The sequence below is a fragment of the Streptomyces sp. NPDC057253 genome (assembly GCF_042669125.1).
Taxonomy (GTDB): Bacteria; Actinomycetota; Actinomycetes; order Streptomycetales; family Streptomycetaceae; genus Streptomyces.
Window position 1 is genome coordinate 1 of sequence record NZ_JBHUXV010000068.1, and the last position, 53,323, is coordinate 53,323.

Annotated in this window: 53 protein-coding genes; 20 read left to right on the forward strand and 33 right to left on the reverse strand. The window is 71.2% G+C overall.

Translation table 11 applies throughout. The annotated features are described in order from the left end of the window. Window positions 1–11: 11 nt before the first annotated feature. The gene (locus tag ACFULQ_RS30465) at window positions 12–1,634 is read right to left on the reverse strand and encodes an ABC-F family ATP-binding cassette domain-containing protein (protein WP_383550054.1); all 1,623 of its coding nucleotides are present in this window, start codon (window positions 1,632–1,634) and stop codon (window positions 12–14) included. Between the two features lie 154 nt (window positions 1,635–1,788). On the opposite strand from ACFULQ_RS30465, the gene ACFULQ_RS30470 reads away from it, so the two are divergent. Both ACFULQ_RS30470 and ACFULQ_RS30475 read left to right on the forward strand, forming a co-directional pair. Beyond that, entirely contained in the window at window positions 1,789–2,622 is an 834-nt protein-coding gene (locus ACFULQ_RS30470; RefSeq protein ID WP_383550057.1) for a class I SAM-dependent methyltransferase, read from the forward strand. A 42-nt stretch (window positions 2,623–2,664) separates the two neighbouring features. After that, a complete protein-coding gene (locus tag ACFULQ_RS30475) occupies window positions 2,665–2,835 on the forward strand; it encodes a hydrophobic protein (RefSeq protein WP_383550060.1) in 171 nt (56 codons plus the stop codon). Window positions 2,836–2,878: 43 nt separating this feature from the next. Here the strand turns inward: ACFULQ_RS30475 and ACFULQ_RS30480 are convergent, their stop codons facing one another. The 13 genes from ACFULQ_RS30480 to ACFULQ_RS30540 are packed head-to-tail and all read right to left on the reverse strand — an operon-like array spanning window position 2,879 to window position 12,721. After that, entirely contained in the window at window positions 2,879–3,163 is a 285-nt protein-coding gene (locus ACFULQ_RS30480) for a gas vesicle protein K (RefSeq protein WP_020133311.1), read from the reverse strand. A 1-nt stretch (window position 3,164) separates the two neighbouring features. Next, window positions 3,165–3,347 (reverse strand): gas vesicle protein, encoded by a 183-nt coding sequence (locus tag ACFULQ_RS30485; RefSeq protein ID WP_020133312.1) that lies wholly within the window; start codon window positions 3,345–3,347, stop codon window positions 3,165–3,167. Next, window positions 3,344–4,123, reverse strand: coding sequence for a GvpL/GvpF family gas vesicle protein (locus tag ACFULQ_RS30490; protein WP_383550064.1), 780 nt, complete (start codon window positions 4,121–4,123; stop codon window positions 3,344–3,346). Before ACFULQ_RS30490 ends, ACFULQ_RS30485 begins: the two co-directional genes overlap by 4 nt. After that, the gene (locus ACFULQ_RS30495; RefSeq protein ID WP_383550066.1) at window positions 4,120–4,455 is read right to left on the reverse strand and encodes a gas vesicle protein; all 336 of its coding nucleotides are present in this window, start codon (window positions 4,453–4,455) and stop codon (window positions 4,120–4,122) included. Before ACFULQ_RS30495 ends, ACFULQ_RS30490 begins: the two co-directional genes overlap by 4 nt. Next, a complete protein-coding gene (locus ACFULQ_RS30500) occupies window positions 4,452–5,603 on the reverse strand; it encodes an SRPBCC family protein (RefSeq protein ID WP_383550069.1) in 1,152 nt (383 codons plus the stop codon). The genes ACFULQ_RS30495 and ACFULQ_RS30500 overlap by 4 nt, the downstream gene beginning before the upstream one ends. Next, window positions 5,603–6,325: a DNA primase gene (locus ACFULQ_RS30505; protein WP_383550072.1), complete on the reverse strand. Its 723-nt coding sequence runs from the start codon at window positions 6,323–6,325 to the stop codon at window positions 5,603–5,605. The genes ACFULQ_RS30500 and ACFULQ_RS30505 overlap by 1 nt, the downstream gene beginning before the upstream one ends. Continuing rightward, window positions 6,322–6,585 carry a gas vesicle protein GvpG gene (locus ACFULQ_RS30510; protein ID WP_383550075.1) on the reverse strand — a complete coding sequence of 88 codons (264 nt, stop codon included), beginning with the start codon at window positions 6,583–6,585 and terminating at the stop codon, window positions 6,322–6,324. Before ACFULQ_RS30510 ends, ACFULQ_RS30505 begins: the two co-directional genes overlap by 4 nt. Before the next feature lie 6 nt (window positions 6,586–6,591). After that, window positions 6,592–7,362, reverse strand: a complete 771-nt coding sequence (locus ACFULQ_RS30515; protein ID WP_383550078.1) for a GvpL/GvpF family gas vesicle protein — start codon at window positions 7,360–7,362, stop codon at window positions 6,592–6,594. Beyond that, window positions 7,359–7,784: a gas vesicle structural protein GvpA gene (locus ACFULQ_RS30520; protein ID WP_330263473.1), complete on the reverse strand. Its 426-nt coding sequence runs from the start codon at window positions 7,782–7,784 to the stop codon at window positions 7,359–7,361. The genes ACFULQ_RS30515 and ACFULQ_RS30520 overlap by 4 nt, the downstream gene beginning before the upstream one ends. 55 nt (window positions 7,785–7,839) lie before the next feature. Next, the gene (locus ACFULQ_RS30525) at window positions 7,840–8,229 is read right to left on the reverse strand and encodes a gas vesicle protein (RefSeq protein ID WP_383550081.1); all 390 of its coding nucleotides are present in this window, start codon (window positions 8,227–8,229) and stop codon (window positions 7,840–7,842) included. A gap of 45 nt (window positions 8,230–8,274) precedes the next feature. Continuing rightward, the gene (ligD, locus tag ACFULQ_RS30530) at window positions 8,275–9,204 is read right to left on the reverse strand and encodes a non-homologous end-joining DNA ligase (RefSeq protein WP_383550084.1); all 930 of its coding nucleotides are present in this window, start codon (window positions 9,202–9,204) and stop codon (window positions 8,275–8,277) included. Further along, complete coding sequence (locus ACFULQ_RS30535) at window positions 9,201–11,048, reverse strand: transketolase (RefSeq protein WP_383550087.1); 1,848 nt, start codon at window positions 11,046–11,048, stop codon at window positions 9,201–9,203. Before ACFULQ_RS30535 ends, ligD begins: the two co-directional genes overlap by 4 nt. Further along, the gene (locus ACFULQ_RS30540) at window positions 11,045–12,721 is read right to left on the reverse strand and encodes an FAD-dependent oxidoreductase (RefSeq protein WP_383550089.1); all 1,677 of its coding nucleotides are present in this window, start codon (window positions 12,719–12,721) and stop codon (window positions 11,045–11,047) included. Before ACFULQ_RS30540 ends, ACFULQ_RS30535 begins: the two co-directional genes overlap by 4 nt. Before the next feature lie 139 nt (window positions 12,722–12,860). On the opposite strand from ACFULQ_RS30540, the gene ACFULQ_RS30545 reads away from it, so the two are divergent. Continuing rightward, a complete protein-coding gene (locus ACFULQ_RS30545; RefSeq protein ID WP_383550092.1) occupies window positions 12,861–13,820 on the forward strand; it encodes an LLM class F420-dependent oxidoreductase in 960 nt (319 codons plus the stop codon). 25 nt (window positions 13,821–13,845) lie between these two features. Here ACFULQ_RS30545 and ACFULQ_RS30550 read toward each other — a convergent pair whose 3' ends face one another. Beyond that, on the reverse strand, window positions 13,846–14,862 hold the full coding sequence (locus ACFULQ_RS30550) for an SDR family oxidoreductase (protein WP_383550095.1): 1,017 nt from the start codon (window positions 14,860–14,862) through the stop codon (window positions 13,846–13,848). Between the two features lie 33 nt (window positions 14,863–14,895). Then, window positions 14,896–15,399, reverse strand: coding sequence for a phage holin family protein (locus tag ACFULQ_RS30555; RefSeq protein ID WP_383550097.1), 504 nt, complete (start codon window positions 15,397–15,399; stop codon window positions 14,896–14,898). A gap of 132 nt (window positions 15,400–15,531) precedes the next feature. On the opposite strand from ACFULQ_RS30555, the gene ACFULQ_RS30560 reads away from it, so the two are divergent. Beyond that, window positions 15,532–15,882: a VOC family protein gene (locus ACFULQ_RS30560; RefSeq protein ID WP_020133328.1), complete on the forward strand. Its 351-nt coding sequence runs from the start codon at window positions 15,532–15,534 to the stop codon at window positions 15,880–15,882. Here ACFULQ_RS30560 and ACFULQ_RS30565 read toward each other — a convergent pair. Beyond that, window positions 15,875–16,774 (reverse strand): arginase family protein, encoded by a 900-nt coding sequence (locus ACFULQ_RS30565; RefSeq protein ID WP_383550100.1) that lies wholly within the window; start codon window positions 16,772–16,774, stop codon window positions 15,875–15,877. The genes ACFULQ_RS30560 and ACFULQ_RS30565 overlap by 8 nt on opposite strands. 59 nt (window positions 16,775–16,833) lie before the next feature. Here ACFULQ_RS30565 and ACFULQ_RS30570 point away from each other — a divergent pair, with 59 nt between their 5' ends. Next, window positions 16,834–17,181, forward strand: a complete 348-nt coding sequence (locus tag ACFULQ_RS30570) for a DUF6204 family protein (RefSeq protein WP_383550103.1) — start codon at window positions 16,834–16,836, stop codon at window positions 17,179–17,181. Here the strand turns inward: ACFULQ_RS30570 and ACFULQ_RS30575 are convergent. Genes ACFULQ_RS30575 through ACFULQ_RS30595 form a run of 5 tightly spaced genes read right to left on the reverse strand, consistent with a single transcriptional unit; the run spans window position 17,153 to window position 22,755 of the window. Further along, window positions 17,153–17,716: a GNAT family N-acetyltransferase gene (locus ACFULQ_RS30575; RefSeq protein WP_383550105.1), complete on the reverse strand. Its 564-nt coding sequence runs from the start codon at window positions 17,714–17,716 to the stop codon at window positions 17,153–17,155. The genes ACFULQ_RS30570 and ACFULQ_RS30575 overlap by 29 nt on opposite strands. 22 nt (window positions 17,717–17,738) lie before the next feature. Beyond that, on the reverse strand, window positions 17,739–18,662 hold the full coding sequence (locus ACFULQ_RS30580; protein ID WP_383550108.1) for an LD-carboxypeptidase: 924 nt from the start codon (window positions 18,660–18,662) through the stop codon (window positions 17,739–17,741). Then, entirely contained in the window at window positions 18,659–20,608 is a 1,950-nt protein-coding gene (locus tag ACFULQ_RS30585) for an LpqB family beta-propeller domain-containing protein (protein ID WP_383550111.1), read from the reverse strand. The genes ACFULQ_RS30580 and ACFULQ_RS30585 overlap by 4 nt, the downstream gene beginning before the upstream one ends. A 16-nt stretch (window positions 20,609–20,624) precedes the next feature. Beyond that, window positions 20,625–21,929, reverse strand: a complete 1,305-nt coding sequence (locus tag ACFULQ_RS30590; protein WP_383550114.1) for a M20/M25/M40 family metallo-hydrolase — start codon at window positions 21,927–21,929, stop codon at window positions 20,625–20,627. Beyond that, entirely contained in the window at window positions 21,922–22,755 is an 834-nt protein-coding gene (locus ACFULQ_RS30595) for a M55 family metallopeptidase (RefSeq protein ID WP_383550116.1), read from the reverse strand. The genes ACFULQ_RS30590 and ACFULQ_RS30595 overlap by 8 nt, the downstream gene beginning before the upstream one ends. A gap of 146 nt (window positions 22,756–22,901) precedes the next feature. On the opposite strand from ACFULQ_RS30595, the gene ACFULQ_RS30600 reads away from it, so the two are divergent. Then, entirely contained in the window at window positions 22,902–24,029 is a 1,128-nt protein-coding gene (locus ACFULQ_RS30600; RefSeq protein ID WP_383550119.1) for an acyltransferase family protein, read from the forward strand. Between the two features lie 7 nt (window positions 24,030–24,036). Here the strand turns inward: ACFULQ_RS30600 and ACFULQ_RS30605 are convergent, their stop codons facing one another. The 4 genes from ACFULQ_RS30605 to ACFULQ_RS30620 form a co-directional block, all read right to left on the reverse strand. Further along, on the reverse strand, window positions 24,037–24,762 hold the full coding sequence (locus ACFULQ_RS30605) for a class I SAM-dependent methyltransferase (RefSeq protein WP_383550122.1): 726 nt from the start codon (window positions 24,760–24,762) through the stop codon (window positions 24,037–24,039). Between the two features lie 136 nt (window positions 24,763–24,898). Then, the gene (locus ACFULQ_RS30610; protein WP_383550125.1) at window positions 24,899–27,367 is read right to left on the reverse strand and encodes a SpoIIE family protein phosphatase; all 2,469 of its coding nucleotides are present in this window, start codon (window positions 27,365–27,367) and stop codon (window positions 24,899–24,901) included. Between the two features lie 132 nt (window positions 27,368–27,499). Then, on the reverse strand, window positions 27,500–29,857 hold the full coding sequence (locus ACFULQ_RS30615; protein ID WP_383550128.1) for an MFS transporter: 2,358 nt from the start codon (window positions 29,855–29,857) through the stop codon (window positions 27,500–27,502). 148 nt (window positions 29,858–30,005) lie between these two features. Continuing rightward, window positions 30,006–30,449: an SRPBCC family protein gene (locus ACFULQ_RS30620; RefSeq protein ID WP_020133342.1), complete on the reverse strand. Its 444-nt coding sequence runs from the start codon at window positions 30,447–30,449 to the stop codon at window positions 30,006–30,008. Window positions 30,450–30,583: 134 nt separating this feature from the next. On the opposite strand from ACFULQ_RS30620, the gene ACFULQ_RS30625 reads away from it, so the two are divergent. The 4 genes from ACFULQ_RS30625 to ACFULQ_RS30640 all read left to right on the forward strand — a co-directional run bounded on the left by ACFULQ_RS30625 (window position 30,584) and on the right by ACFULQ_RS30640 (window position 34,348). Further along, window positions 30,584–31,621 (forward strand): Rv2578c family radical SAM protein, encoded by a 1,038-nt coding sequence (locus tag ACFULQ_RS30625; RefSeq protein ID WP_383550131.1) that lies wholly within the window; start codon window positions 30,584–30,586, stop codon window positions 31,619–31,621. Window positions 31,622–31,756: 135 nt separating this feature from the next. Then, window positions 31,757–33,325: an alpha/beta hydrolase gene (locus ACFULQ_RS30630; RefSeq protein ID WP_383550134.1), complete on the forward strand. Its 1,569-nt coding sequence runs from the start codon at window positions 31,757–31,759 to the stop codon at window positions 33,323–33,325. A 56-nt stretch (window positions 33,326–33,381) separates the two neighbouring features. Further along, a complete protein-coding gene (locus tag ACFULQ_RS30635; protein ID WP_383550137.1) occupies window positions 33,382–33,780 on the forward strand; it encodes a RidA family protein in 399 nt (132 codons plus the stop codon). Window positions 33,781–33,820: 40 nt separating this feature from the next. Beyond that, window positions 33,821–34,348, forward strand: a complete 528-nt coding sequence (locus tag ACFULQ_RS30640) for a GNAT family N-acetyltransferase (RefSeq protein ID WP_383550140.1) — start codon at window positions 33,821–33,823, stop codon at window positions 34,346–34,348. Window positions 34,349–34,352: 4 nt separating this feature from the next. On the opposite strand, the gene ACFULQ_RS30645 is transcribed toward ACFULQ_RS30640, so the two are convergent. Then, complete coding sequence (locus tag ACFULQ_RS30645) at window positions 34,353–34,928, reverse strand: adenylosuccinate lyase (RefSeq protein ID WP_383550143.1); 576 nt, start codon at window positions 34,926–34,928, stop codon at window positions 34,353–34,355. Between the two features lie 377 nt (window positions 34,929–35,305). Between ACFULQ_RS30645 and ACFULQ_RS30650 the strand changes: the two genes are divergently transcribed. The 9 genes from ACFULQ_RS30650 to pssA all read left to right on the forward strand — a co-directional run bounded on the left by ACFULQ_RS30650 (window position 35,306) and on the right by pssA (window position 46,230). Continuing rightward, window positions 35,306–37,111, forward strand: coding sequence for a 3-hydroxyacyl-CoA dehydrogenase family protein (locus ACFULQ_RS30650; protein WP_383550146.1), 1,806 nt, complete (start codon window positions 35,306–35,308; stop codon window positions 37,109–37,111). Between the two features lie 160 nt (window positions 37,112–37,271). Then, window positions 37,272–38,084, forward strand: a complete 813-nt coding sequence (locus ACFULQ_RS30655) for a TetR family transcriptional regulator (protein WP_383550149.1) — start codon at window positions 37,272–37,274, stop codon at window positions 38,082–38,084. A 389-nt stretch (window positions 38,085–38,473) separates the two neighbouring features. Then, on the forward strand, window positions 38,474–39,817 hold the full coding sequence (ccrA, locus tag ACFULQ_RS30660; RefSeq protein ID WP_383550152.1) for a crotonyl-CoA carboxylase/reductase: 1,344 nt from the start codon (window positions 38,474–38,476) through the stop codon (window positions 39,815–39,817). Between the two features lie 17 nt (window positions 39,818–39,834). After that, window positions 39,835–41,883: a protein meaA gene (locus tag ACFULQ_RS30665; RefSeq protein WP_383550155.1), complete on the forward strand. Its 2,049-nt coding sequence runs from the start codon at window positions 39,835–39,837 to the stop codon at window positions 41,881–41,883. Beyond that, a complete protein-coding gene (locus ACFULQ_RS30670) occupies window positions 41,880–42,839 on the forward strand; it encodes a CoA ester lyase (protein ID WP_031475710.1) in 960 nt (319 codons plus the stop codon). Before ACFULQ_RS30665 ends, ACFULQ_RS30670 begins: the two co-directional genes overlap by 4 nt. 5 nt (window positions 42,840–42,844) lie before the next feature. Further along, window positions 42,845–43,351 (forward strand): MaoC family dehydratase, encoded by a 507-nt coding sequence (locus ACFULQ_RS30675; RefSeq protein WP_356590282.1) that lies wholly within the window; start codon window positions 42,845–42,847, stop codon window positions 43,349–43,351. Between the two features lie 5 nt (window positions 43,352–43,356). Continuing rightward, window positions 43,357–44,562: an acyl-CoA dehydrogenase family protein gene (locus tag ACFULQ_RS30680; protein ID WP_383550159.1), complete on the forward strand. Its 1,206-nt coding sequence runs from the start codon at window positions 43,357–43,359 to the stop codon at window positions 44,560–44,562. A gap of 170 nt (window positions 44,563–44,732) precedes the next feature. Continuing rightward, the gene (locus tag ACFULQ_RS30685) at window positions 44,733–45,389 is read left to right on the forward strand and encodes a phosphatidylserine decarboxylase (protein ID WP_383550162.1); all 657 of its coding nucleotides are present in this window, start codon (window positions 44,733–44,735) and stop codon (window positions 45,387–45,389) included. Between the two features lie 22 nt (window positions 45,390–45,411). Then, the gene (pssA, locus tag ACFULQ_RS30690) at window positions 45,412–46,230 is read left to right on the forward strand and encodes a CDP-diacylglycerol--serine O-phosphatidyltransferase (RefSeq protein ID WP_028808900.1); all 819 of its coding nucleotides are present in this window, start codon (window positions 45,412–45,414) and stop codon (window positions 46,228–46,230) included. Between the two features lie 57 nt (window positions 46,231–46,287). Here the strand turns inward: pssA and ACFULQ_RS30695 are convergent, their stop codons facing one another. The 5 genes from ACFULQ_RS30695 to ACFULQ_RS30715 are packed head-to-tail and all read right to left on the reverse strand — an operon-like array spanning window position 46,288 to window position 51,106. Further along, complete coding sequence (locus tag ACFULQ_RS30695; protein ID WP_383550165.1) at window positions 46,288–47,559, reverse strand: ABC transporter substrate-binding protein; 1,272 nt, start codon at window positions 47,557–47,559, stop codon at window positions 46,288–46,290. After that, window positions 47,556–48,635, reverse strand: a complete 1,080-nt coding sequence (locus ACFULQ_RS30700; RefSeq protein ID WP_383550168.1) for a branched-chain amino acid ABC transporter permease — start codon at window positions 48,633–48,635, stop codon at window positions 47,556–47,558. The genes ACFULQ_RS30695 and ACFULQ_RS30700 overlap by 4 nt, the downstream gene beginning before the upstream one ends. Beyond that, on the reverse strand, window positions 48,628–49,518 hold the full coding sequence (locus ACFULQ_RS30705) for a branched-chain amino acid ABC transporter permease (RefSeq protein WP_383550170.1): 891 nt from the start codon (window positions 49,516–49,518) through the stop codon (window positions 48,628–48,630). Before ACFULQ_RS30705 ends, ACFULQ_RS30700 begins: the two co-directional genes overlap by 8 nt. Further along, window positions 49,515–50,315, reverse strand: a complete 801-nt coding sequence (locus tag ACFULQ_RS30710; RefSeq protein ID WP_383550173.1) for an ABC transporter ATP-binding protein — start codon at window positions 50,313–50,315, stop codon at window positions 49,515–49,517. Before ACFULQ_RS30710 ends, ACFULQ_RS30705 begins: the two co-directional genes overlap by 4 nt. Beyond that, entirely contained in the window at window positions 50,312–51,106 is a 795-nt protein-coding gene (locus ACFULQ_RS30715; RefSeq protein ID WP_383550176.1) for an ABC transporter ATP-binding protein, read from the reverse strand. The genes ACFULQ_RS30710 and ACFULQ_RS30715 overlap by 4 nt, the downstream gene beginning before the upstream one ends. A gap of 181 nt (window positions 51,107–51,287) precedes the next feature. On the opposite strand from ACFULQ_RS30715, the gene ACFULQ_RS30720 reads away from it, so the two are divergent. Continuing rightward, window positions 51,288–52,484 carry a PucR family transcriptional regulator gene (locus tag ACFULQ_RS30720; protein ID WP_383550178.1) on the forward strand — a complete coding sequence of 399 codons (1,197 nt, stop codon included), beginning with the start codon at window positions 51,288–51,290 and terminating at the stop codon, window positions 52,482–52,484. Between the two features lie 45 nt (window positions 52,485–52,529). Here ACFULQ_RS30720 and ACFULQ_RS30725 read toward each other — a convergent pair. Then, a partial coding sequence (locus ACFULQ_RS30725; RefSeq protein WP_383550181.1) for a glycerate kinase occupies window positions 52,530–53,323 on the reverse strand: 794 nt, incomplete at its 5' end.

Genomic DNA, 53,323 nt, shown 5'->3' on the forward strand with positions numbered 1-53,323 from the left:
GTGACCGACGGTCACCGGGCCCTTTCCACGCGCCTCTCGTCCCACACCGGCCCGTCGGTCTCGCGCACCCGCCCGTCCGAGCCGAAGACCAGGAAGCGGTCGAAGGAGCGGGCGAACCAGCGGTCGTGGGTGACCGCGAGCACCGTCCCGTCGAAGGCCTCCAGGCCGTCCTGGAGGGCCTCCGCGGACTCCAGGTCCAGGTTGTCCGTGGGCTCGTCCAGGAGCAGCGCGGTAACGCCCTGGAGTTCCAGGAGAAGGATCTGGAAGCGGGCCTGCTGGCCTCCGGAGAGCCGGTCGAAGCTCTGCTCGGCCTGGCCGGTCAGCTCGTAGCGGCGCAGCCGGGACATCGCGGCGCCGCGGTCCTGGGCGTGCTCCTTCCAGAGGATGTCGAGGAGGGTGCGGCCGAAGAGCTCGGGGTGGGCGTGGGTCTGCGCGAAGTGTCCGGGCACGACCCGCGCGCCGAGCTTCCACTCCCCCGTGTGCGCGACGGTGGAGTCCCCGGCCAGCAGCCGCAGGAAGTGCGACTTGCCCGAGCCGTTGGAGCCGAGGACGGCGACGCGCTCGCCGTAGAACACCTCCAGGTCGAAGGGGTTCATCAGCCCGGTGAGCTCAAGTCCCTTGCAGGTGACGGCCCTCACTCCGGTGCGGCCGCCCTTGAGCCGCATCGTGATGTCCTGCTCGCGCGGCGGCTCGGGCGGCGGCCCCGCCTCCTCGAACTTGCGCAGCCGGGTCTGGGCCGCCTGGTAGCGGGAGGCCAACTCATGGCTGATGGAGGCGGCCTGACGGAGGTTCAGCACCAGCTTCTTCAGCTGCGCGTGCTTCTCGTCCCAGCGCCTGCGCAACTCCTCGAAGCGGGCGAAGCGTTCCCGCCGCGCCTCGTGATAGGTGGCGAAACCACCGCCGTGCACCCAGGCGTCCGCCCCGGCCGGCGAGGGCTCCACCGAGACGATCTTCTCGGCGGCCCGCGACAGCAGCTCCCGGTCGTGGGAGACGAAGAGAACCGTCTTGCGGGTCTCCCCCAGCCGCTCCTCCAGCCAGCGCTTGCCGGGCACGTCGAGGTAGTTGTCCGGCTCGTCGAGCAGCAGCACCTCGTCCGTGCCGCGCAGCAGCGCCTCCAGCACGAGCCGCTTCTGCTCACCGCCGGACAGCGTCCGCACCTGCCGGAACTGCGCCTTGTCGTACGGCACCCCGAGCGCGGCCGTGGTGCACATGTCCCACAGCGTCTCGGACTCGTACCCGCGCACCTCTGCCCAGTCGGACAGGGCCTGCGCGTACGTCAGCTGGGCGGCCTCGTCGTCGACGGTCATGATCAGGTGCTCGGCCCGGTCCACGGCCTCGGCGGCCTCACGGATCCGCGGCGGCGCCACCGACACCAGCAGATCCCGTACGGTCGTCTCGTCCCGTACGGACCCCACGAACTGGCGCATCACCCCCAGGCCGCCACTCACGGTGACCGTGCCGCCGTGCGGCTTCAGCTCCCCGGAGATCAGCCGCAGCAGCGTGGTCTTCCCGGCCCCGTTGGGCCCGACGAGCGCCACGACGGCCCCTTCCCCCACCCGGAACGACACATCGCCGAGCAGCGCCCTCCCGTCGGGAAGGTAGTACTCGAGGTGTGCGGCTTCCAGATGTCCCATGGGCGGCATTGTCGACGGGAGGGCGGGACCTGGGCAAACGCATATGTCTCGACGGGCGCCGCCGTGCCCCCACCGCCCGGGAACTGATTGACCGTCAGTCCACATGGCAATACACGGGTCTCACCATGCGACATGCGAGGCGTACGGTTCAGTCATGTCGAAATCTCAGGGCACACCGCAGGAGACCGCCGTCTACACGCACGGGCACCACGAGTCCGTGCTGCGCTCGCACACCTGGCGCACCGCCGCCAACTCGGCGGCCTATCTGCTCGGTTCGCTGAAGCCGCACATGAAGATCCTGGACATCGGCTGCGGACCGGGCACCATCACCGCCGACCTGGCCGCGCTGGTCCCGGACGGGCACGTCACCGGCGTGGATCACGCACCGGGCATCCTGGACCAGGCACGGGCCGTCGCGGCCGAACGGGGTCTGACCAACGTCGACTTCGCGGTCGCGGACGTGCACGCCCTGGACTACCCCGACGACACCTTCTGCGTGGTCCACGCCCACCAGGTGCTCCAGCACGTCGGCGACCCGGTGCGGGCGCTGCGCGAGATGACGCGGGTCACCAGGCCCGGCGGCTACATCGCGGTCCGCGACGGGGACTACGCCGCCATGACCTGGTACCCGGCGTCCGCGGGGCTCGACGACTGGCTGGACCTGTACCGCCGGGTGGCCCGCGCCAACGGCGGGGAGCCGGACGCCGGGCGCCGGCTGAAGTCCTGGGCGCTGCGGGCGGGCCTGACGGACATCACGGCGACCTCCGGGACCTGGACCTACTCCACCGCCGAGGAGCGCGCGTGGTGGAGCGGGCTGTGGGCGGACCGCACGCTGGCCTCCGCGTACGCGGAGCGGGCCACCGGGGGCGGCCACGCCACCGAGCGGGAACTGCGGGCCGTATCGGACGCCTGGCGGGAATGGGGCAAGCAGGAGGACGGCTGGTTCTGTGTCCTGCACGGGGAAATTCTGTGCAGAAAGGACGCCTGAAGAACCGTAAAAGGGAAACCCGGAATGCAGGAGGTTCAGATCATGATTGCCATGCTGCTCATTCTGCTTCTGGTATTGATTCTCTTCGGTGCCGGATTCGCGGTGAAGATTCTCTGGTGGATCGCACTGGCCGTGCTGGTCCTGTGGCTGCTGGGCTTCCTGATGCGTGGGACGGCAGCGGGCGGCGGCAGGAGCCGCTGGTACAGGTGGTGAGACACCCCGAGATCACCCGGAATCATTTTCCGAGAGACCGGAGTCATTCCCGGGGAAGCAATGGCCCCAGCGGTCCGAGGTCGAGGTTCAGGTCCTCGGGCCGCAGTCCGTAGCGCTCGCGCAGCTCGGTCATGCGGTCGTCGAGCAGCATCAGGGTGAGCCCGATCCGCTCCTCCTGCTCCTCGCTCAGGTCGCCCTCGTCGAACCGGCGCAGCGCCTGGCGCTCCATGAGCTGCCGCAGCAGCTCCACCACGGTCAGGACGAGTTTGACCAGGTCCCGCTCCACGGTGTCGGGCTCCAGGTCCAGCCGGTTGGGTCGGGCGGTCACGTCAGTCTCCCCAGGGTGAGGGTACTTGCGCGTTGACCGAGCTGATCAGCGCGTTCAGGTCGATGCGGACGAGATCGACGTCCGCGATGCGCAGGGTGATGTCCCCCGTGATGACGACCCCGCCGGCCAGCAGCCGGTCGAGGAGGTCGACGAGGGCCACCTCGCGCCGTTCGATCACGGTCACGGGCGCTCCTCCTCACTGGGTTCGGTGAGTTCCGTGAAGGAATACGCGGCCCACGGTCCTGTGAGTTCCACGCGCATTCCCGGGGTGTCGTCCTTCATACGGTCCACCAGTTCCACGAATTCCTCGGAATCGGTGCGCGGGACGAGATAAGCGGCATTGAGCACATTGCGTCCGGGGGCGCCGGAAAGCGTGGCGTTCTGCGGGGCGTGCAGCCGGGAGTCCTCGGCGTGGGCGGACAGCATGTCGTGAACTCTGGTCGCGAATTCCTCCGCTTTCTGCCAGCTGTCCTCGTGCGCCCTGGTCTGCTGCCGCCGCTGCCGCAGATAATCACGGCCGGACACCGGCTGGGCCGGCTTTTCCTGCTCCGGCTCGCGCTTCTCGGCCTCGGCGTACACCTTGACGCCCCATTCGACCCGGCCCTCGACCCGGTCGAGGATGCGATGGAAGTCCAGTTCGCGCGCCTCCATCATCGTCCGCACGCCGCTGTCGTCCCGGAAGACGGTGCCGAGCCTGAGCGGCAGCGGGGTGGTGACGGCGGTCAGCGCGTCGATGACGAGCTGGTGGGCCCGCGCCGTGGCGGTCAGCCACTCCAGGTCCTCCAGATGGGCCCGGAGCGGGGCTTCGGCGAAGTCCCGCTCCGGCACATGGCTCACCACGGCGATCAGTCCGTGGTGGGTGAGCAGCCGCGGCGGATCGCCCCCCAGTCCCGTGAGCTGGGACTGGAGGGCGGCGCCGAAGGGACGGCACACGGCGTAGACGTAGCGAAGTCCGGTCATGAACCCTCCTTCTGCGCCCGGCTGGGCTCCAGTTCCTCCAGCCGGGCCAGCCGCTCGCGCAACTCTGCGTTCTCACGGGACAGTTCGTCGCGGCGGGCCTTGGTGGACAGGGCCGGGTCGTCCTCCCACCAGTCGATGCCCATCTCCTTGGCCTTGTCGACGGAGGCGACGATGAGCCGCAGCTTGATGGTGAGCAGCTCGATGTCGAGCAGGTTGATGCGGATGTCGCCCGCGATGACGATGCCCTTGTCCAGCACTCGCTCCAGGATGTCGGCCAGGTTCGCACCGCTCCCCTGGCCGTACGGGTCCGGGAGCCGGCTGGGCATGCTCATCGTCGGCTCCCGCCCTCGGCGTACTCTTCCTCGTCCTCCAGAGCCTCTTCGTCCTCGGGCAGCTCGTCCTCGGGCTCCTCGTCCTCGGCGAGCTCGTCCTCAGCCTCCTCGTCCTCGGGCTCCTCCTCGTCGTACTCCTCGTACTCGTCCTCGGCTTCCTCGTCCGGGACGTCCTCGTCCTCTTCCTCGTCCTCGTCGCGGAGCTCGTCGTCCGGCTCGGTGTCCTCGTCCTCGGAGGCCTCGGCGCCCTCCTCGTCGGCGCCCTCCTCTTCCTCCTCGGCCACCGCGTCCTCGTGGCTCTTGACGACCTCGCCGTCCTGGATCTCCCCGCGCCAGCCGTCCTCCGCCTCGCCCTTGAGGGTGATGAAGCGGGCGAAGTGCTTGAGGTCCAGCCGGGTCCGGCGGCCCTGGGCGCGCCAGATGTTGCCGGTCTTCTCGAACAGGCCACTGGGGTAGTACTCGATCACCAGCAGGACACGGGTGAGGTTGTCGGCGAGCTTGTGGAAGGTGACGACGCCCTTGGTCGTGCCCTTGGCGCCCTCCGACGTCCACTGGATCCGTTCGTCCGGGACCTGTTCGGTGGTGGTCGCCTTCCAGCTGCGGTTGGACCAGAAGATCTTCGCCTGCCAGTCGCTGTGGGTGTCGTCGGCGCGGTTCGCGCTCTTGACGCCCTTCGCGAAGGTGGAGAAGTCCTGGTACTGCGTCCACTGGTCGTAGGCGGTGCGCAGGTCCACGCCGACATCGATGAACTCGATGATCACCGTGGGCTTCTGGCCCGCGCCGCCCTTCTTCTTGCCCTTGCCGCCGCCGAGGTTCTTGAAGGCGCCGACCACGCTGTCCTTGGCCTTGCCCGCTCCGAGCTCCAGCGCGCTGCGCAGCGGCCCCTTGCCCTCGGCGAGCTTCTTGCCGCCGTCGAGGGCGAGCTTGGCGAAACCGGGGCTGTTTCCCTCGGCGATGTCGTTCAGCTTGCCGGTGGTCTCGCCCAGCTTGTGGCCGACGCCGACCAGCATCCGCTGGACCTGCGCGGAGAGGTATTCCTGCACCTCGGCCTTGAGCCGGTCGGCGGCCTCGCTGTGGGCCACCTCGGTCAGCGGGTTGCTCTTGGCCTTGTCGGTGGCGTCGCGTGCGGATCCGAGTGTCTCGGTCATCACTCACCGCCTCCCTTCGGCAGCCGGGCCCGGGTGCCTCGGCCGGCCCCCCTGGCTCCGGTCGCCGTCTTGGCGGCCGTCTTCTTCGCCGTGGTCTTCTTGGCCGCGGTCTTCTTGCCGGCCGAGCGACCCTGCGAGGCCTTCTTGGCCGGCGCCTTCTTCGTGGGCGCCTTCTTGGCCGTCTTCTTCGCGGGGGCCCTCTTGGCCGTCTTCCTCGCCGCGGCCGGAGCCTCGTCGGACTCGTCGTCCTCGGCGTCGTCGTCGGCGTCGTCGCGCTCGTCCTCGTCCGAGGGCTCCTGGTCGGAGTCGGCGTCCCTGCCGCCCCTGGTGCCAGTCTCCTCCTCGTCCCGTTCCTCGTCCTCTTCGGAGTCCTCGTCCTCGGAGAGGCCGGGCACCTCCTGCGTCACGCCCGAGAGCTGGTCGCGGACCTCGGCGGTGCGGCCGTGCAGCCGGTCGGCGAGCGCCTCGATCTGCCGCTCCACCATGGCCCCCGAGGCCGCCTTGCCGACGCCTCGCAGATCCTCGCGGAGCGTGTCCCCTATATCCTTGAACTGCGGATTCTTCAGCAGCTGCTGGGAGACCAGGTCACCGATCGCCTTCGGGCTGAGGTGCATCCGCTTGCCGGCCACGAGCGTGCCGACGGCGAAGGCGAGTTTCAGCTTCTTCGTACGTCCTAGGAGGTATCCGGCCCCTACCGCGAGGCCCATTCCCACTCGGTTCATCGTGTCGTCCCGTCGCCAGTCCCCGCGCCACCGCGCAGGCCGATCTCCAGTCGTTCGAGGAGTTCGTCCTCCTGTCGGTCGAATTCCTCCTCGTCGATCTCGCCCGCCTCAAGGCGCTCCTCGAGTCGGGCCAGTTCGGCCCGGACCGCCGCCGGGTCGTAGTAGAGGCGCTCCGCTTCCTGCAGCACCTGTCTGATCACCCAGGCGCTGCCGCGCACCGGGGCGAAGGGCAGCAGCAGCACCTCTCCGATAAGACCCACGGCGGCTCACTCCTCCGCGTGGTCGATGCCCACCGTGGTGCCCGCGGGCCCGCCCGGTCCGGGTTCGACGAAGCTGTACGGCGGCAGCGGGCCGTTGACCCGCAGGTCGAGGTGCGGATGGCTCTTGCGGAGCTGCTCGACCGCTTCCAGGAAGCCGGAAGCCGAGTCCCGTGGCACGAGGAAGGAGATGTTGGCCAGCCAGCCGGAGGACTCGGGGCCCACGCTGATCGCCTCGGCGACCGGCTCCAGGGTCCCCTGGACCTCCTGCGCGTCCTCGGCCTCGCGGGCCTTGACGGCGGCCACGACCATCTCGCCGAGCCTGAGGCGCTGTTCGTAACTGCCGCCGCCCGCCTGCCGGTTGGCCTCGGTGACGGAGCGGATCTCCGGGTTGTCGGACATCACGCGGTGCAGTACGGCCTCTTCGTCGTGCGTGGCCTTGACGTTGTACTCGACCTTGCCCTCGAGGGTGCGCAGCCGCTCCTTGTAGTGGTCCGCGCGCTCCGCGAGCACCGAGGTGACGGTGTTGTCGTCGGGCGCCACGCTGCCGAACCTCATGGGCAGCACGGAACCCTCCGCGCCGGCCTCGCTCAGCACGTTCTGGTGGGCGAGCAGGTCACGGCGCTTGGGCCTCAGGCCCTCGGGGGCGTCGCTGACGATGGCCGCCAGGTCGCCCTCCTTCAGCACCCGCACCTCACGTGCGGGGTCGCCGACCCCTCCCAGGCCCTCGGGAAGACCGGGGTGGGAGGCGGCGGTGATGCCGTACACGTACGTGCTCACTCCTGCTCCTCCTTACGGCGCGAGGCGGTGGACTTGCGGGTGCGCGGCCGGGACTCGCTCTGGCCGTCGCCCTCACGGGCCTGCTTGAAGGCGTCGGAGATGGTCTCCGCGGCGCCGGAGAGTGCGCCCTTGGACTTGCCGCGCGCGCCGGACTCGGTGATCTCGCCCATGATGTCGGGCAGGCCCGGGCTCTTGTTCCGGCCGGACTCCAGGTCGAGCCGGTTGCACGCCTCGGCGAAGCGCAGATAGGTGTCGACGCTGGCCACCACGACCCGTACGTCGATCTTCAGGATCTCGATGCCCACGAGGGAGACCCGCACGAATGCGTCGATGACGAGCCCCCTGTCGAGGACAAGCTCCAGGACGTCGTAGAGACCACTGGTGCCGCCTCCACCGCCCTGCTGTGCCGGAACGACGGTCATGCCGACCATGCCTCCTTGTCGGTGCTGTCGTGAACGGATGTCCGATGTGGGCGGCCTAGCGACCGCCCTGCCTGTGTGCGTCGGACCGGCCGCGTTCGTAGCGGCGGACCCGCCGGTAGCCGGTGAGCTGACCCTCTGAGTCGAGTTCGACCTGGTAGCTCGCCATCAGGCTCATCGTGTCGGGAACACGGGAGAGTTCGAGGACCTCGATCTCCACCGACCAGCCGTCCTCGGTCTGCTCGAAGGAGGAGACGTTCTCGGAAGGCATGCCGGTCAGCTCGGAGAGCTGGGCGCGCGCTTGGCGCAGCACCTCCATCGGCTTGGGCCGCCGTTCCTTGGGCTGGGGCCGTCGCTCGTCCGTCACGTTCTCTTCCGTGTCCTTTTCTTCCCCTCTGGGGGAATTCCGTGAATTCTGTGATGCAGATGTGTCTCTTGTGTTCGCCATGGCCACCTCTCACCTCGGGTGGCCGCTCATACGTTCGCCAAACCTTCAGGAGGACATCAACGCGTCGAGCCTGCGCCGGGCCGGTCCCAGAGCCCGTCCTCTGCCCGGAATCCCGGCCCATGGATTGCCGCGGGCCTGCTCCACGGCGTCCGCGATGGTCCAGCGGCGGGCGTCGAGGCCCGGATCGTCGAGCTGGGACCAGGCCATCGGGGTGGCCACGGGAGCTCCGGGTTTCGCACGGACGGTGAAGGGGGCGACGGCGGTCTGCGCGTAGCCGTTGCGCTGAATGTCCAGGTAGAGGCGGTCGCCGCGGTCCTTCTTGCGGGCGGCGGTGGTGAGGCGGTCGGGGTGCCCGGCGACCAGGGTGTCGGCGACGTCCCGGGCGAACGCGCGCACCTCGTCGAAGTCGTGCCGGCCGTCGAGGGGCACGATCACATGCAGTCCGCGGGAGCCGGTGGTCATCAGCGCGGAGGGCAGTTTCAGCTCGTCGAGCAGTTCCCCGAGCAGCTGGGCCGCCTCCCGCACGGCGCCGAAGTCGTCCCCGGCCGGGTCGAGGTCGAAGACCATCCGGTCGGGCCGCTCGACGCTGCCGGCCCGGGACAGCCAGCGGTGCAGGGTGAGGGAGGCCTGGTCGGCGAGGTACAGCAGGGTGGCGGTGTCGTCGCAGACGGTGTGGCAGACCGTGCCGCCCTCCTTCGTCACCTCGACGCGGTGGATCCACTCCGGGTAGGACTCCGGGGTGTTCTTCTGCATGAACCGGGGCCCCGCGAGGCCGTCCGGATGCCGTTCCAGCATCAGTGGACGGCCTCGCAGGTGGGGCAGCATGAACGGCGCGACGGACCGGTAGTAGTCGACGAGATCGCCCTTGGTGTACTCCTTGGCGCCGTCGCCGCCGGGGAAGAGCACCTTGTCGGGCCGGTGCACCTCGACGGTGTGCTTCCCCGTGCGTACGGTCCGTACGTCGTCCCCGCTCACGGCACGATCGCCTGCTCCACGAGGAGCCGGCCGGCGGCCGCGACGGACTCGGCGTCGATGCCCGCGGCGTGCAGCTGCTCCTCGGGCGAGGCCGAGCCCGGCATCGTGCGGACCGCGAGGCGCACCAGGCGCGGTACGGGCCGGCCGTCGGTGAAGGCGTCGAGGACGGCGTCGCCGAGGCCGCCCTCCTCGTGGTGGTCCTCCACGGTCAGCAGGCAGCCGGTGTCCTCGGCGGCCCGGCGCAGGGTGTCCCGGTCGACGGGCTTGACCGAGTAGAGGTCGATCACCCGCACCCGGATGCCCTCCTCCGCCAGCGCGTCGGCGGCCTTGAGCGCCTCGGGGACGGTGACGCCCGCCGCGACGATCGTCATCCGGTCGTCCGCGGAGGAGCGCAGCACCTTGCTGCCGCCGACGGGGAACTCCTCCTCGGGCCCGTAGATCACCGGGCTCTCGCCGCGGCCGGTGCGCAGATAGCGGATGCCGTCCAGGTCGGCCATGGCGGCGACCAGGTGCGCGGTCTGGTTGGCGTCGCACGGGTACAGCACGGTCGAGCCGTGCACCGCCCGCATCATCGCGAGGTCCTCCAGGCCCATCTGGCTGGGCCCGTCCTGTCCGATGGCGACACCCGCGTGCGAGCCGACGAGGTTGATCCCGGCGCCGCTGATGGAGGCCATGCGCACGAAGTCGTGGGCGCGGGTGAGGAAGGCCGCGAAGGTTCCGGCGTACGGCACCCAGCCGCGCGCGGCGAGCCCGACGGCGGCCGCGACCATCTGCTGCTCGGCGATGTAGCACTCGAAGTAGCGGTCGGGGTGTTCCTTGGCGAACAGCTCGGTGCGGGTGGAGTCGCCGACCTCGCCGTCGAGGGCGACGACGTCGCCGCGTCCGGTGCCGAGGGCGGTGAGCGCGTGGCCGTAGGCGTCCCGGGTCGCCACCTCCTCGCCGAGGTCCCAGCGGGGCAGTTCGACGTGCCCGGCGCGGACGGCGTGCGGGACACGGGCGGCCGGCGGCTCCTGCACCCGGATACGGAGGTCGCGGACGCCGCCGAGCTCCTCGATGGCGTCGTCGGCGTTCTTCAGCGGCTTTCCGTGCAGTCCCTCGCGGTCCTCGACGTCCTCGACGCCCTTGCCCTTGAGGGTCCGGGCGATGACCGCGGTGGGCTGGCCCTTGGTGGACTCGGCCTCGCCGTAGGCGCGGTCGACGGCGTCCACGTCGTGTCCGTCGACCTCCACGGTGTGCCAGCCGAAGGCCTGGAAGCGGCGGGCGTAGGCGTCGAGGTCGTGTCCGTGCCGGGTCGGGCCGCGCTGGCCGAGCCGGTTGACGTCGACGATGACGGTGAGGTTGTCGAGGTGCTCGTGACCGGCGTGTTCGGCGGCCTCCCACACGGAGCCCTCGGCGAGTTCGCTGTCGCCGCACAGCACCCACACGCGGTAGTCGGTGCGGTCCAGCCGCTTCCCGGCCAGCGCGATGCCGACGCCCACGGGCAGTCCCTGGCCGAGCGAGCCGGTCGCCGTCTCGACCCACGGCAGCCGACGCGGGGTCGGGTGTCCTTCGAGGCGGCTGCCGATTTTGCGGAAGGTCAGCAGCTCCTCGTCGTCGATGGCGCCGACCGCCTTGTAGGTGGCGTACATCAGCGGTGAGGCGTGGCCCTTCGACAGGATGAAGCGGTCGTTGCCGGGGTGGTCGGGGCGGTCGAAGTCGTAGCGGAAGTGGTGTGCGAAGAGGACGGCCATCAGGTCCGCGGCGGACATCGAGGAGGTGGGGTGCCCGGAGCCCGCGGCGGCGGAGGCGCGGACGCTGTCCACGCGCAACTGCTGGGCGAGTTCGACGAGTTCACCGGTGTTCATGAGTCTCCTTCCGCGGAGTCCGCGTCGGTGCGCTTGACGGGGCCGGGGCCCGGCCGGTTCTTGGCGGGTTCCCCACCGGGTTGCTTCTTCGCGGGTTCCCCGCCGGGCTGGTTCTTCGCGGGTTCCCCGCCGGGCTGGTTCTTGGCGGGCTGGTCGTCGGAGTGGGCCTCCCGGGCCTTCGCCTCCGTGATCACCGCCTCGCCCGCACTCGGTTCCACGTCCTGCACCTCCCTGACCTCCTTCGGCGGGTCCGCCTCCTTCGCCGGCCCCGGATCGTCCTGGTCGAGCGCGTCCTGCCCCGGCAGGGTGTCCCGCGCCGTCGCCGCCCCCGGACCGGAGCGCGCGGCGGCCTCCTCACGTGACCGCGGCCGACCGGGCACCCGGGCCAGCTCCGGTGACGCCGTGTCCAGCGGCACCGACCAGGACCGGACGAGGCCCAACTGGACGGCCTGGCGCGGCAGTACGGCGTCCAGGAGCCAGTCGGCGGCCACCCGGACGCGGTTGCCGGGCATCGCGGCGAGGTGGTAGCCGCGGGTGACCGCACCCGCGACGGGCCCGGACAGCGGGATGTGCAGCGGGTTCGCGGCGGCCTTGGCTCCTCCGAGGTCCACCACGAAGCCGAGGTCCCTGTGCCGGTACGGCTGCGGCTCGCCGTCCCCGAACGAGGCGGCGATGTTGCGCGCCACCGTCTTCCCGTGCCGCCAGGCATGCTGCGCGGTCATCGGCGTGAAGCTCCCGGGGTTGTCCAGATCCGGCACCGCGGCCGCGTCGCCGCAGGCGAACACCTCGGGTCGGCCCGGGAGTTGGAGGTAGGGGTCGACGACGAGCCGCCCGCGCTCGACGGGCTGCCCGGTGGACTCCACGAGCGGGTCCGGCCGTACGCCGACACACCACACCAGGGTCTTGGTGCCGACGAACTCGCCGTCGGTCAGCAGCACCCCGTCCGGCGTGGCCTCCTTCACGGACGTGCCCATGCGCACCTCCACCCCGCGCTCCCTCAGGGTGCGGTCGGCGGTGCTGGACAGGTGCTCGTCGAGTTCGGGCAGCACCCGGTCGGCGATGTCGAGGAGGATCCAGCGTGGCCGTACGCCTCCTGGCAGGGGGTGCTTGCGGACCTGCGCGTCGGTGTAGAGCTGCCCGTGCGCGGCCACCTCGGTGCCGGTGTAGCCGGCGCCGACCACCACGAAGGTGCAGCGGGCCTCGCAGCCGGCGCGGTCCTCCGCGGCGGCCGCGAGCTCCACCTGCCGGGTGACGTGGTCCCGCAGGTACAGCGCCTCGGGCAGTCCGCGGAAGCCGTGCGCGTACTCGGCGACCCCAGGGATGGGCAGGAGTTTGTTGACGCTGCCGACGGCCAGCACGAGCCGGTCGTAGGACAGGGTGTCGCGCTCGCCCTCCGGGCCGGTGTAGTGGACGGTCCGTCCGTCCATGTCGATGCGGTCGGCCTCGCCGAGGACCAGCCGCACCCGGGGCAGGGTGCCGGAGAGGGAGACGGTGACGCGTCGGGGTTCCAGGATGCCGGCGGCGACCTGGGGCAGCAGGGGCAGGTAGAGGAAGTAGTCGGTCGGGTTGAGCAGGGTGATGTCGGCCTTGCCGCGGGCTTTTCGGGACAGTTCCTTGGCCGTCCGGTACCCGGCGAAGCCGGCACCGACGATCACGATGCGGGGTCGACTCACGGTTCGCCTCCGGGGCTGTCGCGTACCTCGGGAGCCTTCCGCGTCCCCCTGGCCAGGACGCCCAAACGCCGGTTTCCGTACGGACCGCCGGGTACTCGGCCACAGCCCGCCGTACGTGGACCCGCCGGAGGTACCCCCCATGCCCGATTACGGCTATTTCCTGTCGTGCGAGGAGTTCGGACCCGCTGAGCTGGTCGAACAGGCGCGAATGGCCGAACAGGCCGGTTTCCGCGCGCTGTGGATCTCCGACCACTACCACCCGTGGAACGACGCGCAGGGCCAGAGCCCGTTCGTCTGGTCGGTGATCGGCGCGCTCTCGGAGGCGGTGTCGCTGCCCATCGAGACGGCCGTGACCTGCCCGACCGTGCGCATCCACCCGGCGGTGGTGGCGCAGGCCGCGGCGACCTCAGCGGTGATGACGAACGGCCGCTTCCGGCTCGGCGTCGGCTCCGGCGAGGCCCTGAACGAGCACATCCTCGGCCATGTCTGGCCGCCCGCGCACATCCGGCTGGAGATGCTGGAGGAGTCGATCCAGGTGATGCGGCGCCTGTTCACGGGCGAGGAGGTCAACCACCACGGCACGCACTACACGGTGGAGAACGCCCGCCTCTACACCGTCCCCGACGAGCCCGTCCCGATCGACATCTCCGGCTTCGGCCCGGCGGCCACGGCGCTGGCGTCCCGGGTCGGCGACGGCTACATCACGATGATGCCGGACGAGTCGATGGTGGAGCAGTACCGCAAGGGCGGCGGGGCCGGGAAGCCGGTGAGCGGCGGCACCAAGGTCTGCTATGGCACGGACCGCGGGGAGTGCGTCCGTACGGTCCGCAAGCTGTGGTTCAACCAGTTCCTGCCCGGCGAGATGGGCCAGATCCTGCCCTCACCCCGCCACTTCGAGCAGCTGGAGCCGCTGGTCACCGAGGACATGGTGACCGAGAAGGCGGTGTGCGGGGACGACGTGGACGAGCACGTGTCCGCGCTGAGCGCCTTCGCCGACGCGGGCTTCGACCGGATCTACGTGAACCAGATCGGCCCCGACCAGCGCGGCTTCTTCGACTTCTACCGCACGAAGGTGCTGCCGCAGCTCCAGCAGGGCTGAGCGGCCGGACCCGCCGTCGACCGGGTCAGCCCCGACGGCGTACCCGGGAGGACACCGCGACGCCCAGCGCTCCGGCCGCGGCCGCCATGAGGCCCATGCCCATGCGGCCGCGGTTGCGGGAGACCCAGTCCTGGGGGCTGCGGCGCAGGGCCTCCTCGTCGAAGCGGCCGTGTGCGCCGTAGTCCCGCCCGTGCGGTCCGTCCGCGGGCGCCCACAGGTTCCCGGGGCCGCCGTGCTCCCCTGGTTCCTGCTGCGCCTCGACGTTGGTGCGGGCGAGGTAGCGGTCCAGGAGCCCCGGCGCGACCGCGTTGGCGACGAGGGTCGCGGCCGTGGAACCGCCGACCCAGTACTCGCGGCGCCTGGCGTGCGAGGCCGCGTGCACGACGGCGCGGGCGGCGACCTCCGGCTGGTAGACCGGCGCCACCGGACGGGCCCGACCGGGCATCCGGTTCAACACCCAGTCGAACTGGGGGGTGTTGAGCCCCGGCAGCTGCACCATCGTCGTACGGACGCCGCTGCCCGAGTGGAGCAGCTCGCAGCGCAGGGACTCGTTGAACCCCTGGATCGCGTGCTTGGCCCCGCAGTACGCCGACTGGAGCGGGATGCCCCGGTAGGCCAGCGCGGAGCCGACCTGCACGATCGTGCCGCGGTCGCGGGGCTGCATGTGCCGCAGGGCGGCCCGGGTGCCGAACACGTAGCCCAGGTAGGTCACTTCGGTGACCCGCCGGAACTCGTCGGGGGTGATCTCGGTGAACGGCGCGAAGACACCGGTGAAGGCGTTGTTGACCCATACGTCGATGTGCCCGAAGGCGTCGACGACCTTCTGGGCCGCGTCCTCGACGGCCTTCGCGTCGGACACGTCGACGCTCACGACGAGCGCCTCACCCCCGGCCCGTGTCACTTCGTCGGCGGCCGCGGCGAGGCCTTCGTGTCCACGGGCCAGGAGGGCGACCCGGGCGCCGCGCTCGGCGAAGGCCCGGGCCGTGGCCCGTCCCACCCCGCCGCTGGCTCCGGTCACCACGACGACCTTGCCGTGCCTCACGCGCGATTCCTCCCATGGGTCGTACCCCGGGCGTTACGCCCGGTGATGCGGCTGCTCGGGGTCGGTACCGGCCCGCGTCGGCGCGGCGCCGGGCTCCGGCGTGCTCGTCGCTCCGGGCGCCACCGGCGGCATGGGCGGGTACGGCGTGCCGAGCCCGGTCGGCGGGGCGGCCACCGGCGCGGTGCTCCCGGCGGCCTGACCGGCCCCGACGCCCGCGCCGGCCGGGTGCCCCCCGGCCGTCGGCCGGTTGGGCCTGGCCGCGCCGCGCAGCAGATAGGCCACGGCGCCCAGGATGGCGGCGGTGATCAGTGCGGCGGCCCAGTCGGGCAGCCCGAGGGCGAGGGCGAGGCCCACGGCGAGTGCCAGGGCGGCGCCCGCGTACAGGGCGACGGCGCCGGACGCGGCGTACAGCATGGCCGTACGGCGCTGCTTGCGCGTCTGTTCGCGCAGTTCCTCGCGTACGGTCTCGCGTGCCACCTGCGCCAGCTCGTCGACCAGATGCTTGTCCAGATGCTCCAGGTGATCCAAGCGCTCCATGGCCGCCGGGTACCCGTACAGGCGTACGCATAACGCCCGGTCCGGGGCCGCCTGGGCGGCGCCGGGGGCCGGGTCGGGAGGATCGCGTGAAACGATCTCCTCGGCCCGGTCGCCCGAACTAGGCTCGGGCGCATGGAGATTCTGGGAACCACGCTGCGCGTCTGCGTCGACGACCTGGACAGCGCGGTCGTCTTCTACGAACGGCTCGCGGGCGCCACGGCCCTCCGTTTCGAGCGCGGCGGCGTCCAGGTGGCCGCGGTGGGCTGCTTCCTGCTGATGAGCGGGCCGGAGGCGGAGCTGGAGGTGCTGCGCAAGGTCGCGGCGACCATCGCGGTGAAGGACGTCGACGAGGCCCGCCGGCTCCTCGACGAACTCGGCGCGCGGATCATCGCGGGCCCGGTGCCGACCCCGGTGGGCCGCAACCTGATCGCGATGCACCCGGACGGCGTGGTGTACGAGTACGTGGACCGCAACGTCACTTGACCCGGAAGGCGTCCACGACGATGTCGGTCAGCAGTGCGCCCGCTGTGCCGTCGGGGTCCAGATCGGGGTCGTAGATGGTGATGTTGAGCCCGACGCAGGCCGGGGAGGCGAGCAACGGCCCCAGGAGAGCCGTGAGTTCATTCGGCAGCAGGCCGTCCGGGTCGGGGCTGTCGACGGCGGGCATCACGGACGGGTCGAGGGAGTCGGCGTCGAGGTGCACCCAGAAGCCGTCGATCTCCGGGATCTCGAAGGCCTGCGCGGTGGCCCGGGCGAGCGCGTCGGCCCCCCACTCGCGGAGGTCCCCGACGGTCACCACCGGGATCTTCAGCGCGGCGAGTTCGGCGCGGTCCTCCTCGAACGCGTCCCGGATCCCGAAGAACCGCACGTCCTCGTCCCGCAGATAGGGCTTCAGCCCCTCCAGGTCCGTCAGGTCGTCCTGTCCGCGCCCGGTGGCCAGGGCGACCTCCTCGCCGCCCGCCGCGCCGATCCGGTCGGAGTTGCCGGTGTGCCGGAAGTCGGGCGAGGCGTCGATCGCGACCAGGCCGTAGCGTCCGACGCGGCGCAGGGCGAGCGAGGCGCCGAGCTGGATGGAGCAGTCGCCGCCGAGGACCACGGGGAAGTCCCCGGCCCGCACATGACGCTCGACGCGGTCGGCCAGCTTCACGGTGTACGCGGCGATGGCGGCGGCGTTGAAGACCCCGTCGCCCTCCTGCCAGTCCCCGCGGTCGTAGCGCGGCGGTACGACCACCCCGCCCTCCAGCGCGTGCAGCCGCTGCACGATCCGCTGCTCCCGCAGGGCCCCGGCGAGCTTGTGACAGCCGGGGACGGTACCGGGGGCGGGCGGACGCAGACCGAGGTTGGAGGGGGCGTCCAGCACGACGATATTCCGCATGCGGATCATCCTCGCCGACGTACCCTCGACCGTCCACGGAGATACACGAGGGAGCGACAGTGAGTGAGCAGCACACCTACCGGGTGATCGTGCGCGGGACCTGGGACGGGCTCACCGAAGAAGCCCGGACCCGGCTCCTGGCCGAGGCGGCGGACCACGGCATGGCGAGCATGCGGTTCTCCGAGACGGGCTCGCTGTCGTACGAGCCGGCGCCGCTGAAGCACTTCTCGATGCGGTACGTGGTGGTCTCCGACCCGGCGGACGGCGAGGAGATGGCGGGCGCGATAGCCGAGGACCGTGCGGAGACGGCCCTGCGCGGCCTCGGCTACGGCTTCCGTGACCTGAGGTCGACGGTCACGGACCTCGACACCATGAAGATCAACCGGAAGTCCGCATCTCGGCGGTGATCGCCCAGCGCTCGTGGTCCCGCCAGTCCCCGTCGATCCAGATCATCTTCGGGGAGAACCCCTCGAGCCGGAAGCCGCAGCTGCGGGCGAGGGCGAGGGAGGCGGTGTTCCGGGGCTGTGCGTTGATCTCCAGCCGGTGCAGCCGCATGGGCCCGAAGGCGTGGTCGATCACGAGGTTCAGCCCCTCGCGCATCAGGCCCCGCCCGGCGGCGTGCGCGAAGGCGCCGTAGCCGAGGGCCCCGCTCCGGAAGCCGCCCTCCACGATGTTGTTGATGTTGATGTACCCGGCGATGGCCCCCTCGCCCCGCTCGCCGGCCTTCTCGCAGACCAGGAAGCCCGCCTTGGTCCGGTCCTCGATGAGCCGGCCCGCGTAGGCGAGGTACGCGCTCTCGCTGTCCGGCGGGAACAGCCAGGGCTGGTGCAGTTCCTTGCTCTCCCGGGCCCGGGCGGTGAACTCGGCGGCGTCCTCGTAGGTGAAGTGTCGTATGCCCACGCGGGGGCCTTCGGCGAGATAGCGCGAAACGGTGTGCGGCATCCCGTCACCTTAGGTCAGCAACTCACCGCAAGGCGGGTTCGTCGAGGGTCAGCGTTCCCGCGTCGGCGTCGAGTTCGGCGGTGACTCCGAAGGGCATGGTCAACGCCCCCTCGCAGTGGCCGAACCCGAATTCCTCGACGACCGGCACGCCGAGGCCGCCGAGCCGGTCGGCGAGGACCGTGCGCAGGACGTCGTAAGGGCCGCAGCCCGCCCAGGAGCCGAGCACGATTCCCTGGACGCCGTCCAGCCAGCCGCTGCGCAGGAGCTGCGTCAGCAGGCGGTCGACACGGTACGGCTGCTCCCCCACGTCCTCGATCAGCAGCAGTCCGTCCCGTGCGCCGGGGCGGGCGTGCCGGGTGCCGAGGTCGGTGGCCAGGAGGCTGAGGCAGCCGCCGAGCGTGACGCCGCGGGCCCGGCCGGGGACCAGGGCGGGGCCCCGGGAGGTCAGGGTGCGGACCGTCTCCGGGGCGAACAGGGTGGCCCGCAGGTGTTCCTGGGCGACGGTGTTCTTGACGAAGTCGACACCGGCCGCGGCCGGCCCGTACAGGGTGGCCAGGCCGAGGCGGGTGGCGAAGGCCTGGTGGAGCGTGGTGACGTCGCTGAAGCCCACGAACACCTTCGGCCCGGCGGCCCGCATCGCCTCCCAGTCGAGCAGGTCGACCATCCGCTGGGCGCCGTAGCCGCCCCGGGCGCACAGCACCGCGTCCACGGCGGGGTCGCACCAGGCCCGCTGGAGGTCGGCGGCGCGGTCGGCGTCGGATCCGGCGAGGTAGCCCAACTCGCCGTGACCGGCGAGGACATGCGGGGCGACCACCGGGTCGAGGTCCCAGCCGCGCAGGATGTCCAGCCCGGCCTGGAGCCGCTCCTCCGCGACGGGACCGCTCGGCGCGACCACGGCCACGCGGGCGCCGGGGCCGAGCCGGGACGGCCGTACGAGTGCGGTCACTTGGTGAGCTCCAGAGTCGGTACGCCGGGCGGGTTCAGCCCGAACACCTGGGCGTAGAGGGAGAGTTCGGACTCCAGTGCCCGGATCATCGTGTCGGCCCGCCGGAATCCGTGCCCCTCCCCCTCGAAGGCGAGGTAGGCGTGCGGCACCTGCCGCCCGGCGATCCTCTCCAGGAACCGCTCGCACTGCGCGGGCGGGCAGATCACGTCGTCCAGGCCCTGGAGCAGCAGGAAGGGCGCGGTGACCCGGTCCGCGTGCTCGACGGGCGAGCGTTCCGCGTACCGGCCGGGAACCTCGGCGAGCGGTCCGACCAGGCTCTCCAGGTACTGCGACTCGAAGTCGTGGGTCTCCCCCGTGCCCCAGCCGGCCAGGTCGAGGATCGGGTAGACGATCGTGCCGCAGGCGTAGACGTCGGTCGTGGTGAGCGAGGCGGCCGCGGTCCAGCCGCCCGCGCTGCCGCCCCGGATGGCGAGCCGGTCGCGGTCGGCGGTGCCCTCCTCGGCGAGGGCGAGCGCGACGGCCGCGCAGTCCTCGACGTCGACCACGCCCCACTGCTCGCGCAGCCGGTTGCGGTACTCCCGCCCGTACCCGGTCGAGCCGCCGTAGTTGACCTCGGCGACGCCGATGCCGCGCGAGGTGAAGTAGGCGATCGACAGGTCGAGGACGAGGGGCGCGTGCCCGGTCGGTCCGCCGTGCGCCCAGACGACGTAGGGCGGCAGCTCGTCGCCGGGCGCCAGGTACCCGGGCCGGTGCGGCGGGTAGACGTGGGCGTGGATGTCCCGGCCGTCCGGTCCGGTGAAGGTGCGGATCAGGGGCTCGGGGTAGTAGGCCGGGTCGACGGGGTCGTCGTGCTCGGCGCCGATCACCCGGGCGCGGCCGGTGGAGGCGTCCAGTTCGACGACCTCGTAGGCGGTGCGCGGGCTGGCTCCGACGGCGACGACCCGTTCGCCGTGCACCGCGAGAGTGGGCGCGAACTCGGTCCAGGGTCCGGCCGCGTCGACGAGTTCGCCGGTCTCCGGGTCCAGGATCCCGAGGGCGGTCGATCCGCTTCCGTGCACCACGGCGATCAGGCCGCTGTCGAGCGGGGCGAACCAGCGGTGGCCGAGCTTCCACAGGGGGCCGCCGAACTCCTCCTCGCGCGGGCAGAGTTGCTCGCCGTCGCGGTAGAGGTTCCACCAGCCGGTGCGGTCGCTCGTGTACAGGAGCCGGCCGTCGGGCGACCAGTCGGCCTGCGCGATGGACTCCTCAGGACCGCCGGCCACCGTGCGGGGCTCCCGCAGCGTGCCCTCGTGGACCTCGGCGACGATCAGCTCGGTGCCGTCCCAGGGCATCCGCGGGTGGTCCCAGGCGAGCCAGGCCGCACGCGAGCCGTCCGGCGAGAGGCGGGGCCCGGTGACGAACCGGTGCCGGTCGTCGGTGAGTTCGCGTACGGCGTCCCGGTCCTGCGCGGCCGAGCCGTCGAGCGGTACGGCGGCGAGGACCCGGCGCACGTCGGTGGGCCCGTCGCCGGTGAACTCCTCCAGGACGCACCACACTTCGCCGAGGTCCAGCCGCAACCGCGGCTCCACCCAGCGCAGTCCGCCGCCCACCGGGGAAACCGGCGTGAGGGGCACCGGCTCGCCGCCGGGCGCGTACCGGTACAGCCGCTGGTCGGCGAAGTGCACGAACACGACGAGCGGTTCACCCGCCACGACCGCACCGGCCCAGGGGTGACCGCCGTACTCGATGACCCTGCTGCGCACGTTCCACGGCGCGGGCAGCACCGACTCCTCGGTGCCGTCGGCGCGTCTGCGCACCAGGGTGCGGCGGCCGCCCTCGGCGGGGCGGGGTTCGGTCCACCAAACCTCGTCCCCGACGAAGCCGAGCCATTCGGGGTGTCCGTCGTGCGCGGCGGCGAGGGCCGCGTCGATGGGCGAGGGCCAGGAACCGTATGGCGATGTCTGCACGTTCTCCCCCACTCGCTCAGGCCGTCCGCAGGAAACGGTCGAGTACCCGTACGCCGAAGTGCAGCGCCTCGACGGGGACGCGTTCGTCGACCCCGTGGAAGAGGGCCTGGTAGTCGAAGCCCTCCGGGAGCTTCAGCGGCGCGAACCCGTAGCCGGTGATGCCGAGGCGGGAGAACTGCTTGGCGTCCGTGCCGCCGGACATGCAGTACGGCACCACGTGCCCCTCGGGCGCGAACTCCTCGACGGCGGCCCGCATCCGGGCGTACGTCGGCGAGTCGACCGGCGCCTGGAGGGCGACCTCGCGATGGGCGAACTCCCAGTTCACGTCAGGGCCGGTGAGCCTGTCCAGAGTCGCGCGGAACTCGTCCTCGCCGCCGGGCAGATACCGGCCGTCGACGTAGGCCACCGCCTCCCCCGGGATCACGTTGAGCTTGTAACCGGCGTCCAGCATGGTCGGGTTGGTGCTGTTGCGCACGGTCGCCTCGACCAGCTTGGCGGCCGGGCCGAGCTTGTCCAGGAGCGCGTCCACGTCGGTGAGGTCGGTCTCGATGCCGTAGAGCGCGGCGAGTTCGGTGAGGGCCGCGCGGACGGTCGGGGTGAGCCTGAGCGGCCACTCGTGCTCGCCAATGCGGGTCACGGCGGCGGCGAGCCGGGTGACCGCGTTCTCCTTGTTGACCTTGGAGCCGTGTCCGGCACGGCCCCGCGCGGTCAACTTCAGCCAGCCGGTGCCGCGTTCACCGGCCGCGACGGGGTAGATCTGCCGCCCGGCGCCGTCGTGGAAGGTGAACGCCCCCGACTCGCTGATCCCCTCGGTGCAGCCCTCGAAGAGCTCCGGGTGCTCGTCGGCCAGGAACCCGGAGCCGTCCTCGGCGCTGGCCTCCTCGTCGGCGGTGAACGCGACCACGAGGTCCCGCCGGGGCCGTACGCCCTGCCGGGCCCAGGCCCGCACCACGGCCAGGATCATCGCGTCCATGTTCTTCATGTCGACCGCGCCGCGCCCCCACACGACCCCGTCACGGATCTCCCCGGAGAAGGGGTGCACGCTCCAGTCGGCGGCCTCGGCGGGCACCACGTCCAGATGACCGTGGACGAGCAGCGCGTCCGCCGACGGGTCGCTGCCCTCGATCCGGGCGACGACGTTCGTACGGCCCTTGACGCGCTCCAGCATCAGGGGCTCCAGGCCCGCCCCGGCCAGCTGCTCGGCCGCGTACTCGGCGGCGGGCCGCTCCTGGCAGTCGCCGCCGCCCCGGTTGGTGGTGTCGATGCGGATGAGGTCGGAGGTGAACCGGACGACCTCGTCCAGTGCCTGCTGGTCAGCCATACTGCTCCTCCACGGCGGCCGAGACGATGGTGGTGACCGCCTTGAAGGTACGGATTCCCGCGTACATGGTCTCGCTCGTGTACGCCACCTTCCGCACTCCGATCCGCTCGACGCCCGGCACCACGGTGGCGGCCATGGCGAGGTGCTCGGCGTCGAACTCGACGGCGATCGTGAACGGGCCCGCCTGCACGGGTTCCTGACGGACCGCCAGCCGCGCCGCCTCCTTGGCCGCGGCCCGGATGTCGGCGGCGGTGCGGGCCGGGGTCCGGCACACGGCGGCGTAGCGGGAGACGTGGTCCTTGACGGCGACCTTCAGCGCCCCGGGCGCGTAGCCGAGGGCGTCCTCGCAGGCCACGTCGTCGCCCGTGACGAGGACGACCGGGACGCCGTACTCGGCCACCACGTGCGCGTTGAGGTGCCCCTCGCTCGCGGGGACGTCGTTCAGCCAGACCCCGGTGATGGAGTTGGCGAGGTAGGTGTGGGCGAGGACGCCCTCTTGACCCGCGCCCGCGTGGTAGCCGACGAACGCGATGCCGTCGACGTCGCCGTGCTGCACGCCCTCGACCATGGACAGCGACTTGTGCCGCCCGGTGAGCATCTCGGTGCGTTCGTCGAGCCGCTCCAGGAGCAGGTTGCGCATGGTCCAGTGGGCCTCGTTGACGACGACCTCGTCGGCGCCCCCGTCGAAGAAGCCCAGCACGGCCGCGTTCACGTCCGAGGTGAACAGGGACCGGCACCGCTCCCACTGCGGTGTCCCCGGCAGCACGTCGGCCGGCCAGGTCACGCCGGTGGCGCCCTCCATGTCGGCGCTGATCAGGATCTTCATAGTGCGCCACGTTACGCGGCGCGGAGGTTTACGTCGCGCTCGAGTGGTCAGGCGAGCCGCATGCCGCTCACCCCCGCCGCACAGGCAACTCATGGAAGACGCGTATCCTCCCTCGCGGGTTCCACAGGAGACGGACAGGGAGCAGCGTGAGCGACACCGCACAGCCCGTGCAGCCGGCACGACGGACGACGGCGACGCCCACGGCGACCGCCGCGCCGGGCGCCCCGGCCGGCCGCCCGAAGCAGCGCGACGCGTTCTTCGACAACGCCAAGTACCTGGCGATCGTGCTGGTCGCGATGGGCCACGCCTGGGAGCCGCTGCGCTCCGACAGCCGGGCCGTCACCGCGCTCTACACGATCGTCTACGCCTTCCACATGCCGGCGTTCATCATCGTCTCGGGCTACTTCTCCCGCACCTTCGACGCGAGCCCCGCGAAGATCAAGCGTCTGATCACCGGGGTCGTCGTCCCGTATGTCGTGTTCGAGACGGCGTACACCCTTTTCACCCGGTGGTCCGACGGTGTCCCGGACCGCCCGATCAGTCTGCTCGACCCGCTGTACCTGACGTGGTTCCTGGCCGCGCTGTTCATCTGGCGGCTGACCACGCCGATCTGGCGCAGCGTGCGGTGGCCGCTGCCGATCGCGCTCGCGATCGCCGCGCTCGCCACCCTGAGCCCGTCGATCGGCAACGACCTCGACCTCCAGCGCACCCTTCAGTTCCTGCCGTACTTCGTGCTCGGCCTGTGCCTGCGCCCCGAGCACTTCTCGCTGGTGCGGCAGTGGCGGGTACGGCTGCTCGCGCTCCCGGTGTTCGCGGCCGCGCTGGTGTTCTCCTACTGGGCGGTGCCGCGCATGGACTACGCGTGGTTCTTCCACCGCGACGCCGCCGAGCACTTCGGGGTGCCCGACTGGTACGGCCCGCTGATGACGCTGGCCCTCTTCGGCTGCTCGCTGGTCCTGGTGGCCTGCTTCCTGTCCTGGGTGCCGGGGCGCCGGATGTGGTTCACGGCCCTGGGCGCGGGCACGCTGTACGGCTATCTGCTGCACGGTTTCGTCGTCCAGGCCGGCAACCACTTCGACTGGGCGGCCCACCGCTGGCCGCACACCCCGCTCGGCGAGATCGCCGTCACCCTGGTCGCCGGGGCCGTGGTGACCGCGCTGTGCACCGCGCCGGTGCGGCGGGTCTTCCGGTGCGTGATGGAACCGCGCATGGAGTGGGCGTTCCGCAGGACCGAGCCCGCGGCGGGCGGGGTGCCGGCTCAGAGGCGCGGATAGGGCGCTGTCACGCGTCGCGCCCCACCACCCACCACTTCGAGGGCAGCTCGATCCGGGTGCCGTCGGCCCGGTACTCCGTGGTGATCAGGGGCAGTTGACCGCTCGCCACGATCGTCAGCCCGGCCGCCCCGAGGTACACGGGCACCGCGTCGTCGGCCACCTCGCCGGGCGCGATGCCGTGCTGGAAGACGGGTGCCAGCTTGGCGGGCGGCCCGTCGGCGCTCTGCGCGAGTCCGACGAGAACGGGCTTGGCGGCCTCGGACAGCTCGACGAGGAAGGCCCTGCCGCGCTCCCCGACGAGGGTGGCGATCCCGTCCACCATCTGCTGGCGGTCCTCGGGGGCGGCCTGGTGCAGCACGCCCCGCATGTACACGTTGGTGTCCCCGAGTTCGGCGTGCAGGCTCTCCTGCTCGCCCTTGTCCGAGGCGTCCAGCTGCCGGTAGGTCACCTGCTCACCGGGATCGGCGTCCCGCGCGCGGTCCAGGGCCGCGGCCGACAGGTCGACCCCGATCACCCGGGTGAAGTGGGCGGCGAGAAAGCGGCTCTGTGTGCCGTTCCCGCAGCCCAGGTCCACGAGCGGCAGCCCTGGATCGATCAGCAGCGGCTCGAAGTGGGCGAGATGGACCCCGGAGGTCAACACCGGCTCCGCGTCCCAGAAAACAGCCCCCTGCCGCCCCGGAGCCTCCCGCCAGAACCCCTCCCAGGACTCCCGGTACCGACCCGTCACGCTCATGCCCAACTCCCCAGGATGTGACACAAACCCGCCACACTTGGCGGGCCAGTACGGTGTATCGCGCCGGGGTCACGCGAACAAGCGCATGGCGCATTCCTTCACTGTGCGTTCGAGAAACGCGCGCCCCCCGGACCGATCAGCGGCGTGGCAGGGTCAGTTCGAACCACACGGTCTTCCCCGCCTTCGTCCGGCTCGCACCCCACTCACGCGCCAGGGTGCTCACCACCCGCAGTCCCCGCCCCTGCTCGTCGGCCGGCCCGGCACTGAGCAGGTTGGGCAGGTCGTGGTCGTCGTCGTCCACCTCGCACAGCAGTGTGTCCCCGCGCACCAACCGCAGCTCGACGGGGTGCCGATGGGAGTGCCGTACGGCATTGGTGACCAGCTCGCTCACCATCAGCTCGGCGCCGTCGGCCAGTTTCGCCAGCCCCCAGTCATGGAGCTGCTCCCGCACCACGGCCCGGGCCCGTCCCACCTCGGCGGGATCGAGCGGGAACCGCCACTCGGCGACGTCGTCCGGTGCGATGCCGTTGAGCCGGGCCATCAGCAGCGCCACGTCGTCCTTGCGCCCGCCGCGGGTGTTCAGCGCCCGGATGATCGCGTCGCAGGCGTCGTCCATGGAGGCGGCCGGATGCGCCGCGGACTCGGTGAGCGTGGCGAGCCCCACCCCGATGTCCTCGCCGCGCACCTCCACCAGACCGTCGGTGCACATCAGCAGCCGGTCACCGGGCTCCACGCGCACGCGTACCGCCTCGAAGGGCACCCCGCCGACGCCGATGGGCGCACCGGTGGGCAGGTCGAGCAGCTCGCTGCGCCCGTCCGAGGCCCGCACGACCACCGGCGGGATGTGTCCCGCGTTGGCGATCGCCAGCTCGCTCGCGATCGGGTCGTAGACGGCGTAGAGGCAGGTCGCGAGGTAGCTGTCCCCGAGCCGCTGGGCGAGGTCGTCGAGGTTGCGCAGCAGCTGGGCGGGCGGCAGGTCGAGCGCGGCCATGGTCTGGACGGCCGTGCGCAACTGGCCCATCATCGCGGCCGAGTTGAGCCCGTGCCCCATGACGTCGCCGACGACCAGGGCGGTGCGCGCGCCGGGCAGCTTGACGGAGTCGAACCAGTCGCCGCCGACGCGTCCGAGGAGGGTGCCCGGGAGATAGCGGGTGGCGATGTCGCAGCCCGCCATGCGCGGCGGGATGTGCGGCAGCATGCTGTCCTGGAGGGTCTCGGCGACGGACTCCTGGAAGGTGTACATGCGCGCGTTGTCGAGCACGAGGCCCGCGCGGGCGGCGAGTTCGGCGCCGGTGACCCGGTCCATGTCGTTGAACTCGACGCGCTCGGGGTGCCGTAGCAGGATCATGAACCCGAGGACCACATTGCGGGCCTTGAGCGGGACGACGAGCATGGAGCGGCCGGTGATCAGCGGCCGGATGTCCCGCTTCTCGAACTGCGAGGCGATGGCGTGGCCCATCTGCTCGCTGATGCGCGGCACCAGGACCGGCTCGCCGCTGGTCATGCACTGGAAGAACGGGGTGTGCGCGGGGAACGGCATGGCCTCGCCGACCGGCACCACGTCGTCCCAGCGGCCGGGTTCGTCGGTGTGTTCGAGGGCCACCCGGTGCCACATGGTGGTCGTGTCCGGCACGCCGTCGGGGAAGCCCTCGCCGGCCACGACCTGTTCGCGCAGATAGGTGCCGGCGACGTCGGTGAAGCGGGGCACGACCGCCTTGCTGACCTCGACGATGGTGCGGGACAGGTCGAGGGAGGTGCCGATCTTCCCGCTGACCTCGTTGAGGAACTCCAGGCGCTCACGCACGGCGACGTACTCGAGGTCCTCGCCCTCGTCCAGCTGGTCCTGCGGCAGGGGCAGGCCTTCCGCGACCGCCCTGGCCGCCCGCTCGCGGCGGGCCTTGCGCTCGGCGCGCCGGGGCACGCCCCAGTCGGGGGTGACGGGCACCCGGTCGTTCTGGCTGAACTCCAGCACCGGATAGCCCAGTTCGAGGATCTGCGCGACGATGCGGGCGCTTTCGCCGACGCTCATGCTCGGCAGGATCTCGGGGAGCCGGCGGGCCAGTTCGTCGGCGCCGGGGAAGTCGGTGTGCAGGGCGAAGGCGGGCGCGATCCGCTCGACGGCCACGGCGCCGTCGTCCAGGTCGAGGTCCTGGTGGAGTCCGTCCGCGTCGGCGGCGAGGACCAGCAGCCGCTCCTCGCCGGGGCCCACCAGGGGGTAGGCCCACCACAGCACGTCGGCGCGGTCCGCCCCCTGGACGGTGAGGCGGGCGCGGCCCGCGGCCGGGTAGGACAGGCCGCCGTCGAGGGACGACTCCAGGTCGGGTCCCAGTCCGTCGTAGGCCGCGTACCCGCCGTAGCTGCGCCGGTCCTCGGCGTCGGGAAGCGCTCCGGAGACGGGCAGCAGGTCGGCGGCCGGGCGGCCGATGGCCTGCTCCTTGGTCACGCCGAACAGGCGCCCCGCGCCCCGGCTCCAGTGGGACACCAGACCGACGCGGTCCACCACGACCACGGCCAGCGGGACACGTCCGGCCGCGGCGTGGCCGTCCGCCGCGCCGTTCCCAGCTCCGCGGCTGGGAGGTGCGCCCCTCTCGGTGCCACGGTCCATGGCCCTGGCCCTCTCTCCGCAAGATCTGTGCCGCCTGCTCCACCGTACGGCGCCGGTCGGTCACGGTGTGCGGCAATGCGGGAATTGGTCCGGTCCGCTCACCCCGGCGCGCGCCCCCGCGCTGACGTCCCGTCAGTCCTCGTGCCCCAGCTGGACGTCCCGTTCCAGGTGGCCCCCTCCGGCCATCCGCAGGACGGTGGCGACCGGCGGATATCCGGCGGCGATCACGGTGTACTCGCCGGCGGCGAGGTCGGCGAAGCGGAAGGTGCCGTCGGGCCCGGTGGTGAGGGTGTCCACGACATTGCCGGCCGCGTCGAGGAGCGTCACGCGCGCGTCCTCGACGGGCCGTCCCCCGCCGGCCCGCACGGTGCCGCGCAGCAGGGCCCCGCCCGTGAGCTCGACGTCCTGGCGGGTCTCCCGGGCGGCCCGCAGGGTGACGGGGAGCGCGGCGGGGCGGAACCCGGACGCGCCGGCGGCCAGGGTGTACTCCCCGGCGGGCAGTTCGGTGACGACATAGGTGCCCTCGGGCCCGCTGCGGGTGGTGGCGACGACCTCGCCGCGCGCGTCGGTGAGGGTGACGGCGGCGTCGGGCACGGGGGTGCCGTCGGCGGTCCGCACCCGGCCCGTCAGCCGGCCGGCGGCGCCGCCGAGCACGATGTCGAGTTCGACCGGCCGCTCGCCGACGGTCACCGAGACCGCCTGCGGCTGGTGGCCGCCGGCGGCGGCGATCAGGACGTACGACCCCGCTGCCGGCGCCGACAGCCCGTACCGCCCGTCCTCGCCACCGGCGCCCCGCCCGATCTGCGCCCCGGCCATGTCGATGAGGGTGAGGGCGGCCCCCGGCACGGCGGTCCCGTCGGAGTGCCGGACGGTGCCGTGCACGGGAAGGCGGTCGGAGTGGGGCGAGCGCGCCTGCGGGACCGGGGTGGTCTCCACCTCGGGGGCGTGGTGCGGCATCAGCGGTTTCTCCTTGAGGAAGAAGGCGATGAGCAGGCCGAGGACGAGGACCGGCACCAGGTAGAGGAAGATCCTCGGCATCGCGTCGGCGTAGGCCCGGATGTAGCCGTCGCGCAGCGCCGGGGGCAGGGCGTGGACGAGCTGCGGGGTGAGGGACTCGGGGTCGGGCAGCCCGGTGCCGGTGGGCAGTTCACCGGTGAGCGCGTCGGCGAGCCGGTGGGCGAAGAGGGTGCCGAAGACCGCCGCTCCGACGCTGCCGCCGATCTGCCGGAAGTAGTTGTTGGCGCTGGTGGCGGTGCCGAGGTCGGCGGGGCGGACCGAGTTCTGCACGGCGAGGACCAGCACCGGCATCACCATGCCGATCCCGGCGCCGAGCACGGCCGTCCAGAGGCTGTAGTGCAGCCGGGGTGTGTCGGCTTCGAGGTGGGACAGCAGCCACATGCCGAGGGCGGAGAGGGCACTGCCGAGGACGGGCCAGATCTTGTAGCGGCCGGTGTGGCTGATGAGCTGTCCGCAGACGACGGAGGCGCCCACGATTCCGGCCATCATGGGCAGCATCAGCAGCCCGGACTCGGTGGCGCTCACGCCGTCGACCATCTGGAGGAAGGTCGGCAGATAGCCGGCCGCACCGAAGAGCGCGACGCCGATCACCAGGCCCACCAGGCCGGTGACGTTGAAGACGGAGTCCCTGAACAGCCGGAGCGGGATGAGGGGTTCGACGGCGAAGTGCTCGGCCACGAGGAAGAGCGCCGCGGAGGCGGCCGCTCCGGCGCCGAGTCCGAGGACGACCCGGGAGTCCCAGGCGTACTCGGTGCCGCCCCAACTGGTCAGCAGGACAAGGCAGGTGGAGGCGGTGGCGAGCAGGAGCGTGCCGAGGACGTCGAAGCGGGGCCTGGCGGTGGGCCTCGGGAGCCTGAGGACGGCGGTGACGACGGCGAGGGTGACCAGGCCGAAGGGCACGTTGACGTAGAAGCACCAGCGCCAGGAGAGGTGGTCGGTGAAGTAGCCGCCGAGCAGCGGGCCGGCGACGGAGGCGAGTCCGAAGGCGGCGCCGATCAGGCCCATGAAGCGACCGCGGCGCCGGGGCGGCACGATGTCGGCGATGATCGCCTGCACACCGATCATGAGGCCGCCCGCGCCGACGCCCTGGACCGCGCGGAAGGCGATCAGCTGGTCCATCGTGGCGGCCCGTCCGGCGAGCGCCGAGCCGATGACGAAGACCACGATCGCGAACTGGAAGAGGCCCTTGCGGCCGAGCAGGTCGCCGAGCTTGCCGTAGACCGGCAGTCCGACGGTGGCGGTGAGCAGGTAGGCGGTGATCGCCCAGGACATGCGGTCCAGGCCGTGCAGCTCACCGACGATCCTCGGGAGCGCGGTGGCGACGATCATCTGCTCCAGCGCCGCGAGGAGCAGCGCGAGCATCAGTCCGAAGAAGACCAACCGCACCCGGCGCGGCCCGAGTTCGACGGCCGGGACCGGAGCCGCCGGGGGCGCTTCGACCCGTTCCTCGTACGCCGGAGTCGTCACGCCCACCTGCCGCTCCCCTCGTCACGCCTGTCACGCAATTCCCGCTTTGAGCGACAACTACGAACAAGCGCGACGAGTTACGACAGATCAGTGCGCCGGCCGGAGATCCACTCGATCCGGTGACCGAGATCAACATCCGCCGGGCGCGGGGAACTTACTTCTCGACCTCGGCGGCGAGCCGGTCGAGGAGGGCGTCGTAGATCCTGCCGAGGCCCTTGGGCGCGAAGGTCTTCTCGAAGAAGCCGCCGATGCCGCCGGCGCCGTCCCAGGTGGTGGTCACGACGACGCGGGACTTGCCCTCGCCGGCCGGGGTGACCCGCCAGGTGGTGACCATGGAGGAGTTGCGGTCCTTCTCGACGAGCTCGCCGTCGGTGGGCTCGGTGACCTCCAGGAGGCAGTCCCGGATCCGCTTGCTGGTGGCCTGGAGCTTCCAGTGGACGAGGGTGCCCTCGCCGTCGCCGCCCTCGCGCACCTCGTACTCGCTGAACTGCTCGGGCAGCACCTTGCCGCGGGTGCCGCTGTAGTCGGCGACGGCGTCGAACACCTTCTCCGCGTCCGCCGCGACGATCCGCTCCGTAGTGGCCTCGACCTGCGCCATCGACTTCCTCCAGGACTTCAAGTTCTCGGGGTCGGGGCAAGCCAACCACCCCGGCCCACGGCCTCCCAAATCGGGGTTGCACAGAAAATCGAACAAGTGTTTCACTCGAAGGGCAGTGCTACCGAGGAGGCCTCATGCGCTGGGAGAACCTCACCGAGTCCACGGAACACGGACGGGCCGACGCCGCCCTGTTCGGCGCCGACGCGGTGGTCAGCCGTACCTTCGACACACCCGAGTTCGCCGGGATCACGTTCCACGAGATCCGGGCCCGCTCGATCATCAACCGGGTGCCGGGCGCCTCCCGCATGCCCTTCGAGTGGACGGTCAACCCCTACCGGGGCTGCACACACGCGTGCGTGTACTGCTTCGCCCGCAAGACCCACAGCTATCTGGACCTGGACACCGGCCTCGGCTTCGACTCGCAGATCGTGGTCAAGGTGAACGCGCCCGAGCTGCTGCGCCGCCAGCTGGGCTCGCGCCGCTGGACGGGCGATCACATAGCCATGGGCACCAACGTGGACTGCTACCAGCGCGCGGAGGGCCGCTACCGGCTGATGCCGGGCATCCTCGGCGCCCTGCGCGACCACGCCAACCCCTTCTCGATCCTGACCAAGGGCACGCTGATCCTGCGCGACCTGGACGTGCTCAAGCAGGCGGCCGAGGTGACGGACGTCGGCATCTCGGTCTCGGTCGGCTTCACCGACCGCGAGCTGTGGCGGACCGTGGAGCCGGGCACCCCGGCGCCGGAGCGGCGCCTGGACGTCGTACGGACCCTGGGCGAGCACGGCATCGGGTGCGGGGTGCTGATGGCGCCGGTGATCCCGTTCCTGGGCGACAGTCCGGCACAGCTGCGGGCCACCGTGCGCGCGATCGCCGCCGCGGGGGCCACCTCGGTCACCCCGCTGGTGCTGCACCTGCGGCCGGGCGCCAGGGAGTGGTTCATGGCCTGGCTGAACCGGGAGCACCCGTACCTGGTACGCCGATATGAGCGGCTCTACGCGGACGGCGCCTACGCCCCGAAGTGGTACCAGCGCCGGATCACCCGTCAGGTCCACGAGCTGGCCCAGGAGTACGGCATCGGTCCCGCGGGCGCGGGGATGCCGCGGCGGATCCGGGAGCCGGAACCCGAGGTCGAGCCGGTGTCCGAACCGACCCAACTCACGTTGATCTGAGAGCGTTCGAGCGCATCATTCGGCCCAATCGGGTCAAGTATTGCCAGAACACGTTCTTCCGGGCGGGCTTTCCGGGACGATGCCGCGTGGACCGTGACCCTCGCGGCCCGAAACCCTCCGTCCTGGGAGGACTTCATGAGAAAACGCGCAGCCGTGCTGTGCGGCGCCGCGGTCGTCGTGGCCGGGACCTTCACCGCGGTCCCCGCCGAGGCCGGCACCCCACAGCCCCCGCAGACCGCCCGGCTCACCTGGAAGAAGTGCGGCACCACCGACTACCCGACGCTCCAGTGCGCGTCCCTCAAGGTGCCGCTCGACCACGCGAACCCGCACGGGCGGCAGATCACCCTCGCGCTGTCCCGCGTCCCGCACACCGCGAAGAAGTACCAGGGACCGCTGCTGGTCAACCCCGGCGGCCCCGGCGGCAGCGGTCTGACCCTCGCCGGGTTCGTCGCCGGGAGCCTGCCCAAGGCGGTCGCGGCCCAGTACGACGTCATCGGCTTCGACCCGCGCGGCGTCGGCCGGAGCAAACCCGCCCTCGACTGCGATCCGGGCTACTTCAACCCGGTGCGCCCGGACTCCGTGCCGAGCACCCCCGCGATCGAGAAGGCCAACCTCAAGCGCGTCAAGGCCTTCGCCGCCGCGTGCGGCCGCAAGTACGCGAGTGTGCTGCCGTACATCAACACCCTCGACGCCGTACGCGACATGGACTCCATCCGGCAGGCGCTCGGCGCCCGGCGGATCAACTACTTCGGCTACTCGTACGGCACCTATCTGGGAGCGGTCTACGCCAAGCTCTTCCCGCACCAGGTGCGCCGCCTGGTCCTCGACTCGATCGTGGACCCGACCGGCGTCTGGTACGAGGACAACCTCGGCCAGGACTACGCCTTCAACGACCGGCACCGCGCCCTGATGGCCTGGATCGCGAAGTACGACTCCACGTACAAGCTCGGCACCGACCCGGAGCGGATCGAGGCCAAGTGGTACGCCATGCGGGCGGCCCTCGCCAAGAAGCCCGCGGGCGGCAAGGTGGGCGCCTCCGAGCTGGAGGACACCTTCATCCCGGGCGGCTACTACAACGGCTACTGGCCCTATCTGGCCGAAGCGTTCTCGGCGTACGTGAACAAGAAGAACGCCGACCCGCTGGTGGAGGCGTACGAGAACTTCGCCGCCGTGGACGCCTCCGGTGACAACGGCTACAGCATCTACACCTCGGTGCAGTGCCGTGACGCCTCCTGGCCGCGCGACTGGCGGCAGTGGCAGAAGGACAACTGGGACGTGTACGAGAAGGCGCCGTTCATGGCCTGGAGCAACGCCTGGTACAACGCGCCGTGCGCGTTCTGGCCGACGGACTCGCTGAAGCCGGTGAACGTCGCCAACGGCAAGCTGCCGCCGACGCTGCTCTTCCAGGCGACGAACGACGCGGCCACCCCGTACCAGGGCGGCGCGACCGTCCACCGCCTGCTGGCCGGCTCCAGCCTCGTCGTCGAGCAGGGCGGCGGGAACCACGGCATCACGCTGAGCGGCAACGCGTGCCTGGACAAGTACCTGGCCGCGTATCTGACCGACGGCAGGGTGCCGCGCGGTCACGGCGAGGCCGACGCGGTGTGCAAGGCACTGCCCGACCCGAAGCCGCTGACCGCCAAGGCGGCGTCGACGTCCTCGCGGGGCGCGGCACTGCACGGGCTGCTCGGCTTCCGCGGCTGAGCGCCTGACGCTCCGTCGGGGACGGCGTTGTCAGTGGCGTGGTCCACCATGGACCCATGAGCGAGCTGACCAGGATCCCCGCCCCCGACGGGGTCGCCCCCGCGGCCCAGTACTCCCACGTGGTGCTGGGCCGCGGCCGTTTCGTCGCGATCTCCGGCCAGGTGCCGCTCGACGAGGACGGCAGGCTGGTCGGCGAGGGGGATCCCGGGGCCCAGGCCCGCCAGGTCTTCGAGAACCTCCGCCGCTGCCTCGCCGCCGCCGGGGCAACCTTCGACGACGTCGTCAAGCTCACCTACTTCGTCACGGACCTGGCCGCCATGCCGGCCCTGCGGGCGGCCCGCGCCGAGCACATACCCGACGACCGCCTGCCGGCGGCCTCGGCGGTGCGGGTGGCGGGGCTGGTGCGGCCGGAGTTCCTGATGGAGGTCGAGGCGTTCGCGGTGCTGGCCGGATAATTCGGGGGCCGGGGAGGGCGGGCGCGCCTAGGGTGCGGTCATGGACGACCCTCTCCTCATCCGCGAGATGACCCTCGCCGACTGCGACCGTGTCTCGGAGATCCGGATCCGGGGTTGGCAGAGCGCGTACCGGGGTCTCATGCCACAGCCGTTCCTCGACGCGCTCAGCGTGACGCAGGACGCCGAGCGCCGCCGTGCCCGGTTCCGGCAGGGCGGGGGCAGCGCGGTGGACCTCGTCGCCGAGCAGGACGGCGAGATCCTCGGCTGGGCCTGCCACGGCCCGTACCGCGATGGTGAACTGCGCACCGAGGACGCCGAGTTGTACGCGATCTATGTGGACGCCCAGCGCTTCCGCGGCGGCGTCGGGCACGCCCTGCTCCGAGAGTCCGTACGCCGCTGCACGACCGCCGGACACCCCCGCATGCTCCTGTGGGTCCTCGAGGGCAACACCCGCGCCCGACGCTTCTACGAACGCCACGGCTTTCGGGCCGACGGCACCGAGGAGCCCTATGAGGTGGACGGGGTCCCCGTACCGGAGGTGCGGTACACGAAGGACCTGTCCCTCTGACACCTCACCTGGGGCGAGGGATCCGCGCCAGCGCATGCACCGCCGCCTCCGCCAGCGCCGGATGCGCCAGGGCCTCGTTCAGCACCGGTCTGGCCCGGGTGTCGGCCAGGGTGCCGAGGCCCTCCACGCAGGCGAGCGCCACCCGCCGGTACGGGTCGTGCGGGCGCAGCCGGCGTTCCAGCGTGGTGATCAGCGCGGGCACCGACTCGGGGGCGCGCAGTTGGGCGAGCAGCCGGACCGGGTGCAGGGCGTAGGCGACCCGGAGTTCATTGGTGGCGAGGGCGGCGGCCGCGCGGGCGGTGCGCGGGTCTCCCAGGCGGGCCAGCGCGTACGCGGCGGCGGCACAGCGCGGCGGGTCGCGGTGGTTGAGCAGCAGGACGAGCGCCTCGAAGGCCCGGCGGTCCCCGGCCAGTCCGAGCCGGAACGCGGCCAGTTCCCGGGCCCACAGCGGCTGTCCGGGCGCGGTGAGCACTCCGGCCAGCTCGTCGAGGTCCTCGGTCGCCACCAGTCGGTCCAGGGCGGCCGACGCGCCCGCCTCCTGCCGTAAGCGCTCCGTGAGCGATCGCAACTCCTCGTCCATGAACCCGAGGTTAGGGGGCCCGCCCGAGGCGCGGGACGTACATCACAAATCCGGGGGCTGGCGCGCTCGTTACCCACCGGTTAAGCTCAGACGAGCGAGTTACCCACTCGCGGAACTCCTTGCGGTGGCCTGGTGACGCAGCCGCCGCGAGCGCAGTCGGTTCGGTACCTCGGGTACCACCAGTACGACCCGGCCTGGGGACAGGGCCGGTCGGCTTCCCCCGTCCTCCGGGCCTGTGCAGTGCCCGCGACGACGGCCCGGGCGTGTGCGCCAGCAGCCCGGAACACCCGCATTCCGCAGTTCCTCAACGCACCCGGTGCGCCCTAGGCGTACCGGGTCGCGCTCCCAGTCGTCACCCTCATTCCTGGAGTTCCGCGATGGCCACTCCCCTGTCCGACCCCTCCCTGTCCCCGCTCCGGACGATCGCCGTCGTCGGCCTCGGCACCATGGGCACCGGCATCGCCGAGGTCCTCGCCCGGGCCGGCCGCGAGGTCGTCGGCATCGACATCAGCGAGGCGCAGGCCGCCAAGGCCCTCGCCGCCCTGGAGACCGCGACCGCCCGTGCCGTGGAGCGCGGCCGGCTCACCGAGCAGGAGCGCGCGGACGCCCTCGCCCGTGTCCGCACCTCCACCGACCTGCGTGCGGCGGCCGACGCCGACCTCGTCATCGAGGTGGCTCCGGAGTCGTACGAGATCAAGCACCAGATCTTCCGTGAGCTGGACGGGATCGTGCGCCCGGAGACGATCCTCGCGACCGGCACCAACGCCCTGTCCGTGACCCGCCTGGCCGCCGACTCGGCCCGCCCGGAACGCGTCCTGGGTCTGCACTTCTTCAACCCGGCGCCCGCGATGAAGCTGGTCGAGGTCGTCTCCTCGGTGCTCACCGCCCCGGCGGCCGTCACCGCGGTCACCGACCTCGCCCTCGACCTCGGCAAGGAGCCCGTCGCGGTCGGCGACCGGCCCGGATTCGTGGCGGACGGGCTGCTGTTCGGCTACCTCAACCAGGCGGCCGCGATGTACGAGGCGAAGTACGCCTCCCGCGAGGACATCGACGCGGCGATGCGGCTCGGCTGCGGTCTGCCGATGGGCCCCCTGGCCCTGCTGGACCTGATCGGCATCGACACCGCGCGCACGGTCCTGGAGGCCATGTACGCCGAGTCCCACGACCGGCTGCACGCCCCCGCGCCGATCCTCAAGCAGCTCAGCGAGGCGGGTCTGACCGGCCGTAAGTCGGGACGCGGTTTCTACACGTATGAGGCCCCGGGCGGCGCGACGGTCGTGCGGGACGCGCTGACGCCCCTGGAGAGCTCCGAGAAGGCCGCGGGCCGCGAGATCCGCTCGGTCGGGGTCGCCGGTTCCGGGACCATGGCCTCCGGGATCGCCGAGGTCTTCGCCAAGGCCGGCTACGAGGTCGTCCTCGCCGCCCGCAGCGAGGAGAAGGCGCAGACCGCCAAGGCCCGTATCGGCAAGTCGCTTTCGCGCTCCGTCGACAAGGGCCGGATGACCGCCGAGGCGGCCGCCCAGACCCTGGACCGGATCACCCCGGCGGGCTCCTACGAGTCCTTCGCGGACGTCGACCTGGCCGTCGAGGCCGTCGCCGAGGACCTGGAGATCAAGCAGCAGCTGTTCGCCGCGCTGGACAAGGTCTGCAAGCCGGGCGCGGTCCTGGCCACCACGACCTCCTCGCTGCCCGTCGTCGCCTGCGCCCGCGCCACCTCGCGCCCGCAGGACGTGATCGGCATGCACTTCTTCAACCCGGCGCCCGCGATGAAGCTGGTCGAGGTCGTCCGCACGGTCCTGACGGCCGAGGACGTCCACGCGACGGTCCGCGAGGTCTGCGTCCGGATCAAGAAGCACGCGGTGGACTGCGGGGACCGGGCGGGCTTCATCGTGAACGCCCTGCTGTTCCCCTACCTCAACAACGCGATCAAGATGGTGCAGGAGCACTACGCGTCGCTCGACGACATCGACGCGGCGATGAAGCTGGGCGGCGGCTACCCGATGGGGCCCTTCGAGCTCCTGGACGTCGTCGGGCTCGATGTCTCGCTCGCGATCGAGAAGGTCCTGCACCGGGAGTTCCGCGACCCGGGCCTGGCCCCGGCCCCGCTCCTGGAGCACCTGGTGGCCGCGGGCTGCCTCGGCCGCAAGACCGGCCGTGGCTTCCGCGAATATGCCCGCCGCTGAGCAGGCCGGCGACTGGTTCGGCGGCGGGGAGGACTGGGGCGGGCTGCTCGACCCCGGGGGTCATCCCCCGCCGCCCTGGGCGGGCGGCTCCTCGTCGGCCCGGGGCGGGACAAACCCCGGACACGCGCACCAACCTGCATACATGCAGTACGTTCGGGGCATGCCCCAGCCCGCCAAGTCGTCCCGTACACCAGCCACTCCCGACGCACCGGAGAGTGCCGCCGGCAGTCGCGCGGCCGCCCAGCGGCTCAAGATGCGCCGCGAACTGGCGGCCGCCGCGATGGAGCTGTTCTCCACCAAGGGGTACGAGGCGACCACCGTCGACGAGATCGCGGCCGCGGCCGGGGTCGCGCGCCGCACCTTCTTCCGCCACTTCCGTTCCAAGGAAGAGGCGATCTTCCCCGACCACGACGACACCCTGATCCGCGCGGAGGCGGTGCTCAACGCGGCCCCGGCGCACGAGCATCCGCTCGACACGGTGTGCCGCGGCATCAAGGAAGTCATGAAGATGTACGCGGCCCGGCCGGAGATCTCGGTCGCCCGCTACAAGCTGACACGCGAGGTGCCGACGCTGCGGGAGGCGGAGATCGCGTCGGTGGCCCGCTACGAGCGGCTGTTCACGCGCTATCTGCTCGGGCACTTCGACGAGCACGCCCATGACGACGACGCGAACGACGACCCCCTGCTGGCCGAGGTCGCCGCGTCCGCCGTGGTCACGGCCCACAACCACGTGCTGCGGCGGTGGCTGCGGGCCGGGGGGCAGGGGGACGTGGAGGCACAGCTGGACCACGCCTTCGCGATCGTGCGGAAGACCTTCGGGACGGGCATCGGGGCGGGCCGCACCACGAGCGCCCAGCCGGCGACCGCCGCGACGGTCTCCACCCAGGGCGAGGTCCTGGTCGCCCTCGCCCGCACCGACGCACCGCTGGACGAGGTCATGCGCACCATCGAACAGGCGCTCAAGGAACGCTGAACGGTTCTTCGCCGCTGTGACGACGGCCACCCTTCGGGGTGGCCGTTTTGCCATGTCAGAGACCCTTTTCGGGCACCTTTCAACGGCCGTTCGATCGATCATCGCTCATTTGTTACGTAAAGATTTCATCTGAGAGCAATCTCTGGCACTCAGTGCCTTGCACGGTGGCACGCGGTGTCTTACGTTGAGGGTGTCCGGGCGGCCGGCGTGCAGAGACCTTTCGTACGCCGGCTGTCCCAGCAAGTCATCGACCTGCCCGCCCGGACGCCTGCGTCACAGGCAACCTCCCGCGCCACAAAGCGCTGCCGAACAGCATGACCGCCGAACCGACGGCACCGACGTAACCCTCAGCGTCTCCCCTCAAGACGCCATTCGCCGGAGGCAACACCGTGACCGTGAAGGACATCCTGGACGCGATCCAGTCGCCGGACTCGACCCCGGCCGACTTCGCCGCACTGCCGCTCCCCGAGTCGTACCGCGCGATCACCGTGCACAAGGACGAGACGGAGATGTTCGCGGGGCTCGACTCCCGCGACAAGGACCCGCGCAAGTCGATCCACCTCGACGACGTGCCGGTGCCCGAACTCGGCCCGGGCGAGGCCCTGGTCGCCGTCATGGCATCGAGTGTCAACTACAACTCGGTGTGGACCTCGATCTTCGAGCCGCTGTCGACCTTCGGCTTCCTGGAGCGCTACGGCCGCACCAACGACCTGGCCAAGCGCCACGACCTGCCGTACCACATCATCGGCTCCGACCTCGCGGGCGTCGTCCTGCGCACCGGCCCCGGCGTCAACGCCTGGAAGCCCGGCGACGAGGTCGTCGCGCACTGCCTGAGCGTCGAGATGGAGTCGAGCGACGGCCACAACGACACCATGCTCGACCCGGAGCAGCGCATCTGGGGCTTCGAGACCAACTTCGGCGGCCTCGCGGAGGTCGCGCTGGTCAAGTCGAACCAGCTGATGCCCAAGCCGGACCACCTCAGCTGGGAGGAGGCCGCCGCCCCCGGCCTGGTCAACTCGACCGCGTACCGGCAGCTCGTCTCCCGCAACGGCGCCGGCATGAAGCAGGGCGACAACGTCCTGATCTGGGGTGCGAGCGGTGGACTCGGGTCGTACGCCACGCAGTTCGCCCTCGCCGGCGGCGCCAACCCGATCTGTGTCGTCTCCAGCGACCAGAAGGCGGACATCTGCCGCTCGATGGGCGCGGAGGCGATCATCGACCGCAACGCCGAGGGCTACAAGTTCTGGAAGGACGAGCAGACCCAGGACCCCAAGGAGTGGAAGCGCTTCGGCAAGCGCATCCGTGAGCTCACCGGCGGCGAGGACATCGACATCGTCTTCGAGCACCCGGGCCGCGAGACCTTCGGCGCCTCCGTGTTCGTCACCCGCAAGGGCGGCACCATCACCACCTGCGCCTCCACCTCGGGCTACATGCACGAGTACGACAACCGCTATCTGTGGATGTCCCTGAAGCGGATCATCGGCTCGCACTTCGCCAACTACCGCGAGGCCTGGGAGGCCAACCGGCTCATCGCGAAGGGCAAGATCCACCCCACTCTGTCGAAGGTCTACTCCCTGGAGGAGACCGGCCAGGCGGCCTACGACGTGCACCGCAACCTCCACCAGGGCAAGGTCGGCGTGCTGTGCCTCGCCCCCGAGGAGGGTCTCGGCGTGCGCGACGAGGAGAAGCGCGCCCAGCACATCGACGCCATCAACCGCTTCCGCAACGTCTGAGACACCCGGGGTCATAGATGACTGAGCGTCAGCCCGCCGAAGGCGTGCGGAACAAGGACCGGCCGTGGCTCATGCGCACGTACGCCGGTCACTCCACGGCCGAGGCGTCCAACGAGCTGTACCGGCGCAACCTCGCCAAGGGCCAGACGGGTCTGTCGGTCGCCTTCGACCTGCCGACCCAGACCGGCTACGACTCCGACCACATCCTCGCCCGCGGCGAGGTGGGCCGGGTCGGCGTGCCGATCGCGCACCTCGGTGACATGCGCCGGCTGTTCCAGGACATCCCCCTGGAGCAGATGAACACCTCGATGACGATCAACGCCACCGCCATGTGGCTGCTGGCGCTCTACCAGGTCGTCGCCGAGGAGCAGGGTGCGGACATCACCCAGCTCCAGGGCACGACCCAGAACGACATCGTCAAGGAGTACCTGTCCCGCGGGACGCACGTCTTCCCGCCGGGGCCGAGCCTCCGGCTGACGACGGACATGATCGCGTACACGGTCTCCCACATGCCGAAGTGGAACCCGATCAACATCTGCAGCTACCACCTGCAGGAGGCGGGCGCCACGCCGGTCCAGGAGATCGCGTACGCGATGTCCACGGCCATCGCGGTCCTGGACGCCGTCCGGGACTCCGGCCAGGTGCCGCAGGAGCGCATGGGCGACGTCGTCGGCCGTATCTCCTTCTTCGTGAACGCGGGTGTCCGCTTCATCGAGGAGATGTGCAAGATGCGCGCCTTCGGCCGCATCTGGGACCAGGTCACGCGTGAGCGCTACGGCATCGAGAACCCCAAGCACCGCCGCTTCCGGTACGGCGTCCAGGTCAACTCCCTGGGGCTGACCGAGGCGCAGCCGGAGAACAACGTCCAGCGGATCGTGCTGGAGATGCTGGCCGTGACGCTCTCCAAGGACGCACGCGCGCGTGCAGTGCAGCTGCCGGCCTGGAACGAGGCGCTGGGGCTGCCCCGGCCCTGGGACCAGCAGTGGTCGCTGCGCATCCAGCAGGTCCTCGCCCACGAGAGCGACCTGCTGGAGTACGAGGACATCTTCGAGGGCTCGCACGTCATCGAGGCGAAGGTGAGCAGGCTCGTCGAGGAGTCGCTCGCGGAGATCGAGCGGATCCAGGAGATGGGCGGCGCGATGGCGGCCGTCGAGTCGGGCTATCTGAAGTCGCAGCTCGTCTCCTCGCACGCCGAGCGGCGGGCCCGTATCGAGTCCGGTCAAGAGAAGATCGTGGGCGTCAACATCTTCAACACGACCGAGCCCAATCCACTGACCGCGGATCTCGATCAAGCGATCCAGACAGTCGATCCAGCTGTCGAGGCCCGGGTCATCCAGTCGTTGCAGAACTGGCGCGACACCCGCTACCAGCCGCCCTTCAACCACCCGCGCCCCTGCAAGGCGCTGGAGAAGCTGAAGGAGGCCGCGCGCGGCACCGGCAACCTCATGGAGGCCACCCTGGAGTGCGCCCGCGCGGGTGCCACGACCGGCGAGTGGGCCGGGGCCCTGCGGGAGGTGTTCGGGGAGTTCCGGGCGCCCACGGGCGTCTCCTCGGCGCCGGTGGCGGTCCCCGCGGAGGAGGGCTCGGCCATGGCCGACGTCCGCCGCAAGGTGGACCTCACGGCGAAGGACCTCGGTGTCGGCAAGCTGCGCTTCCTGGTCGGCAAGCCGGGCCTGGACGGGCACTCCAACGGCGCCGAGCAGATCGCGGTACGCGCGCGTGACGCCGGCTTCGAGGTGGTCTACCAGGGCATCCGGCTGACGCCCGAGCAGATAGTGGACGCGGCGCTCGCGGAGGACGTGCACGCGGTCGGGCTGTCGATCCTGTCCGGCTCGCACGCCCAGCTCGTTCCGGACGTGCTGGAGCGGCTCAGTGTGGCCGGTGCCACAGATGTACCCGTCATCGCCGGTGGGATCATCCCCAATGGAGACGCCGAACAGCTCAGGGCTGCCGGCGTGGCCGCGGTCTTCACCCCGAAGGACTTCGACATCACCGGCATCATCGGCCGCATCGTCGACGAGATCCGGAAAGCGAACAAGCTCGACCCCCTGGAGGTCCCCGCATGACCGTCAACCGTCTGCGTCCCCGCCGCTCGTGTCTCGCGGTACCGGGAAGCAACCCCCGCTTCCTGGAGAAGGCGCAGGGCCTCCCGGCGGACCAGGTCTTCCTCGACCTGGAGGACGCGTGCGCCCCGCTCGCCAAGCCCGAGGCGCGGCACACCATCGTCAAGTTCCTCAACGAGGGTGACTGGACCGGCAAGACGAGGGTCGTGCGCGTCAACGACTGGACGACCGAGTGGACGTACCGCGATGTCGTCACGGTCGTGGAGGGCGCTGGCCAGAACCTCGACTGCATCATGCTGCCGAAGGTGCAGACGGCCGAGCAGATCGTGGCCCTGGACCTGCTGCTGACGCAGATCGAGAAGACGATGGGCTTCGAGGTCGGCAAGATCGGCATCGAGGCGCAGATCGAGAACGCGCAGGGCCTGAACAACGTCAACGAGATCGCGACCGCGTCCCAGCGCGTCGAGACGATCATCTTCGGCCCGGCCGACTTCATGGCGTCGATCAACATGAAGTCGCTGGTCGTGGGCGAGCAGCCGCCCGGCTACCCGGCGGACGCCTACCACTACATCCTGATGAAGATCCTGATGGCGGCCCGCGCCAACAACCTCCAGGCGATCGACGGCCCCTACCTCCAGATCCGCAACATCGACGGCTACCGCGAGGTCGCCCAGCGCGCCGCGGCCCTCGGTTTCGACGGCAAGTGGGTGCTGCACCCGGGCCAGGTCGAGGCGTCCAACGAGATCTTCTCGCCCTCCCAGGAGGACTACGACCACGCCGAGCTGATCCTGGACGCGTACGACTACTACACGTCCGAGGCGGGCGGCAAGAAGGGCTCGGCGATGCTCGGCGACGAGATGATCGACGAGGCCAGCCGCAAGATGGCGCTGGTCATCTCCGGCAAGGGGCGCGCGGCCGGCATGCAGCGCACCTCCAAGTTCGAGATCCCGGAGGCCTGAGCGCGATGCAGTTCGGACGCACCTACGAGGAGTTCGAGGTCGGCGCGGTCTACAAGCACTGGCCCGGGAAGACGGTCACCGAGTACGACGACCACCTCTTCTGCCTCCTGACCATGAACCACCACCCGCTCCACATGGACGTCAACTACGCCGAGAAGACGACCGACTTCGGCAAGAACGTGGTGGTCGGGAACTACATCTACTCCCTGCTGCTCGGCATGTCGGTGCCGGACGTCTCCGGCAAGGCGATCGCCAACCTGGAGATCGAGTCGCTCAAGCACGTGGCGCCGACCTTCCACGGGGACACGATCTACGGCCAGACGACCGTGCTCGACAAGTGGCCCTCCAAGTCGAAGAACGACCGCGGGATCGTCCACGTCGAGACCAAGGGCTACAAGCAGGACGGCACGCTGGTCTGCGTGTTCCGCCGCAAGGTCATGGTGCCCACCGAGACCTACATCAAGGAGCGCGGCGGCGAGCAGCCCGGCCGCCCGGAACTTCAGGAGGGCTGAGCCCGATGGCACGCCTCGCCCAGACCGCCGGTCTGACGGACATCCAGCAGGAGATCCTGTCCACCGTCCGGGACTTCGTGGACAAGGAGATCATCCCGGTCGCGACCGAGCTGGAGCACCGCGACGAGTACCCGCAGCAGATCGTCGACGGGCTCAAGGAGTTGGGCCTGTTCGGCCTGATGATCCCCGAGGAGTACGGCGGTCTGGGCGAGTCCCTCCTGACCTACGCGCTGTGCGTCGAGGAGATCGCCCGCGGGTGGATGTCGGTGTCCGGCATCATCAACACCCACTTCATCGTGGCGTACATGCTCAAGCAGCACGGCACGCAGGAGCAGAAGGACCACTTCCTGCCGAGGATGGCGGCCGGCGACATCCGGGGCGCGTTCTCGATGTCGGAGCCGGGCCTGGGCTCGGATGTGTCCGCCATCACGTCGAAGGCGGTCAAGGACGGCGACGAGTACGTCCTGAACGGGCAGAAGATGTGGCTCACGAACGGCGGAACGTCAAGTCTGGTCGCCGTTCTCGTCCGAAGTGATGAAGGACACCCCGAGGGCACCGCACCCCACAAGTCGATGACGACCTTCCTGATCGAGAAGGAGCCCGGTTTCGGAGAGGTCCGCCCCGGCCTCACCATCCCCGGGAAGATCGACAAGATGGGCTACAAGGGTGTCGACACCACCGAACTGATCATGGATGGCCTGCGGCTTCCGGCCGATCGGGTGCTCGGCGGGACCACCGGCCGAGGTTTTTACCAAATGATGGACGGCGTGGAAGTGGGCCGCGTGAATGTGGCGGCGCGTGGCTGCGGCGTCGCTCAGCGTGCCTTCGAACTGGGTGTCCAGTACGCCCAGCAGCGCCACACTTTCGGCAAGCCGATCGCCCAGCACCAGGCGATTCAGTTCAAGCTGGCCGAGATGGCTACCAAGGTCGAGGCCGCGCATGCGATGATGGTCAACGCGGCACGCAAAAAGGACTCCGGGGAGCGAAACGACCTTGAGGCAGGGATGGCGAAGTACCTCGCCTCCGAATACTGCAAGGAGGTCGTGGAAGACGCCTTCCGGATCCACGGCGGCTACGGCTTCTCCAAGGAGTACGAGATCGAGCGTCTCTACCGTGAGGCGCCGATGCTGCTGATCGGTGAAGGTACCGCCGAGATCCAGAAAATGATCATCGGCCGCAGGCTGCTCGAAGAGTATCGTTCTCAAGGCTAGATGTCCGGATACGGGGTGTTTTCTTGGAGAAGAAGATCACACCCCGTCGACGGGCTTCAGCCGTCGACTCGGCTTCCTGGCTTGCCCAGTTGTGGCCTCCGACCGGTACGATCCCGGAAAGCCGCCGTCCCCCGTCTAGTGCGCGGCATCATCCGCTACGAAGGTCATCCATGCCCCACAGCCAAACCTCTGCACCTCGCGACAGCCTGGCAGGCGTACGCCTGGCGCGCGGAGCATCGCCGTGGCTCCTTCCGACCGTCGCCACCGCAGCCGTCAGCCTGCTGCGCGCACGCCGCTCCGGCGTCGCGAAGGCCGTCGCCGTGCCCACCACCGCGCTGGCGGCGGGCATGCTGTGGTTCTTCCGCGACCCCGAGCGCGAGATCGCCCCGGGCCGGGTCATCTCCCCGGCCGACGGCGTGGTGCAGAGCATCATGCCGTGGAAGGACGGTCGCACCCGCGTCGCGATCTTCATGAGCCCGCTCAACGTCCACGTCAACCGCGCGCCGCTCTCCGGCACGGTGACGTCGGTCGAGCACATCCCCGGTGGGTTCGTGCCGGCGTTCAACAAGGAGAGCGAGAACAACGAGCGCGTCGTCTGGCACTTCGACACCGAGCTCGGTGACATCGAGATGATCCAGATCGCCGGCGCGGTGGCCCGCCGTATCGTCCCCTACATCCCGCAGGGCACGAAGGTCGAGCAGGGTGAGCGCATCGGTCTGATCCGCTTCGGCTCACGCGTCGACATCTACCTGCCCGAGGGCGTGGAGGTCGCGGTCGAGGTCGGCCAGAAGACGGTGGCTGGGGTGACTCGCATTGACCGTGATTGATCCCGAGACACAGGCGGGCTGGGTGCCCGAGGCCGACGAGGTGGACGACGAGGAGGAGATGCCTCTTTCTCTCCGCCTCTCAATAGCGGACACCCTCACCCTCGGCAATGCCACGTGCGGCTTCATGGCGGTGTACTTCACCACCACCGGCATCCTGATCCCGCACCTCACCGACAGCCAGGAATCCGGCATGGCGCGCAACAGCGCGGCCACCGCCGTCATCCTGATGCTGTGCGCCGCGGTCTTCGACCTGTTCGACGGCCTGGTGGCACGCAAGCTGCGGTCCTCGCCGATGGGCGCGGAGCTGGACAACCTCTCCGACCTGATCAGCTTCGGCCTCGCGCCGGCGTACTTCGTCCTCGTCTACGGCATGGTGGCGGACGACGCGTCGCAGAAGGTGGCCGCGGTCGGGGCGGTGGTGGTGCTCCTCGCGGTGGTGCTGAGACTCGCGCGGTTCTCCTGCGTGACGGTGAAGGACGGCACCTTCCAGGGCATGCCGTCCCCGTTCGGCGCGCTGACGGTGGTCTCGATCGTCCTCCTGGAGCTGCCCTTCGTGGCGACGCTCCTGGCGATCCTCGGGACGGCGTGGCTGATGGTGAGCCGGGTCGAGTACCCGAAGCCGCGGGGCCGCCTCGCGGTCGGGATGCTCTCCTGGATCGTGCTGGGCATGGGCCTTCTCGCGGCCTGGGCGTTCGGCGCGCCGGGCGGCCAGCTCCTGCTCCAGACGGGTTGCGCCCTCCAGCTGGTGATGGGCGCGGTGATCCCCCTGTTCGCCACGGCCCGCCGGGTGAACAACTTCCGCGACAACCGTCGTGAGGCACGCGCGGCGCAGCTGCCGTAACGAATGCTCGTGGGTGAGGGGCTCGAACCGATTCCGGTTCGAGCCCCTCAGTCGTTCTCAGGCCCCCGGTGTGTACGCCTTCGCCGCCTCGGAGGCCCCTGCCTCCCGTACGACCTTCATGCCGCCCGTCACGCTCTTGTCCGGCTGGAGGATCACGCTCTCGTGGGAGGACGGGGACTTCGGGTCGGTGAAGTCCTGGGTGACGCCGAAGCCGATGTCGTAGGAGTCGATCGACAGCAGGGCCTTGTCGACGCCCTCCCTCGTGAGGTCCTTGGCGGTGCAGGCCTTCTTCAGCGCCTCGCCGAAGGCCGACGCGGCGGTCCAGCCGGCGACGATGCCGTTGTCCAGGGCGTCGTCCGGGTAGGCGGCCCGGTAGTCGGCGACCAGCTTCTTCGCCTCGGGCGTGTCCGCGCCGATGGGGAGCGAGGGCGAGGCCACGTAGTAGTTCTTCATCAGGGCCGGGCCCGCCTGGGTGGCGAGCAGTTGGGGCGCGAACGCCGAGTTGTTGCCGATCACCGGCACGCCGAAGCCGCTCGCCGCCGCCACCCCGACCAGCGAGGCCGCCTGCCGTGGCCCCGCGCTGATCACGATCGCCTTGACCCCGGCCTGTTTGAGGGCGGTGACCTGGGCCGTCATGTCGTTGTCGGTCGGCTTGATCTTCTGCTCGACGACGGTCAGCCCGGCCTCCTTGGCGATGTGCTTCGAACCGGCCAGCGCGCTCTCGCCGTAGTCGCCCTCGAAGTACACATGGCCGACCTTGTCGCCCTTCTTGATCCCCTTCTCCTTGATCAGGAAGTCGACCGCGTTGATGGTCTCGATGTCGTACGTGGATCCGATGACCCGGATGTACGGGCTGCCCAGCAGCGCCGACGACCAGGCCTGCGGCAGCACCAGCGCCTTGTCCTGGCCGTCGATCCGCTGCTTGACCGCGGCGACGAACGGCGAGCCGATGAACTGCGCGAAGCCCAGCACCTTCGGCTCCAGCTCGGTGTAGCCGGACACGGCCTTCTGCGGGTCGTAGCCGTGGTCGCGGACCGAGAGGGCGACCTTGTAGCCGCAGACGCCCCCGGCGGCGTTGAGCTGCTTCACATACAGCTGCTGGGCCTGGGTGACGCTCTTGCCGAGGGTCGCGTAGACGCCGGTCATGTCGGTGAGCGCGCCGAGGCTGATCGTCTTGCCGGAGACCCCCTCGCCCGTCTTCACCCCGCCCGCGGCCGCCTTGTCGCCGTCCCCGTCGGAGTCCTTGGCCTTGGAGCTGCACCCGGCCAGCAGCAGCAGCGCGGCGAGGGCACCGGCGGCGGTCCTGGTCACGTACGTCGTCGTGATCATCGTTCCTCCGTGTGGGTTCTGGTGCGACGCCGGGCGGCCACGCCGACCAGGCCGCCGGGCAGGAACAGCACCACCAGCACGACGGCGGCGCCGTAGAGGTACCGGGAGGCCTCGCCCGGTGCGATCCCGCCCGTGCCGGGGGCGGAGACGAGGGGCAGCGCGTCGCTCCAGCGGGTCAGCAGCTGCGGCAGCAGGGAGACGAAGACGGCCCCGGCGACCGCCCCGGAGACCGAGCCGAGCCCGCCGATGACGATCATCGCGAGGTATTCGAGCGACAGCGTGATGCCGAAGTAGTCGGGCACCGTCCGCTGGAAGACCAGCGCGAGCAGGACGCCCGCCAGTCCCGCGTACATCGACGACAGCACGAACACGGCGGCCCGGTGGCGGGCGACCGGCACGCCGAGGACCCCGGCCGCGATGCGGTGGTCGCGGATGGCGTTCATGGCCCGCCCCGGACGGCCGCGCAGGACACCCCGGGCGAACAGCGCGCCGGCCGCCAGCAGCACGAGACCGGCGTACCAGAGCTTCTCCGCCGACCCGAACGGCACCGCGGCGACCAGGAGTTCACGGTCGTCGAAGGTGAGGCCGAACAGGCTCAGCGGCGGTACGTCACGGCCGTTGGCGCCGCCCGTGAGGTCGTGCGCGTTGAACATCACGTGCTGGCCGATGAAGACGAGCGCGAGCGTGGCGATGCCCAGGTAGGCGCCGCTGAGCCGCCCGGAGATGGGGCTGAACAGTCCGCCCGCGACCCCCGCGACCAGCACCGCGAGCACGGCCGCGAGCCAGGTCGGCAGGCCGAGGCCGGTCAGCCCGTCGCCGCCGTCGGCCGCGAACACGCAGTAGCCGTAGGCCCCGACGGCGAGGAAGAAGGCGTGCCCCATGGAGAGCTGGCCGGTCGCGCCGGTGAGGAGGTTGATGCCGATCGCGCCGATCGCCGCGGCCATCGCGAACAGGCCCGCCTGGAGCCAGAACCGGTCCAGGTAGAAGGGCAGGGCGAGGAGCAGGACGGCCGTCGCGGTCCAGAGGTACGTCCGTGCGCTCAGGAACCTGAGCGGTCTCACCAGGGCCTCAGACACGGGCGAGCTCCTTGGTGCCGAACAGCCCCGCGGGCCGTATGAGCAGGATCGCGACCATCACGAGGTAGGGGGCGAGGTCCCCCAACCCCCGGCCCAGGAAGGTCAGGTCGCTCTGGTAGCCGGTGGCCAGGGACTCGGTGACGCCGACCAGCAGTCCGCCCACCAGGGCGCCCGTCGTCGAGTCGAGGCCGCCGAGGATGGCCGCCGGGAACGCCTTGAGCGCGGCGAGCGAGGTGGCCCGCTCCAGCCCTGGCGTCGGGAAGACGGTGAGGAACAGGGCGGCCACGGCGGCGAGTCCGCCCGCCACCGCCCACGCGCCGAGCGACACCCGCCCGAGCCGTACGCCCATCAGCGCGGCGGTCTCCGCGCTCTCCGCCGCCGCCCGCATGGCCACACCCCACGACGTGTACCGGAAGGCCAGCAGGAACGCCGTGATGAGCAGCGCGGCGGCCACGAACGCGGCGATCCGGGTGTGGGCGAGGGAGATCGGCCCGACCTTCAGCACCTCGTCGCCCCACGGGTCACCGAGCGCGAGGACGTCGGTGCCGATACGGCGGGTCAGTTCGGTCGTCAGCAGGATGTCGACGCCGATGGTGACGATGGCCAGCACGCTGTGGTCGCTGCCCCGGTAGCGCCGCATCACCAGGAACTCCACGGCCGCCCCGACCAGCGCGGCCCCCGCGATCCCCACGAGCAGCGCGGGCCAGAACCCGAGGTCGTCGTGGAGGCTCGCGGTGACGTATCCGCCCGCCAACAGCAGTGAGGCGTGGGCGAAGTTGACGACCTCGGTGGCCCGGAAGATCACCACGAACCCGAGCGCGATCAGTGCGTACACCGACCCCAACGAGACGCCGTTCAGCAGGATTTCGGCGAAGGTGCTCATGACGCCGTCCCCAAGTACGCCTGTACGACGGCCGGATCGTTCTGTACGTCGGCCGGGGCGCCGTCGGCGATCCGGCGCCCGAAGTCCAGTACGGTCACCGCGTCCGCGAGCCGCATCACCACCCCCATGTCGTGTTCGACCAGCACGATCGAGATGCCGAGGGAGTCGCGGAGACCCGCGATCACCGCGGCCGTCCGGCGCCGTTCGTCGGCGGTCATGCCCGCGACCGGCTCGTCGAGAAGCAGCAGGCGGGGCTCCATGCAGAGCGCGCGGGCGAGTTCGGCGAGCTTCTGCTGCCCGTACGGCAGGGAGCCGGCGGGCCTCGCCAGGCAGTCCGCGATGCCGACGAACTCGGCGATCTCCCGGACGCGTTCACGGTGCCGGTGCTCCTCCCGGGCCGCCGACGGCAGCCGAAGTCCCGCGGCGAGGAAACCGGTTCGGGTGAGCCGGTGACGGCCCAGCAGCAGGCAGTCCTCGACGGAGGCCCGGGGCGGCAGGGCGAGGTTCTGGAAGATGCGGGCCACGCCGAGCGCGGCGATGCGGTGCGCGGGCATGCCGGTCAGCTCGTGCGCGCCGAAGCGGACGCTGCCCGCGGTGGCCCGGTAGACCCCGGACAGAACGTTGAAGCAGGTGGATTTTCCTGCCCCGTTGGGGCCGATGAGGGCGTGGACGGTGCCGGGGCGGACGGTGAAACCTACGTCGTCGAGGGCGGTGAGTCCGGCGAAGCGGACGGTGAGGTGGCTCACCTCCAGGGCAGGGAGGGTCGAAGGCGGGGCGGTGGAGGCTGGTGGGGTCACCCCTCCCACCTCGCCAGGGTCCGTCCGGTCGCCTGCTCCGCGTCCGCCGCCGCGTCCTCGTCGACCACGCCCAGGTAGCGGCGGCGGACCTCGTCGGAGGCGGCGAGTTCGGCGGCCGGGCCCGAGAGGGTGACCTCGCCGACTTCGAGGACGTACGCGCGCGTGGCGAGGCGCAGGGCGAGGGCCGCGTTCTGTTCGACGAGGAGGACCGAGGTGCCCTGGGCGTTGATCTCGCGGACGGTGTCGGCGATCCGCCGGGCCATGAGCGGGGCGAGGCCGAGGGAGGGTTCGTCGAGGAGGAGGACCTGGGGTGCAGCCATCAGGGCGCGGGCGACGGCGAGCATCTGCTGCTCGCCGCCGGACAGGAGCCCGGCGCGCTGGTCCGCGCGTTCGGCGAGCACCGGGAACAGCGCGTGGACCCGGTCGAGGGCTGCGGCGCGGCCCGATCTGCTGCCGCCGAGGGCGCCCGCGCGGAGGTTGTCGGCGACTGTCATGCGGGCGAACACCCTTCTTCCCTCGGGTACTTGGGAGACTCCGGCGGCGACCACCCGGTCGGGGGGCAGCTGGTCGAGGCGGCGGCCGTCCAGGGTCACCGTGCCCCCGGTGACCGCGCCGCCGTGGAAGGAGAGGGTGCGGCTGATCGCGCGGAGCAGGGTGGACTTGCCCGCGCCGTTGCCGCCGAGCACCGTCACCACGGCTCCCTCGGGCACCTCCAGGGACACCCGGCGCAGGGCGCGCACGGGGCCGTATCCGACCGACAGGTCCTGGACGACCAGTGCGGCTCCGGTCATGGACTCCCCCCTTGTCCGTACTCGGTGTGGCGCTCACCCCAGCACCGGTTCAGGCGTCCGTCCACGGCCCCCGGCGGAATCGCTGCGGGTGCCCAGCGGGCCGGTGCCGCCGTTGTGCGCGCGCACAACACCGCGTGTCAGGGGCCTGTGCGCGGCCGGGTCCGGGTGGCATCCTCCGAGGATGGGAGGGCGAAGGCCGCGTACGGGTCATGACTGGAAGCTGCTCGCGGAGTCCTGCACGGCTCTGCTGGAACGGGTGCCGGAGCTCGTCGACGAGCACCTCAGGCAACTCACCGACCACTCCCCCCTCTACGGCCAGGTGCTGGCGTACGACCAGCAGTGGCGGGAGGCGGAGGAGGCAATCCGGATCGGCATCGAGACGATCTCCGCGCCCCGGGACTCACCGCGCCGCGACCTGGAGTGCGCCGAGGACGCGGGCCGGCGCCGGGCCCACCAGGGGCTGCCGCTGGACCTCCTGGTGCACGCCTATCGCAACGCCGGTTACCTGGTGTGGGACGCGCTCGTGGAGGGGACGACCGGGCGGGAGCCGGAGCGGCTCGCGGCGCTGATGCGGTCGACGACGATGGTGTGGTCGGCGGTGGACGCGCAGGCGCAGGCGGCCTCGGAGGCGTACCGGGCCACCGAGGCGGAGCTTCGGCGGCGCACGGACGAGCAGTTGCAGGCGCTTCTGGACGCCCTGCTGGAGGGGCAGACCACGCCCGGGCTCGCGGCGCGGGCGGCGGCGGGGCTCGATCTGCCGGAGCACGGGCCGTACGCGGTGGTGGTGCTGCGGGCCGAGCGGCGGGAGTCGGCCGAGCGGCCGCTGCGGGGCGCCGGGTTCCGGTTCATCTGGCGGATGCGGGCCGACGGCGAGGTGGCGGTCGTTGCGCTCGCCCCCGGTCAGGGCCTGGACGGAGTGGCGCGGGCGTTGGAGGGGCGCTGTTCCGGGCCGGGCGGGATCAGTCCGGTGGTGCCGGGCCTGGCCGAGCTGGGGCGGGCCCGGCGGCTCGCCGAGCTGGCGCTGCGCACGTGTCCGCCGGACGGCACCGCGGTCGTACGCCTTGACCAGCGAATGCCGACCGCGCTCGTGGTGAGCCAGCCGGAGCTGGCCGACCGGCTGGTGTCGGACGTGTTCGGGGCGCTCCTGGAGCTGGAGCCCGCCGACCGGGCCGTGCTCCTGGAGACCCTCGACGTGTGGCTGCTCTGCGAGGGCTCCGCGGGCCGGGCCGCCGGACGCCTCTACTGCCACCGCAACACGGTCTTCAACCGGTTACGCCGCCTGGAGCAGCTCACGTCCCGCTCCCTGGCCCGGCCCCGGGACCTGATCGAGATGACCCTGGCCCTGGACGCGTACCGGTTGTCGGGCGGGCGGCGGTGAGCCGGGCCGAGGCTGGGCCCCGGCCGGCGGCCGACCGGGCCGGGGTCAGGTCAGGAAGTCGCGGCCGATCCGTTCCGCCACGTTCTCCAGGATCGGGCCCGCCTCGGAGATGCACTTCTGGATGTCGGGCTCGGCGTCGGTGAGTGGGTAGGCGCGGCGGATGCCCGCCCTGCCGATGGCCTCCGGGGGCAGCGCGAGGCGGCCGCACACGGCGACGACCTCCTTGCCCTTGGCGCGGGCGGCCGCGGCGACGCCCGCCGGGGCCTTGCCGTGCAGGGTCTGCTCGTCGAGGGAGCCCTCGCCGGTGATCACCAGGTCGGCCCACTCCAGCGCGGGCGCGAAGCCGAGGACGTCGAGCATGACGTCGATGCCGGGGCGGAACCGGGCCCCGACTAGGAGGGCGCCGTAGCCGATGCCGCCGGCCGCGCCCGCACCCGGCGCGGCCGCGTACTCGGCGGCCTTCGCGCCGACGGCGTTCTCCAGGACCTTGGCGTAGTGCGCGAGGGCGCTGTCGAGGGCCTGGACGTCGTCCGGGGAGGCGCCCTTCTGCGGGCCGTAGACCGCGGGCGCGCCCTTGGGGCCGGTCAGCGGGTTGTCGACATCGCTGGCCAGGATGAACTCGACGGCCGCGAGCCGCGGGTCCAGGCCCGACAGATCGGCCGTGGCGAGCTCGGCGAGGCCTTCGCCGCCGGGCGCCACGGGCTCGCCGTCGGCGTCCAGGAAACGCGCGCCGAGAGCCGAGAGCATGCCGGCGCCGCCGTCCGTGGTGGCGCTGCCGCCGACCCCGAACACGATGGTGCGGGCGCCCGCGTCCAGCGCGGCGCGCAGCAGCTCTCCGG

Bases quoted from the DNA above. Each gene is read 5' to 3' on its own strand.
- ACFULQ_RS30500 (WP_383550069.1), bottom strand. From the start codon at position 5,603: ATGACCGAGACACTCGGATCCGCACGCGACGCCACCGACAAGGCCAAG.
- ACFULQ_RS30655 (WP_383550149.1), top strand. From the start codon at position 37,272: ATGCCCCAGCCCGCCAAGTCGTCCCGTACACCAGCCACTCCCGACGCA.
- ACFULQ_RS30670 (WP_031475710.1), top strand. From the start codon at position 41,880: ATGACCGTCAACCGTCTGCGTCCCCGCCGCTCGTGTCTCGCGGTACCG.
- ACFULQ_RS30465 (WP_383550054.1), bottom strand. From the start codon at position 1,634: ATGGGACATCTGGAAGCCGCACACCTCGAGTACTACCTTCCCGACGGG.
- ACFULQ_RS30595 (WP_383550116.1), bottom strand. From the start codon at position 22,755: ATGAAGATCCTGATCAGCGCCGACATGGAGGGCGCCACCGGCGTGACC.
- ACFULQ_RS30495 (WP_383550066.1), bottom strand. From the start codon at position 4,455: ATGAGCATGCCCAGCCGGCTCCCGGACCCGTACGGCCAGGGGAGCGGT.
- ACFULQ_RS30565 (WP_383550100.1), bottom strand. From the start codon at position 16,774: ATGCGGAATATCGTCGTGCTGGACGCCCCCTCCAACCTCGGTCTGCGT.
- ACFULQ_RS30650 (WP_383550146.1), top strand. From the start codon at position 35,306: ATGGCCACTCCCCTGTCCGACCCCTCCCTGTCCCCGCTCCGGACGATC.
- ACFULQ_RS30720 (WP_383550178.1), top strand. From the start codon at position 51,288: ATGGGAGGGCGAAGGCCGCGTACGGGTCATGACTGGAAGCTGCTCGCG.
- ACFULQ_RS30555 (WP_383550097.1), bottom strand. From the start codon at position 15,399: ATGGAGCGCTTGGATCACCTGGAGCATCTGGACAAGCATCTGGTCGAC.
- ACFULQ_RS30545 (WP_383550092.1), top strand. From the start codon at position 12,861: ATGCCCGATTACGGCTATTTCCTGTCGTGCGAGGAGTTCGGACCCGCT.
- ACFULQ_RS30520 (WP_330263473.1), bottom strand. From the start codon at position 7,784: ATGACCGTCGTTCCGGCACAGCAGGGCGGTGGAGGCGGCACCAGTGGT.
- ACFULQ_RS30635 (WP_383550137.1), top strand. From the start codon at position 33,382: ATGAGCGAGCTGACCAGGATCCCCGCCCCCGACGGGGTCGCCCCCGCG.
- ACFULQ_RS30715 (WP_383550176.1), bottom strand. From the start codon at position 51,106: ATGACCGGAGCCGCACTGGTCGTCCAGGACCTGTCGGTCGGATACGGC.
- ACFULQ_RS30505 (WP_383550072.1), bottom strand. From the start codon at position 6,325: ATGAACCGAGTGGGAATGGGCCTCGCGGTAGGGGCCGGATACCTCCTA.
- ACFULQ_RS30525 (WP_383550081.1), bottom strand. From the start codon at position 8,229: ATGGCGAACACAAGAGACACATCTGCATCACAGAATTCACGGAATTCC.
- ACFULQ_RS30665 (WP_383550155.1), top strand. From the start codon at position 39,835: ATGACTGAGCGTCAGCCCGCCGAAGGCGTGCGGAACAAGGACCGGCCG.
- ACFULQ_RS30695 (WP_383550165.1), bottom strand. From the start codon at position 47,559: ATGATCACGACGACGTACGTGACCAGGACCGCCGCCGGTGCCCTCGCC.
- ACFULQ_RS30535 (WP_383550087.1), bottom strand. From the start codon at position 11,048: ATGAACACCGGTGAACTCGTCGAACTCGCCCAGCAGTTGCGCGTGGAC.
- ACFULQ_RS30490 (WP_383550064.1), bottom strand. From the start codon at position 4,123: ATGACCGGACTTCGCTACGTCTACGCCGTGTGCCGTCCCTTCGGCGCC.
- ACFULQ_RS30675 (WP_356590282.1), top strand. From the start codon at position 42,845: ATGCAGTTCGGACGCACCTACGAGGAGTTCGAGGTCGGCGCGGTCTAC.
- ACFULQ_RS30590 (WP_383550114.1), bottom strand. From the start codon at position 21,929: ATGGCTGACCAGCAGGCACTGGACGAGGTCGTCCGGTTCACCTCCGAC.
- ACFULQ_RS30705 (WP_383550170.1), bottom strand. From the start codon at position 49,518: ATGAGCACCTTCGCCGAAATCCTGCTGAACGGCGTCTCGTTGGGGTCG.
- ACFULQ_RS30470 (WP_383550057.1), top strand. From the start codon at position 1,789: ATGTCGAAATCTCAGGGCACACCGCAGGAGACCGCCGTCTACACGCAC.
- ACFULQ_RS30605 (WP_383550122.1), bottom strand. From the start codon at position 24,762: ATGAGCGTGACGGGTCGGTACCGGGAGTCCTGGGAGGGGTTCTGGCGG.
- ACFULQ_RS30640 (WP_383550140.1), top strand. From the start codon at position 33,821: ATGGACGACCCTCTCCTCATCCGCGAGATGACCCTCGCCGACTGCGAC.
- ACFULQ_RS30645 (WP_383550143.1), bottom strand. From the start codon at position 34,928: ATGGACGAGGAGTTGCGATCGCTCACGGAGCGCTTACGGCAGGAGGCG.
- ACFULQ_RS30475 (WP_383550060.1), top strand. From the start codon at position 2,665: ATGATTGCCATGCTGCTCATTCTGCTTCTGGTATTGATTCTCTTCGGT.
- ACFULQ_RS30560 (WP_020133328.1), top strand. From the start codon at position 15,532: ATGGAGATTCTGGGAACCACGCTGCGCGTCTGCGTCGACGACCTGGAC.
- ACFULQ_RS30680 (WP_383550159.1), top strand. From the start codon at position 43,357: ATGGCACGCCTCGCCCAGACCGCCGGTCTGACGGACATCCAGCAGGAG.
- ACFULQ_RS30575 (WP_383550105.1), bottom strand. From the start codon at position 17,716: ATGCCGCACACCGTTTCGCGCTATCTCGCCGAAGGCCCCCGCGTGGGC.
- ACFULQ_RS30630 (WP_383550134.1), top strand. From the start codon at position 31,757: ATGAGAAAACGCGCAGCCGTGCTGTGCGGCGCCGCGGTCGTCGTGGCC.
- ACFULQ_RS30625 (WP_383550131.1), top strand. From the start codon at position 30,584: ATGCGCTGGGAGAACCTCACCGAGTCCACGGAACACGGACGGGCCGAC.
- ACFULQ_RS30610 (WP_383550125.1), bottom strand. From the start codon at position 27,367: ATGGACCGTGGCACCGAGAGGGGCGCACCTCCCAGCCGCGGAGCTGGG.
- ACFULQ_RS30685 (WP_383550162.1), top strand. From the start codon at position 44,733: ATGCCCCACAGCCAAACCTCTGCACCTCGCGACAGCCTGGCAGGCGTA.
- ACFULQ_RS30620 (WP_020133342.1), bottom strand. From the start codon at position 30,449: ATGGCGCAGGTCGAGGCCACTACGGAGCGGATCGTCGCGGCGGACGCG.